The sequence below is a fragment of the Pseudomonas sp. GW823-FHT02E01 genome (assembly GCF_058797535.1).
In genome coordinates, this window is sequence record NZ_JBXAJS010000018.1 from 1 (window position 1) to 57,167 (window position 57,167).

A 57,167-nucleotide genomic window follows, 5' to 3' on the forward strand; every position below is an offset into this window, starting at 1 on the left:
GCAATCGAGCCATAGGTTCCAGTTGGCGAGCCATTGATGCTCCAGGTCGCCGTGGCATCGTGATCGATGTCGGCCGAGCTGAACTGGCCGCTGACGCTGAGCGTGGTGTCTTCCTGCACCGCGCCCGCATCATGGCCGGTCGCGAAGCTGAGCACTGGCGCGTCGTTGCTGCCGGTGACGGTGACGGTCACCAGCTGGGTGTCGACGCCGCCCAGGCCGTCGCTGACCTGCACGCTGAACACTTCGTTGTGACTCTCGCCCGCCTTCAGTGACTGCACCGCACTGGCGACACCATTGGTGCCATTGGCCAGGGTGTAGGTCCACTGGCCATTGTTGTCCACGGCGATCGAGCCGTAGGCGCCGGCTGGCGAGCCATCGATGCTCCAGGTCGCCGTGGCATCGTGGTCGATGTCGGTCGAACTGAACTGGCCGCTGACGCTGAGCGTGGTGTCTTCCTGCACCGCGCCGGCATCATGGCCGGTCGCGAAGCTGAGCACCGGTGCATCGTTGCTGCCGGTAATGGTGACGGTCACCAGCTGGGTGTCGACGCCACCGAGGCCATCGCTGACCTGCACGCTGAACACTTCGTTGTGACTCTCGCCCGCCTTCAGTGACTGCACCGCACTGGCGATACCATCGGTGCCATTGGCCAAGGTGTAGGTCCACTGGCCGCTGTTGTTCACGGCGATCGAGCCAAAGGTGCCGGTGTTTGACCCGGCAATACTCCAGGTGGCGGTGGCATCGTGATCGATGTCGGCCGAACTGAACTGGCCATTCACGCTGAGCGTGGTGTCTTCCTGCACCGCGCCGGCATCATGGCCGGTCGCGAAGCTGAGCACCGGTGCGTCGTTGGTGCCGGTCAGGGTGATCGTCACCGTCTGCGGTGCCGAAGCGGCGTTGTCCGTACCGCTGTCGTCGCTGGCCACCACGGTGTAGGAGAAGCTGATGGTTTCACCGGCGCTCAGGAAGTCCAGGTTCTGGCTGCTGCTGTAGTTCCAGCCGGCCTGATCCACCGAGAAACCGGCGACCAGCGCGGCGGCCTGCGCCGCGCCGAGGGTGCCGCCGCTCCAGACGAGGTCGTTGTTGGCGGTCTGGCTGACCGTCACGACGTCGTTGCTGTCCAGATCGGCGAAGCTCAGCGCTCCGCTGTCGCTCAGCGTGGCCGCGCCGTTGCCTTCGTTCATCGCCCCGGTCGTGTCGTCGATGGTCAGCGTCGGCTGGTCGTTGCTGCCGGTCAGGGTGATCGTCACATCCTTGGTCACCGTCGCCCCGAAGTCGTCGGTCAGCGTCACCGTGAACACTTCGGTCTTGGTCTGGCCCTCGGCCAGGTACTGCGCCGCGTTGTTGTTCAGCGTATAGGTCCAGCCCACGCTACCCGCCGCGTCGCCTGTGCTCTCGTCGCTCACATTGGCCACCAGCGTACCCAGCGCACCGGACGGCGCGCTCACGCTGGCCACATGGGCGTCATCGGCCAGGTCCACGTCGCCAAAGGCGAAGCTGCCGCTGGCCACCGTGGTGCCGTCTTCGGTCACCGCCCCGCTTTCGATTTCTGCCGCCGTCACCGTCGGCGCGTCGTTGGTGCCGGTGATAGTGATGGTCACATTCTGCGTTACCGACGAACCCTGACCATCGCTGATGGTGACCAGGTAAGTTTCGGTTACTGTCTGTCCCTGGGCCAGGTACTGCGCCGCCGCATTGTCCAGGTTGTACGTCCATTGCACCGAACCGTTGGCCGCGTTCGCAGCTTCGCTTACCGGCGAGAGCATGAACGTACCAAGATGAGTAGCGTTGCCCCCCGCCGGCGCGAACGTCGCCATGTGCGTGTCATTGAGGTCGACGTCGTTAAAGACAATCGTGCCGCTGGCCGTCAGCGAGTCGGTCGTGCTCGCAGTGGTGTCGGCGTCTTCGGTTACCGTGCCGGCCTGCTCGCCGAGGCTGATCGTCACACCATCATTCACGCCCGAAAACTGCACCGTCGCGGTGGCCCAACTGAGCGTTCCGTTGCCGAGGCGCATCGCATAGGTAAAGCTGTCCGTCAGGAGCTCGCCAACAGCAAGTGCCTGGAGTTGTGCCTTGAAAGCAGAGGAGAAAGTAGCGGCGTCGTAGCCGACCTTCCCGTCCGAGGTGATCCAGATCTTTGCACCATTCTTACTGGTGTCAGAACTCGTCGCCTCAGCCCTCGCCGTATCCTGGGTCAGGAGGTCGGCCGGAGCATAAGCCTTGGTGGCAGTAGAAAAACTGTCCGCGTTGTCGAGTGACCAGAGTGTCTTCGCGTTGCCGCCAAGGTCATTGGACATGACGTCCCAATACATGACCCCCAGCAGATTTTCAGTGGTGTTAAGGACATCATCCTTCGCCTGCGGCGTGTTGGAAAACGAGGTAACGGTTCCGCCGCTTGTAGTTGTAGTGCTAGCCATGTCTTTCTCCCAAGAATGTCACCCTGAGCAAAAAACCGCTGTGGGCCACCAACAGCCGCAAGCCGATTCTTCCTCAACCCACGAACACTTCACTCCACCGGTACCAGCCGGCTGGCCAGTAGCTTCACGCCCACCCCGGCCCTGCCGCCCAGCGGTTCAATGCGCACGATTTGTCCTTGCGCCTTGAACTTCATGGGGCCGCCGGGCGTGTCGAGTTCGATCTCGAAGTCAATCAAGCTACCCACCTGCTGCTCGCTATCGGTTTCGAAATACAAACCGGAGGCGCTGATGTCACGGATGACACCCTGGCCCCCGCCGATCAGTTGCAGCGACAGGGTGACTTGTTCACGGGGCTCAATTCGGTGTGCGTCTTTCATGACTGCAGTCTAAAAACGGCTGCTGTTTATTACATGAGTGCGCTATCCCTTTTTTCTGGGAGTCAATCACCCATAAAAACAGTGTTTTATGGGACAAATGTCATGGGAGGGGGGCACTGAAGCGCTATAGAAAAAAGCTACAGGCTGCAACGATTGCTATCATGATCAGCTAACACAACCCGCCTAAAGAGGCAGCGACCCGAATGCCAATTCAAGTCCTGTTAGTCGCTCTACCGCTCGTGGCCTGGGGCCTTGAGCGTCTGGTGGAAAGCGCTCAACCAAGGTTGGCGCTGGCGGGTTCGGTGGCGTCGGTGGCGCAATACCTGCTTTCGCTGCACCAATACGCGCCGGATGTGGTGGTGCTGGACCTGGACAGCGAGGGCTGTATCGAGTCACTGGCCGAATTGCACAGACAGACCAAAGCCAGGATTCTGGTCGTGACAGGGTCGAGCGACGTGACGCTGCATGACAGTGCGGTGCTGGCGGGCGCACGTGGCGTGGTGGATAAGCGGGAGTCGGCATCCGCATCGACATTGCTCAAAGCCATAGAAAAAGTGCATGACGGCGAGCTCTGGATTGACCGCAATGCGACCAGCCGTATCTTCCTTGAACTGGCGCGCAAGAAAGTCGAGCGCGATATAGACCCCGAGCAACAAAAAATCGCCAAGCTAACGCGCCGCGAGCAGCAAACCATTGCATCGCTGGCCCGCGACCCCTCTGCCCCTGGCAAGTTGGTGGCCGAGAAACTGCACATCAGCGAACACACGCTGCGCAACCATTTGACATCGATCTACAGCAAGCTGGGCCTGACGAATCGCGTAGATCTGTACGCCTACGCACACAAGCATGGGCTTTCCACAGGCGACTGAGCCGATTCCTTCCAGATTGATCGAAAACCCGATCTACCCCACCCATCTCCTGCGAGACCGGCAAGATTCGCCATCAATCTGCGTGACAGACCACTGCCGCAGTGGATCTTCACGGAACCCAGCCTTTATCCTTGACGCCCCCCGCTGTCCCGAGTCCTGGAGTTTCGCCCATGCCCCATGAAGGCAACCTGCTACAAGCCGCTGTCGTATTTCTGATGGCGGCCGTACTCATCGTTCCATTAGCCAAGCGCCTGCAACTGGGGGCGGTTCTGGGTTATCTGTTTGCCGGGGTGATCATCGGCCCGTCGGTGCTGGGCCTGATCGACAACCCGCAAAGCGTCGCGAACATTTCCGAACTCGGCGTGGTGTTGCTGCTGTTCATCATCGGCCTGGAACTGTCACCGCGACGCTTGTGGGTGATGCGCAAATCAGTGTTCGGCGTGGGCTTGGCCCAAGTGCTGCTGACGGGCTCGGTGATCGGCGTGGTGGCGCTGTGGCTGTTTGGCCAGCCATTGAACACCGCGATCGTCCTGGGCCTGGGTCTGGCGCTGTCGTCCACGGCGTTCGGCCTGCAAAGCCTGGCTGAACGCAAGGAACTGACCAGCCCCCACGGGCGGCTGGCGTTCGCGATCCTGTTGTTTCAGGACATCGCCGCGATCCCCTTGATCGCCATGGTGCCGTTGCTGGCCGGTGGCGATCACAGCACCACCGCCAGCGAAAACCTGAACCACGGCCTGCAAGTGCTGGCCAGCATCGCCGTCGTGGTGATCGGCGGGCGCTATCTGCTGCGACCGGTGTTTCGCGTGGTGACCAAAACCGCGTTGCCAGAGGTCTCCACCGCCACGGCGTTGCTGGTGGTGATTGGCACAGCATGGCTGATGGAGCTGGTCGGGATTTCCATGGCCCTGGGGGCCTTCCTCGCCGGTCTGTTGCTGGCGGACTCCGAGTATCGCCATGAACTGGAAGCCCAGATCGAACCGTTCAAGGGCCTGTTACTCGGGCTGTTTTTCATCAGTGTCGGCATGGGGGCGAACCTGAGTTTGCTGCTGAGCATGCCGATGGCTGTGCTGGGCCTGACCCTGTTGCTGATCGCGATCAAACTGCCGCTGCTGTTTATTGTCGGTCGATTGGCCGGAGGCTTGAAGAACGTCAGCGCGATCCGCCTGGGTATCGTGCTGGCGGCCGGTGGTGAATTTGCCTTTGTGGTGTTCAAGATCGGGCGAGATCATGGGCTGTTCGCGGCAGAACTGTATGACTTGCTGGTGCTGACCATCACCCTGTCCATGGCCGTGACACCCTTGTTGCTGCTGCTCTGCGCACGGTTGGTCAGCCCGAAAGTGCAACCGGTGGAAGTGCCGGAGAAGTTCCGCGAAATCGACGCCGACGCGCCACGGGTGGTGATCGCCGGCATGGGGCGCATGGGCCAGATCGTTGCGCGGATTCTGCGCGCGCAGAACATCAAGTTCGTGGCCCTCGACACCTCGGTGGAAACCATCGAACTGTCCCGCAGTTTTGGTGGCGTGCCGGTGTTTTACGGCGACCCGATGCGCCCGGAAATCCTCAACGCGGCCAAGGTCGGGGAAGCCGAGTACTTCGTGATCGCCACCGACGACCCGGACACCAACATCAAGACCGCCGAGCTGGTGCGCAAGCTCTATCCGCATATGAAAATCATCGCCCGCGCCCGTAACCGTCAGCATGTGCACCGGCTGATGGACGTCGGCGCACACGCCGTGCGCGAAACCTTTTACTCGAGCCTGGAAATGAGCCGGCAAACCCTGATCGGGCTGGGATTGACCCAGGCTCAGGCGGATGCGCGGATCAAGCGCTTCAAGCAGCACGACGAAGTGGTGCTCGAAGCCCAGCATGCGGTGTATGACGACGCGGTGAAAGTGATGCAGACGGCGCAGGAAGCGCGGGCGGAACTGGCCAGGTTATTCGAGTCGGATCACCTGCAAGAACAAGCGAGCAAGAATTGAGGTGGATTTGAGGGCCCCTTCGTCGGAACGCCGCCCGGAGCAAGCCCGCTCCCACATTGGATCTTGGGTATTCAAAAATATTGAGCCTGACAGAGCCCCCTTGTGGGAGCGGGCTTGCTCGCGAAGAACGATAACGCGGTGCATTGGATAAACAATCACTTCAAAGGAATCCACCATGACTGACCAACCTGCCCCCGCCCTCAAGGAAATCTTCAACAGCGAGCGCCTCAGTCACATCGCCTCCGAGATGACCGCGGTCTATCCGGCATTCGAAGCCAAGCGCTTTCTGAAGCTTGCCCAAATCGGCCTCGCAGACCTCAGCGTCATGCAACGCATGGCCCGGGTCAGCGAATGCCTGCACGCGGTGTTGCCGCTGGACTATGAAGCGTCGCTGCAGGTGCTGCGCGCCCTCGCCCCGCGCCTGAACAGCGGCTTCGTCAGCATGTGCCTGCCGCACTTTGTCGCCAGCTACGGCGCCCATGCGTTCGATCAGTCGATGGACGCGCTGAAGTACTTCACCGCTTTTGGCTCTTCGGAGTTCGCAATCCGTCACTTTCTGCGCAGTGACCTCGAGCGCTCGCTCAAGCTGATGCATGCCTGGTCGCTGGATGACAACGAACATGTGCGGCGCCTGGCCAGTGAAGGATGCCGGCCACGCCTGCCCTGGTCATTCCGGCTGGAGCCCATCCAGGCCGATCCGACACTGGCCGCGAACATCCTCGACAACCTCAAGGCCGACACGAGCCTGTACGTACGCAAGTCCGTGGCCAACCACCTCAACGACATCACCAAGGATCATCCCGACTGGGTGCTGGACCTGATCGAAGGCTGGTCGCTGGACAACCGGCACACCGCATGGATCGCCAAACACGCCCTGCGCAGCCTGATCAAACAGGGCAACCGGCGGGCACTGGCGATCATCGGCGCGGGCGGCAAGCCTGAAGTCGAGATCGTTGATGTAAAAGTCGAACCGCCGGTGATTGGCCTCGGAGAAAAAATCACCCTGTCGTTTGCCGTCAAATCCACCGTTCAAAGCAGCCAGCGCCTGGTGATCGACTACGCCATCGATTACGTCAAGGCCAACGGCAGCACCTCGGCGAAGGTGTTCAAGCTCAAGGCGCTGACGCTGCCGGGCAACGCCGTCGAAGCCGTCAGCCGTGGCCAGCAGATCAAGGAACTCACCACCCGCCGGCATTATGCGGGGCGCCATGCGGTGCACATCATGGTCAATGGTGAACGGCTGGCCAGCACGGCGTTCGAGATTCTTGCTTGAGCCCCAAGATGGATATTGGATGTGCTGCCGCCATCGCGAGCAAGCTCGCTCCCACATTGGTTTAGCTTCGTTCGCAAAATGTGTGACAACACAGCACCCTGTGGGAGCGAGCTTGCTCGCGATCGCGTCCGTTCAGGCACCGTAGGAGGTTGGCCCGAGCAACAACCCCTGCTCCCGCTCACACAACTCCACCACATAATCCCAAAGAACCCGCAGCCGCACCGATTTGTGCAGCTCCCGGCGGGTGCTGATCCAGTAGCTGCGCTGGATGCTTTCGTCCGGCAGCAGCGGCACCAGACCGGGATCAGCGCTGGCCATGTAGCACGGCAGCACGGCGATCCCCAGGCCTGAGCGCGCCGCCTGTTGCTGGGCGATCACGCTGGTGCTGTGAAACACCACCCGAGGGTTGCGGCAGAAGCTGTTGAGGAACATCAGTTCCTGGCTGAACAGCAAATCATCGACATAGCCAATCCACGCATGACGCCCCAGGTCCTCCCGACTGCGCAACGGCGGCGAACGATCGAGATAGTCCTGGCTGGCATACAACGCCAGGCGATAGTCGGTGAGTTTGCGGGTGACCAGCATGTCGGCGGCCGGGCGCTCAAGGTGGATGCTGATTTCCGCCTCGCGGTTGAGGATGCTGACAAAGCGCGGCACCGCCACCAGTTCCACCTCCAGCCCCGGATAGCGTTCGAACAAGCCGTTCATGCGACTGGCCAGGAACATGATGCCCAGCCCCTCCGTCACGCCGACGCGGATCTTGCCCAGCGGCGCGGTGGATTGGGTGATTTCCTCCTGGGCCAGCAGCGCCACGTTCTCCATCGCCTCGGCGTGTTTAAGCAACGCCTCGCCGGCCGGGGTCATCTCGTAACCTTGGGCATGCTGGACGAACAGCGCCGTACCGAGGCTTTTTTCGATGGCCTCGATGTGCCGCGCCACGGTGGCATGGGTGGTGTTCAAGCGACGGGCAGCCGTGAGCAAACGCCCGCTGCGCTGCAATTCGAGAAAAAACCGCAGGTCATTCCAGTCGAACATGAATCGTCCTTGTTCGTTGCCGTTCGGGATGCTGTTTAAAAACGCACAGCAGCTGCGCAAAAACTAACATTCTTTTGACGAAAGCTAACAACTAGGATGACAGACAACAAGAACAACAACACGAGGTCAGGGATGCAGGCTTCCCTAGATGAATTCGATTACATCGTGGTCGGGGCCGGGCCGGCCGGGTGTCTGCTGGCCAATCGACTGTCGGCCAATGCGCAACATCGCGTGTTGCTGCTCGAGGCCGGCGGCCGCGACAACTATGCGTGGATTCACATCCCCGTGGGTTACCTGTTCTGCATCGGCAACCCGCGCACCGACTGGTGCTTCAAGACCGAAGCGCAACCGGGCCTGCAAGGTCGCGCCCTGAGCTACCCGCGCGGCAAGGTGCTGGGGGGCTGCTCCTCGATCAACGGCATGATCTACATGCGCGGCCAGGCCGGCGATTACGACGGCTGGGCCGCCGACGGCAATCCTGGCTGGAGCTGGCGAGACGTATTGCCACTGTTCAAGCAGAGTGAAAATCACTTTGCCGGCGCCGCCGAGTTTCACGGCGCCACGGGCGAATGGCGGGTCGAACGCCAGCGCCTGTCATGGCCGATTCTCGATGCGTTCCGCAGTGCCGCCGAGCAAAGCGGCATCGCCAGCATCGATGACTTCAACCAGGGCGATAACGAAGGTTGCGGTTATTTCCAGGTCAATCAGAAGGCCGGCATCCGCTGGAACGCGTCCAAGGCCTTTCTCAAACCCATTGGCCAACGTCCCAATCTCACCGTGCTGACCGGTGTCGAAGTCGACCGCGTGTTGCTGGACAATGGCCGTGCCTCGGCGGTCAGCGCCCGCTGGCAAGGCCAGGCAAAAACCTTCAAGGCGCGCAAGGAGATCGTCCTGTGTGCCGGCTCGATCGGTTCGCCCAGCATCCTGCAACGCTCCGGCATCGGCCCGCGTCCACTGCTTGAGCGGCTGGGCATTGGCGTCGCCCATGAGTTACCCGGCGTCGGTGGCAACCTGCAAGATCACCTGCAACTACGGTTGATCTACAAGCTGGAAAATGCGCGCACCCTGAACCAGATCGCCGGCAGCCTGTGGGGCAAGATGGGCATGGGCCTGCGCTACCTGTATGACCGCAGCGGCCCGCTGTCCATGGCGCCGAGCCAGTTGGGCGCCTTTGCCCGCTCGGGGCCGGAGCAGACTTCAGCCAACCTCGAATACCACGTGCAGCCGCTGTCGCTGGAACGCTTTGGCGAACCGTTGCATGCCTTCCCGGCGTTCACCGCGTCGGTCTGCGATCTACGTCCGCAAAGCCGTGGCCGGGTGGAAATCCGCTCGGCCGATCCGCAAGAAGCTCCGCTGATCCAACCCAATTACCTGAGCCACCCGCAAGACCTGCGGGTCGCCGCCGATGCCATTCGCCTGACCCGGCGCATCGTCGCCGCCCCGGCCCTGCGTGCCTTCAATCCGGTGGAGTACCTGCCCGGCGACAGCCTGCAAAGCGAAGAGCAGTTGCACGAAGCCGCCGCGCGGATCGGCACCACGATTTTCCATCCGGTGGGCACCTGCCGCATGGGCAATGACGCCGACGCCGTGGTCGATGCGCAACTCAAGGTCCATGGCATTCCCGGCCTGCGCATTGCCGATGCCTCGATCATGCCGCGCATCACCTCGGGCAACACCTGCTCGCCGACGCTGATGATTGCCGAGAAGGCTGCACAATTGATCCTCAACCCTGTTGTAAACACATCACCTGTGGGAGCGGGCTTGCTCGCTCCCACAAGGATCGCATTAGATTCACGGACACTGAGCATTACCCCTGAAATGGAACACGCAACACCAGTGGAACAACAAAAACAATCACTGTGAGGGATACCGGTATGTCAGAGAACGTTCAAACCCTGGAAGCCGTGCGTAGCGCGGGCACCAGTCAGGAAACCCAGAAAGTCATCTTTGCCTCGTCCCTCGGGACGGTCTTCGAGTGGTATGACTTTTTCCTCTATGGCGCCCTCGCGGCGGTGATCAGCAAGCAGTTTTTCGCCGGGGTCAACGACACCACGGCGTTTATCTTTGCGCTGATGGCCTTCGCCGCCGGCTTTATCGTGCGGCCGTTCGGCGCGCTGGTGTTCGGTCGGTTGGGGGACATGATCGGGCGCAAGTACACCTTCCTCGCCACCATCGTCCTCATGGGCCTGGCGACGTTCTGCGTCGGGCTGCTGCCGACCTACGCCAGCATCGGCATCGCCGCGCCAATCATCCTGGTGGTGCTGCGCATGCTCCAGGGCCTGGCCCTGGGCGGTGAATACGGCGGCGCCGCGACCTACGTCGCCGAGCACGCGCCCATCGGCAAGCGCGGCTTCCACACCAGCTGGATTCAATCCACCGCGACCCTGGGCCTGCTGCTGTCGCTGCTGGTGGTGCTGGGCTGTCGTTACTTCACCGGCGATCAGTTCGAAGTCTGGGGCTGGCGCATTCCGTTCCTGTTTTCCATCGTGCTGCTGGGCATCTCGACCTGGATTCGCCTGAGCCTGCATGAATCGCCGGCCTTCGTGAAAATGAAAGAAGAAGGCAAGTTGTGCAAACAGCCGATTCGCGACTCCTTCGGCAAGTGGGAAAACCTCAAGGTGGTGTTGATCGCCCTGTTCAGCATCAATGCCGGGCAAGCGGTGACCTTCTACGCCGCGCAATTCTATGTGCTGTTCTTCCTCACCCAGTTCCTGAAAATGGACCCGGCCGTGGCCAACGGTTTGCTGATCGTCAGCGTGACCATCGGCGCCCCCTTCTTCATTTTCTTTGGTTGGCTGTCGGACAAGGTCGGGCGTAAACCGGTGCTGATGATCGGCCTGCTGCTGGCCACCGCCCTGTACTTCCCGATCTTCAAGACCCTGGCCCACTACGCCAACCCGGCCATCGACCAGGCCAGCCGCCAGGCACCTATCACCGTGATGGCCGACCCGGCCACCTGTACCTTCCAGTTCGACCCGGTGGGCAAGGCGAAATTCGACAGCCCGTGCGACAAGGTCAAGACCTTCCTGGTCAAGCAGGGCCTGCCGTACCAGAGTGCTGTCGCACCGGCCGGCAGTGACGTGCAGGTGAGCGTCGGTGACGTGAAGATCGACGGGTTCGACGAAGCCGCTCTGCGCGGTGCCGTGACCCTCGCCGGTTACCCGCAACAGGCGGACATGCAGCAGATCAACAAGCCGATGATCGTGGCGCTGATCGTCGCGCTGATCATCATCTCCGCGATGTGCTACGGCCCGCTGGCGGCGTTGATGGTCGAACTGTTCCCGACCCGCATCCGCTACACCTCGATGTCCCTGCCCTACCACATCGGCAACGGCTGGTTCGGCGGCTTCCTGCCGACCGTGTCGTTCGCGTTGGTGGTGTACACCGGGGATATCTTCTATGGGCTGTGGTATCCGGTGGTGATCACCGGGGTGAGCCTGGTGGTGGGGATGATTTGCCTGCGTGAGACGCGCAACGTCGATCTCGATAAAAACTGACCTGACCTGTCATTGTAGGAGCGAGCCTGCTCGCGATGGTCGTTAACGAAAACACGTGTTTACTGGTTAAACACGGCGCTTTCGAGTCCATCGCGAGCAAGCTCGCTCCTACAGGGGGTTGCGCAGCGTCAGAAGCTGGCCTTGACCGATACCATGAAGTTGCGTGGATCACCGTAGTAATTACCAAACGTCTCGGTACCAATGGTGGCGTAGTAACGCTTGTCGAACAGGTTGTTGCCGTTGAGCGCAACAGACCAGGTGTCGTCGATGCGATAGCCTATGCGACCGTTCCAGACGGCATAACCCGACTGGCTGATCTTTTTTGCACTGTTGGGTGAAACCCGAAAGTTATCGCTCTGCGCGTTGACGCCGGCACCAATGCTGAACCTTTCCAGAGACCCGCTCAGGGTGTAGTCGCCCCACATGCGCAATACATGCCGAGGCACATAGCTGTTGAACGCAGCGCCGTTCAGACTCGTGTCGATGTCATCCAGGGTCTTGGTCTGGGTGTAGGTGTAACCCGCCAGCAATTGCAATCGCTCAATGACTTCACCGCTGATTTCCGCCTCGAAGCCCTGGGCCCGGACCTTGCCGGCATTGACGTAGCAATAGCCGTCAGAGGATGGGCAAGACGAGTTGTAGTCGGTTTGCGCCTGGTCTTTCTGGATCGTGCGAAACAGATTGAAAGAGCTGTTCAAGCGACCGTCGAACCACGCCCCCTTGATCCCCAGTTCATAGCTCTGGCCCACCAGAGGCTTGAGGGTCGAGCCGTCTTCGGCCCGCAAGTTACCCTGGGGCGTGAAGATTTCCGCATAGCTGGTATAGGCCGTGAGGTTTTCATTGAGGTCAAGCAACAGCCCGGCAAAAGGTGTGACCTGCCCCGTTTCCTTGGTGCTGGCGTGTTCAGACGTACCCGAACTGATGAACACCGAATCGGTATCGGAGCTGTACCAGCTGACGCGGCTGCCAATGACGAAGGTCAACGGTTCCGCCAGTTTCAGGCGCAAGGTCGAGTAAGCCCCCTTCTGTTTGGTCACGCTATCGACCGGACCGCCACGGGACGAGTTGTCGATGAAGAAACTGTCGTCCGGCTCCGGAATATGTTTGTCGGGATTGAACACATTTTGCCGTTGCGGCAGAAACGCCACCGAGTAGAAGTCGTCCTTGTTCGAACGACTGGCATTGAAACCCACCACCAGTTCGTGTTGCAGGCCGAACCCATCGAACTTGCCATCCACGTAGGCATCGAGGCCGTAGTCGACTTGATCGTAGTCGTACATGCTGCCCAGCACACCGGTGGTATCCACGCCAGGCGTTACCGCCCCGGAGGCGAACGCGTATTTGATGTCCTGGGTGTTTTTTGTGTAAACGCTGGCGACTTTCAATGCCCAGTCTTCGTTGATCTGGTGTTTGAGATCGCTGAAGACCGTGGTGCGTTTACTGCGCCAGGTGTTCCACGACGGATCGAGGCAGGTTGAACGACTGAGCTTGAGGTCGCTGCCATCCTTGTAGCGCGGCAACCCGCCCCAGCACGGGTTGGCGTCGACATCTTCATAGGCCAGGCCCACCCCGAGCGTGGTGTCCGGGCTCAAGTCGACATCGAGCGCGCCGTAATACACCTGGTCCTTGCGACTGGCATCGTCAATAAAGTAATGCCGGCTCTGCTCAGCAATCACGGCGCGGCCGCGCAGGGTGCCCGAATCGTTCAGTGGGCCGCCGGTGTCGACCTGTGCGCGATAGTTGTCGTAACTGCCGCCCGACAAGGTGATCTCGGTGTGAGGCGTCGCTTGCCCGCGTTTGCGCACGAAGTTCACACCGCCCGCCGTGCCGCCCGCGCCTTTCATCATACCGGCGGCACCGCGCAGGATTTCTACCCGGTCGTAATACGCCATGTCCCCGCTGAAACTGTCGGCCTGAACGTAGAGGTTGCCCATGTCCAGTGGCACGCCGTCGTACTGGTACTGGCCGGACATGCGGAAACCGCGCGAGTAAAAGTATTTGCCGCCCATGGTCGAGTCGTAGACGGTGATGCCCGGGGTCTTCTCCATCACTTGATCGATGGTGTTGAGGTTCTGGTCATCGAGCATCTTGCGGGTCATCACCGTCACCGATTGCGGTGTTTCCCGCAGGGTATGTTCGCCTTTGCCGATAGTGATCGCTCCGGTGGTGTACGACCCGCTGTTCTCGGTCGTCGCGCCCAGCTCCTGCCCATTGATGTTGGTGGCGCCCAGTTCCAGCGCCGAACCGGACACAGGCGCCGCCCGCAGGATGTAAGTACCGTTGCCCTGGGGCTCGGCTTGCAGGCCGCTGCCACCGAGTATGCGTGCAAAGCCTTCACTGACACCGAAAGAGCCTTTCAGCCCGGGGGAACTGAAACCGTCGGTCTGCCGCGCATCGAACGAAATGGCCGCGCCTGCCGCGCTGGCAAAACGACTGAGGACTTCAGTCAGGCTGCCGCCGGCGATATCGAAGGATTGAACCGAACGCTGTTGTTGCGCCGGCACCGGCGCGGCGTACGTTGCAGCAGACCATGAACCGGTTGTCGTAGCCGCCAATAATCCAAACTTCACCGCGGTCGCCAGACGACCAGACTGGTACACCCGAAACATGCTTACCCTCCCCCAAACGATCAATAAAAACTCATTGGGGGATGAGCCGAACGATGCGCATGAATAGTGCAATGGTGCAGAAATTATTTTTATCGGCGTCGCGGATTAGCCCGTAGCACTACCGGAAACATTGACCCAATAGCGGCTGTAGCGGGTGACACGCAACGACAAACCACTCTCCAGCGCTGCCAGCGCCACGTCTGTGTCGTCAATCGGAAAAGAACCGGAAACCTTCAGGTCGGCGATGCTCGAATCGCAGCGCAGAACACCCCTGCGATAGCGCGAAAGATCGGCCAGCAACTCGGCCAAGGGGCGGTTGATCGCGATAATGCTGCCCTGGCGCCACGCCCCGACCGAGGCATCGCTCGATTGCATTGCACCCAACCCGGCAGGACCGAAGGCCATGCGTTGACCAGCCTCCAGCCGTGCCTTCGATGGTGACACGCTCACCTCTACGGCCTTTTCCAGCACCGCCACTTCGCTGCCGCGTCCCTGGGAGCGGACGATAAACCGCGTGCCCAACGCCCGGACCTCGCCATCTCGAGTGACAACCTTGAACGGCCGCTGCGCCGGGTCGACGGCGGTCGAAACGAGAATTTCCCCCGCCAGCAACTCCAGCACCCGCTGCCGGCCATCGAAACGCAGGTTGACCGACGTCTGGGTGTTGAGCAGCAGCGAGCTGCCATCGGCCAGGCGAAATTCCCGGCGCTCGCCGACAGCTGTGCGGTAGTCGGCGAACAGGTCCCGGGTTACCTCACTGCGCCAGCCCAACCACCCGAGGGAGCCCGCCGACGCCAGCACCAGCACACTGCGCAGCACCTGGCGACGGGACCGATCGGCTCCGCGCAAGGCCGGCGCAGCCAGTGCACCCGGAACCCGAGCCATCTGCTCACCGACGTCGGTCATGCGCTGCCAGGCCTGGTGATGCCCAGGATCAGCCGCCAGCCAGGCGCGCCAGGCCACCTGATCGGCATCCGTTGCAACACCGGAGTGAAGCCGCGCGTACCACTGCGCGGCGCTGCTGATCGCTTGCAGTTCGGCGGGCGACAGGCTCATGCGAGCTGCAACTGAATTTGCATCAGACAGCAATGCTCCATGGCCTTGGCCATGTGGTTGTTTACCGTACGCACGCTGACGCCCAGGCGCTCGGCGATCTGTGGGTAGGTCAGGCCATCGAACTGCGAGAGGATGAAGCTCTGCTTGATCTTCGGCCCCAGTCCTTGCAGCAACCGATCAATCTCCATCAGTGCTTGCAGCAAAATCGCCTGTTCCTCCAGCGATGGCTGTTGCCGTTCGGGAGTGGCGGCCAACGCTTCAAGATAGGATTGCTCCAGCGAGCGGCGGCGAAACAGATCAATCAACAGCCCCTTGGCGATCATCGACAGATAAGGCCGCGGCTCGCGGATCTCCAGTGCGCTGCGTGCCTTGATCACCCGGACAAAGGTGTCCTGCGCCAGGTCCGCGGCATCGAACGCGTTCCCCAGACGCTTGCGCAGCCAGCCATGGAGCCAACCATGATGGTCGCAATACAGGTCGTTGACGGCGCTGCGCAGGGATAAATCATTGGCGGACATGAGAGTGGAATAATTCGCGAGTGATAATGACTCGCATTGTCATATTTGTAACAGCTGATTGGCAATAGCCATGGGGGGGCAATCCAGAATGTCCAAGTGAGTAGAAGGACATTCCGGAATTTGCCGATCTGGGGGATAACCGTTGAATCGTGACTGTCTTATCGCTTGAAAACGACAATCAAACCTCGGCGTCAAGCAGCTCGAACTTCACTTGATCCGGGTAGAACGCCACGTACTCTCGAATCTGTTCGACAGATATCTTGGGGTTTTCGTAACTCCACACCGCGTTGGCGCTTTCATGCCCCGGCACCTGCAGGCTGAAATAGCTGGCATCGCCCTTGTAGGGGCAATAGCTGGTGTGGTCGGTGCGGGCGAAATACTTCTCGTCGATGTCCTCTCGCGGCACGTAGTACACCGGCGGGTAGTTGGCCTCCAGCAATACCAGGGCCCGCGCCGAGGCGGCCACTTGAATGCCGTGAAATTTTACCAACAGACAGCCAGGCTGCTCGGCGATGGTGATGACAGGGCTAGGACCGGAGCTTTTCATGGAAAACGTTCCTCATGACGGTAATGGACCTGCAAATCGATGTGGCAGCGTGGCTTGCCCGCGATGGGCTGCGCAGCAGCCCCAAAACCTGAAACCACGATTTATCAGGTATAACCCAAGTTTTACCCTCGCGACTGCTTCGCAGCCGAACGGGAGCGACACACAAACCTGTACATCCATACAGATAAAGATTGCTCCATCGTTCATCAAGCGCCATTCTGTGCATCTCCGGCACATTGATCGACGATGGTGGTTATGCGGCTGTACCTCTGTGAAAAACCTTCCCAGGCCAAAGACATTGCGGCAGTCCTCGGCGCCAAACGCCGGGGCGATGGCTGCTGGCTGGGAACGGACGTCACGGTGACCTGGTGCATCGGCCACCTGCTGGAAACCGCACCGCCGGATGCCTACGACGCGCGCTACAAGCGCTGGGTGCTGGCCGACCTGCCGATCATTCCCGAAAAATGGAAAATGACCGTCAAGCCGCGCACCGCCAGCCAGTACAAGGCGGTCAAGCGCCTGCTCGGTGAAGCGTCCGAACTGATCATTGCCACGGACGCCGACCGCGAGGGCGAGATGATCGCCCGGGAACTGGTGGAGCATTGCCGCTATCGCGGGCCGATCCGCCGGCTCTGGTTGTCGGCGCTGGACGATGCGTCCATCCGCAAGGCCCTCGCGGCCCTCAAACCAGGGAACGAGACCTTCAGCCTCTATCACTCGGCCCTGGGGCGTTCCCGGGCCGACTGGCTGATCGGCATGAACATGAGTCGGCTGTTCACCCTGCTGGGGCGCCAGTCTGGCTATCAAGGTGTGTTGCCGGTCGGCCGGGTGCAAACGCCGACCTTGCGCCTGGTGGTGGATCGCGATCGCAGTATCGCCGACTTTGTGCCCGTCCCCTATTGGGCCATCGACGTGCAACTGCTGCACAACGGCACCGCGTTCACGGCGCAATGGCGCGCGGCATCCGAGCTTTGCGACGACCAGGACCGCTGTCTGAATCAGGCATTGGCGCAACAAGCTGCGGCCGCCATGAGCGGCGCGGCCAGTGCGCGGGTGATCAAACTGCGCACCGAACGGATGCGCGAAGTGGCCCCGCTGCCGTTCGACCTGGGTACCCTGCAGGAGGTCTGCTCAAAGAAACTCGGCCTCGGCGCCCAGGAAACCCTCGACATTGCCCAGGCGCTGTACGAGACCCACAAAGTCATTACCTATCCGCGCAGTGATTGCGGCTACTTGCCCCTGAGTCAGCACAGCGAGGCAACGGCCATTCTGGCGGCGTTGCGCCAGGCCGATCCGGCGTTGAACGCCTTGCACGATCACCTTGATCCGCAGCGGCGCTCACGGGCCTGGAACGATGCCAAGGTCAGTGCGCACCACGGCATCATCCCCACGGCTGCGGCGAAGAACCTCGAACGTCTAGCGGGTAAACAGCGTGCGGTCTACACCCTGATCCGCGCCCGATACCTGGCGCAGTTCCTGCCCAATCACGAGTACGACCGCACCCAGGCCGATTTCGACTGCGCCGGCGAGGCCTTGCGCGCTGTCGGCAAGCAGATCATCGAGCCGGGCTGGAAACGCGCCCTGCCCGAAGCACTGGCTCCGGCCAAGGGGCGCGAAGCCCCGGCACCGCAGACTCTGCCCAACCTGGCCGAAGGCATCGACTGCGCAGTGGCCGGCGTGCAATTCAAGGACCTCTGGACGCAACCGCCAAAGCCGTTTACGGAAGGCGACCTGATCAAGGCCATGAAGAATGTCGCCAAACTGGTGCAAGACCCGCTGCTCAAGCAAAAGCTCAAGGACACCACCGGCATCGGCACCGAAGCGACGCGTGCGTCGATCATTCAGGGCCTGCTCGACCGTGGTTATCTGGTCAAGAACGGCAAGGCCCTGGCCGCCACGCCGGCCGCGTTCAGCCTGATCGACGCCGTACCCCGGGCCATCGCCGATCCGGGCACCACGGCGATCTGGGAGCAGGCGCTGGACATGGTGCAAAGCGGGGAAATGAGCCTGGAAGAGTTCGTCACCAAACAGGCGGCGTGGATGAGCAAGCAGGTCAGTCGCTGTGCCGGCCTGAGCCTGACCATCAGCGGTCCACCGCCCGGCGGGCGCGCCGCAACCCCATGGAAGAAAAAGCGCAAGAGCGCCCCGCGCAAACCATCGACTGGCACCAGGCGCGGGGCAAAGCCGGCAAGCAAAACCTGAACCCGACACCGAACCTTGTGGCCAACCATAATGAAGGGTGTACCTGCCCCGGCGTAACTGGAGCCAACCCGTATGCCTTCGATAGAACTGCACGCCGCCCAACGCGATGAACTGGAAACCATCGAGAACCTTATGCAGTTCTATACCTACGACTTCAGCGAATGGTTACCGCTGAAACTGGGCGAATACGGTTTCTTCAACATCCTGCCCATGCCCGACTACTGGCGAAACACGGCTACCCGACCCTTCCTGATCAAGGTCGACGGTGAACTGGCCGGCTTCGTGACCGTGGATAACCAGGTCCATCTATCCGGTGCCGACTACAACATCGGCTATCTGTTTGTCAGTCGACACTTTCGTGGCCGGGGTGTCGCGCGATTTGTCGTTTCCACCCTCTTGAGTCGGTTCCCCGGTCAATGGCAGATTTTCCACATCGAGGCGAATCAGCCGGCGCGCCTGTTCTGGGCCGCCGTGATGCCGGGGCTCAACGTTGCCGGGCTCACCTTGCATCAGCAGGTGGTAGACCGCTATCCCTGCACTTTTTACCGCTTTGAGTGTCCGCCTTTGTCGTCCTGACCGACACACCTTCGACTCCACCCGCTAATTCCCAACAGCTTTGTCCGACAATATGTAGTGACTAAAAATATTCACTACAAAACCGTTGACGCCTCCGATTTGCCCTTGCATGATGCAGACGTCTCCCCGATCGGGAGTACAGGCAACACGTTTGAGCAAGCTCGTCTGACCGCCGAGCTGTTTTTCCCGGATACACGCTGCCCACAAGGCAGATTGAAGAAGCTGACCTGGCCTGAACGTCCAGTACAAGGGCGAGAAGTCTTGGCGAGCAATCCTCATGAAGCTTGTGGCCGACCCTGAAAATGTCGGCAGTGGCCTTAAGGTTTTCGCCGCTTCTCTTCGTTGTGACGCTATTGCGTAGCAGTTATTCAACACGACTACATGCAACAGACGCAGGACCCCGCCCGATAAGGCGGTCGAACGCTGACGTCCTGGTTTCGGTGCCAGGGATCAACTAACCGATGGGCTACCTGTATTAGCGAATCAACTTTGAAAGATCACCAATTGGTCAAGGGGCTTTATGATGAATCTGAACAATCAACCAACTATCGATGAACTGGCTCGTATCTTCGCTGCAAAGAAAGACAGCCACGACAACCATATTCTCTGGATCAGCAAGTGTGGCCAGGTTCATATCGACTGCCTGTCGCCGCACGCCCATGAAGCAGAGTTCGACCAGAACAACCAGAACCTGCTCGCCCGACTGAAGATGTACCGTCGCGGCCAGGGCTATGTCGGCAAGAAGGCCGCGGCCGACAAGGACTTCATCGGTAATGTTCTGCAAACCCTGAAACAGGCCTGGGCCTCGATGCAGAACCAGAACGAAGTTCGGGTGATTGACCGGTTCTACTGATTAAGATGAGTCATTACTGACTTATTGATAAACAAGGCCTGCTCCCGATAAGGAGCAGGCCTTTTTTTCGACCAGGACACGGTCTCTTGCAGGAGCTGGCTTGCCAGCGATAGTCGTTAACGATAACGCGTGTAAACCGGATAAACGCGGCGCACTTGAGTCCATCGGAGGCAAGCCGGCTCCTTGGGTTGAAGGTTACTTCTTCAGTAACGCCGAGCAGGCGGCTTTATAAGCCTCATACTGATACTTGTTCAGCGTCGCCGACAGCTCAAACCCTTGCTTCTTGGCCTGGGCATTGATGGTCTGCGGCGACAGCAGCGTCACCTCGCAATTGTCCAGCAACTGCAAATCCCCTTCGATCTTGAACGTGGTCGGCCCACCGGCAAACTCACCCTTCTTGCTGCGCTTCTTGATCGCGATCCGATCTATCGAATTCTCGCGCACGAACGACGCAACCTGCGCGGCAAACACTTTGACGTTGGCGGCTTCCTCATCATCGTCCAGGGCAATTTTCTTGGTGGCGAGCGCGACGTGATTCAACGCCTGACCGTCGAGGGCGGCCACGGCGATGATCGCTTCGCTGCCTTTGATTTCGATGTCGCAGATTTTCATTTCGATCCCTTTCACAGCCTAAATCTCGAGTTGATTAGCGGTAATACCAAACGCCGCTGCTATTTTTTTGCGAGTGGCCTTCCGAGGCTTTGAGACGGTCTCTTGCTGGGTAAATGCCGGCTGAGAGACACCCATCCGTTTGGCCACTTCATCCTGTGTAAGGCTCAAGTGCTTGCGCCATGGAGCGCTGTTCGAGGGAAGATCAGCGGACTGTGAAAGCTTGATCGAAATTGTCTTGCGCCTTATCGAGCAGAAATTTCTGTAGGATTTTTAGTATCGCAGTACTGCGAAGTTTCCTTTTCCTTCCTGTGCCTGTGAATTCGGCGGTACGAATTATTTAGTTTGTGCCGCATCATTCATGGACACCCTTCAGATAAGGAGTCTGGAAATGAATGCTCCCCTCTCCCCTTTGTACACCAATGAAGCCTCCCCTGATTTTCTTCGCAGCTAAGAAAATTACCTTTTCTCGCAGCAACTTGAAGGGGCGAACAAAGACGCCTTGAGGATTATTGAACAACAACGGGCTTACGCCAACGCTCATCCGCCCACAGCTATCTACCGTGTGGCAACCGCGGGCAGCCAGCCTCGTAATGGCAGGAGGATTCAGCGTGCAACTTCGCCGTGGGAGTTCACATAGGATAACGACCAAGAAGTACGTGGTGCGCAGAAAGTTATGCCATTCCCAAAAGATCTCCACTGATCATGCGTGTGTGACAAACAGTACAATGCTCGCCATCTAACTCTACAACAACGAAAATGATCACGAACCTATATATGAAGCCAGAAATATTAATTTTCATAGATAACGACTATCTATCAACCTCACTATATCTGTATAGAAGATTACACTTTCAAGCCGCAGCAAAAGAAGGTATCAGATGCATAACAATAATCGCAAAAGATAGTAAAAATATTAGGGAGGCTAGCGATGAAAGTGATGAAGTTTTCTTGGTAGATAGCATTGAAACTAGCGAAGTACTCTGCGCAGTAGAACGTTTAAGCCGGACATACAGTGTGAAAGGACTGTTTTGCTACCCAGCGCATGTCACACCACGTGGGGACGCTAACCATGTAGTTGAAGATATCGCTAAGCAATGCGGGCTTAAATATTACAGCGCCGAGCCGCTAGAGAATTGCAACAATAAATACTTAATGCGTTCACAACTTAGCAATATAAGAGGTGTTAGGTCGGTAAATTTCAGGCTCTTCAACGGAGATTTCGAAACTATGAATGATCTTATATTTCCCGTAGTGATGAAGCCGGTATACGGGGGCGGCTCGGCGTTTGTCTCGATATGTGATGACCGAAAGAGTCTTGAAAAAGCATATAATCACTTCATAGAAAGATTTCCTGACGTGCCTGGAGCCTATTCTTTCTCGGGAGCTGAAAAATGGCTTAGCTCCCCAGAAGAAGATCCTGTGCTATATACGCCGGGCGTTTCCGTGTTAATTGAAGAATTCATTGAGGGGCCTGAAGGTTCTTTAGAATGCTTGGTTATCGACGGCAACATACACCCGATGTTGATATTTGAAAAGATGATAACAAGCAACACCTCCAGTACGGTTTTAGAAAAGGTCATAGTCACACCACCGCAAAGCTTTTCTAACGACCAGATATCGATGATCGTATCAACTATTAGCAATTCTATAAAAGCACTGAAGGTAAAGAACGGATTTTTACACGTTGAGTTCAAATTATCCAAAAACGGCCCCCAAGTGATTGAGGTAAACCCGAGGCTGGGCGGCTTCTTCGTGGACGAAGCACTTAAGGATCTGTGCTCATGTGATGCGTATGCCTTAAACGTCAATTACATAACAAATAAGCCAGTAACCATAGGACACCATTTGGCGGATGACCTTCCGATCTTGCCGGAGGACGCCGTCTACGCGATGCTTCTATTCTATCCAACTCGCTCAGGCTACATCAAAGCTATAAAGCTTCCAGAAATTGATTCTGCGTGTGAGATTTTATCGCAGGTACTGCCTACTACTAACGGCCACAAAGATGGATTCTTCGATGTAGAGAACGAAGAAGCTTATATCGCAAAAATGTGGGTGAGGGCAACGTCTATAGACGAAATACTTCACGTCCATAAAGAGTATGAGAGAAACATTAAAGTCGAAACATCTGAATATCGTGAAGACAAATTACTGGAGCAGTACTAGATGTGCGGGATAGCTGCAATATTTGAGACTTCTACCCGTTCTGATGAAAAGCGCGACTTTGAGGCTACTTTATTAAAAATGCTGGGGAGAATCTCCCATAGAGGCGCTGCTGAAAACTTTGGAGAGCGCTTTATATTTTCTCATGCTGCTATTGGTACCAATCGCTTGCCTATCGTGGAGAGAGAAGACAACAATCAGCCGTTCATAGATAACATTTCAGGTCACGCAATTATATTTAATGGTGAAATTTACAACTTGAATGAGTTGCGATTAATTTTATTATCACACGGAGTGAAATTTTTAGGCAGTTCAGATACCGAGCTAGTTCTTAGAGCCTATACGCACTGGGGGAGATCTTGTCTGACCCGACTCAATGGTATATTCGCGTTTATTATCTACTCACCGGGAGACAACACCGTTTTCGCTGCGAGGGATCGGCTGGGCGTAAAGCCTCTATACTTGACTCAAGAAGGAACTGTCCTCTATTTCGCATCGGAACTGAAAGCACTAATTGGGTTGACCAACAAGACACAAGAAATCCTCCCTGGACATTATTGGGTGGACGGTCGACAGAACGCATATTATTTAATTAGCGAAAGCATGGGGCCGCAACTAGATTACAAGTCTACGGTAAATAAATGCAATGAGCTACTGCACCTCTCGGTAAAGCGTCAAGCCAATACGGATCTTCCGGTAGGCGTAGTTTTCTCTGGCGGGCTAGATAGCGCGATAATTCTTTATCTTGCTAACCTATACCATAAGAACGTCACCGCCTACACGGTCGGAGTGGCTGGCTCAGCTGACGTAGTATTCGCGCAGAGATTATGCAAAGAACTTGGCATTAAGATAGTTATTTCTGATGTTGATCGTGTAGATCTGATGCAGTCTATTAGAACCAGCATATATGTATCTGAACAATTTGAACCCGTAGATATAACTGATGCATTGACTATACATTGTGCTTTCTCCCGAATGAAAGAAGACGGGATACGTATAGCTCTATCTGGAGATGGCAGTGATGAGCTATTCGCTGGTTATGACTTCTTTCAAGGGGCCAGTGACCGTCGTGCGCTTCAGCTACATAAAGTTAAGAACTTGTATCGAACTGATCTACAGCGTGTGGATAGAATGAGCATGTTCAATACAGTGGAATGCCGTGTACCGTTTCTCGACAAAGATCTTTTCGATTTTATAATATCGGTTCCGATGGAGCTCCATGTAAGAGATGGTTTTACAAAAGTTTTACTGAGGGACGCTTTTTCCCTCGAATTACCAGATTATATCACTCGGCGACCAAAAATGAGGATGTCTGAAGGGTCAGGTATAGGCGAACTAATTTTTGACGTACTTCAATCAATGAATGAGAGCCTGGATAGCAAGCCTTTTCCATTAGAAGATAATGCAATTAATAATGCTGCTTTGATACTCCAAGAGTTCGGCTTTGAGCTACCAGACAATCGATATAAGGTACAAGGTCTCGACTATCAAAGCGGCGGATGGACGACCTCGACAACTAAAGACATTGATAAAAACCTCGTCACCCCCCCACCAGCGAAGGATAACAAAAATGATTATTGTAAAGGACACTTTAAGTAAACAGGATTTACTGTCTTCCGACCAATGGGGCGACCACAAATTTCAAATGAAGAATGCCATTCGCACCAAGACTCAGCTGGAAGCCTGGGTAACTCTCAGTGATACAGAATTGAAGGGCATTGAGCAAACAGAGAGCCAGTATAAGTGGATGATTACTCCATATTATGCATCACTGATGGACGAGACCAATGAGAATTGTCCGATTCGGCTGCAAAGCATACCCCACCCAAAAGAAGTTGATGAGAGTAATCAGCAGGAAGATGTAGACCCGGTGGGTGATATGGTTTATATGAAAACCAGACGCGTCGTACATAAGTATCCAAACCGAGTCATATTCCTAGTGTCGGATACTTGCCCAGTTTATTGCAGACACTGCACTAGAAAATTTCACACAACTGATAAGTCAGGCAGTTATTACAACAAAAAGCTTCCCGCCTCATATGATCAAGACATAGAGTACATCGCAAACAACAAAAACATCAGCGACGTATTACTTACCGGAGGCGACCCGCTAATTCTTTCCGATGAGCTTTTGCATAGCATTATATCTAGGCTCAATGCAATCCCCCACGTAGATTTTGTACGCATTGGCTCACGGTACCCGGTTTTTCTTCCGCAGCGGATAACAGATGATTTTTGTAAGATGTTGTCCGAATTCAAATCGATCTGGTTTAGCACCCATTTCAATCATCCCGTGGAAGTGACTCCTGAGGCCTTAAGCGCGGTAGATAAACTTATTTCCCACGGTATACCGGTGCAAAACCAGACAGTGCTGTTGCGTGGAGTGAACGACGACGTCGAAACACTTAGAACGTTGAACCGGATGCTGGTGAAAGGCAGGGTAAGGCCATATTACCTATACCACGCGGACAATGTTCAAGGCGTATCGCACTTTAGGACGTCGATAGAAAAGGGCCTTGAGATTATGGAGCAGCTGCACGGTTATGAAACTGGTTTCAGCGTCCCACAGTATGTTTACACCACTAAACTTGGGAAGATCCCTTTGAATAACCAGTACTTCTATAAGCTAGGCTCTAAGAATTTTGTGCTTGGCTATGATCATAAAACGCTTGAAGTTCCTTGAGGTCAACTGACTCGCGAGTGGTTCACTACCTGGTGGCTTTGAAACTAACTAATTTACCATTTCTTCGGTACTGATATGATATTTACTAAATTAGACTACTCAATGTTAAGCCCAGAATCTATTGTCACTCAATTTAAAGAGGACTTTAGTTTTTCATCTGATGTCACAATCTTAGACCTTCCTAAAGCCAATCAACAGCGACCGACGCCGAAACATTGGAGGGATGACTGTCATTCAAACTACGATGATCTATTTCTTCAGTTGTCAAGACATGTTGGTGATGTTTTCGGTTATAGCGACCTGCAGAACGGCAAGCTTGTTCAAGAAATATTCCCAATCTTCAAAGATAGAAATAAACAGTTGGGAAGTGGCTCTGTGCATTTAGAACTGCATACTGAAGACCCCGCTTTACCTTATAGGGCCGATGTACTAGGTTTTTTATGCGTAAGAAACGACGATAAAGTCCCAAACTTGCTGTCTTGCCCAGATTTTTCAGCCGTTGATGCAACACTCAAGCACAGGTTAACGGAGACCCTTTATACCATTCTTTCCGACCGACCCTCTACGATCGAATATAAGCCAACGTCTCTAGAGACGGCGGTATTGCAAGAATCACCTACCGAGGGCTACAGCTTCATTTATGATCCTGTCTACGTTGACTACAGCAAAATGTCTCATTGCGAAGAACTAGTTTTTAAGGATTTTATCAAGCTGGTTGAGTCAGCAACCTTTGACTTATCAATGAACGAAGCACAGGTTTTGTTTATCAACAACTACAAGTGCGCTCATGGCAGGCCACAATTTACGCCAAAGTACGATGGAACGGATCGATGGCTGAAAAGAGTACAGATTTCCAAGGATGTGTCTAAGCACCTAGACCGGGAGTACAGTCTTGATATCATCACTGATATATAACCGTGCCGCGAGGCTTTCCCGTAGATATACATCCGAGATGCGCGAGAGTTCTCGGCTCTCGCTAGCCTTTGTATCTGGCAATATCGCGCATGTGATTATTGCGACTACGGATGTAATAATGGCTGGATGGATTAGTACCGAGGCGTTAGCTGCGTCGACTTTGGCACAGGGCCTCTACTATCTTCTGTTTTTATTATTCTCCGGGCTACTCATCTCTACCATCCCGTTTATTACTGATGCATTGGGATCTAAGGCAAAAGAAGAACAATATGCATCTGTATCGACCAGCTGCATTCAGCTCATAGTAGCTGCGTTTTTAATATGCATAGCAATGCTCTATTTTACGAAAGAAATATTAGTTTTTTTTGGCCAGGATCCGCTTGTTTCTCTCGAAGCTCAGAGATACATGAATAGCCTGATGTGGAGCATCGGCCCAGCGATTTTATTTGTACACCTCAGAAATGTGTTATCAATAATGGGATCAGCGCGATATACAGTTATCGCAATTATTACAGCAGCGATCTTTAACTTCGTTGCTAACCTGATTCTAATATTTGGTTTTTTGTGGATACCCCCCTTGGGTTTGTTCGGTGCAGGTATCGCCACGACGTTAACAAACATTTTGCTTTGTATATTGCTGGTCATATTAGGCTTAATGAATCCGCAGTTCAGGGAGCGGCAGCACTGTATAAAATTGATAGTAGTGAGAGTGTGGTTGATGCTGCCTATTTTAAGAAATGGTATTCCGGTCTCTCTAACGCAGGCAAATGACACGCTATTTTTCTTCATCCTCACAATCATAGTGGGTAAGTTTGGAGTCGTTGCGTTGGCTGCTCATGGTATCGCAATGCAAGTTCTTCAAGTCGTATTTACAATACCTAATGGCATTTCTCAAGCTTCTACTACGAGAATAAGCCTCTGCTCTCCTTTGGGTGTGTATTCGCGGCGGACGAGTGACGCCGGATGGAGTGCTTTATGGCTCGGCTGGATAGTACTCACTGTAATATCTTCTATCTTGATTATTTTTTCCCATGATATTGTTCAGCTATTTGTTGCTCGGGGTGAAGATGGAGATGACGAGCTCATCAAGCTTTCGAGCCTTTTTGTCTGCATTTTAGGAGTCTTCCATTTCTTTGATGGAAGTCAAATGGTACTGCTCGGTATATTTAGGGGCTTGAAACAGACCGTCTTTCCGATGTTGCTTTCGATTATTTGTTTTTGGCTAGTGGGGCTACCGCTCGCTCTCTTATTGGCATTTTATACTGACCTAGGAGCAGCGGGTGTATGGTGTGGCGTAGGGCTTGGACTTATAGCGCTGTTCTCTCTACTTCTATTTAGATGGATCCGATACAAGGCTCCGGCGCAGGTTGCGGCATGAGAAATCTATACGGCATTCGAGGTATAAATTACATACTGAAACACAGTATATTCGTGATAGCTTGCTTAGTATTACTATCTATATTGCTTATTCTGGCGGTACCGAAGGGTTTTTTGTCGATATATTCGGTGTCTTACTGCTGCTTGTTATTTTTTCTTCTCTATTCCATCAGCGCCTGGCCGATTTTTCGCTCCCAATTTGATACGCTCAATATCGTCGTACCTTATTCCACCGTGCGACGTTTTAGTAGCTACACCTGTTGGCTCGTTCCGCTCTCCATTTTTACGTTTGTGGCGGGACTCTATAACAGAACTGAATTAGTCGGATTTGGACTTTTAGTATCAAGCCAGTTATTACTACTTTGCCTCATAATCTGGTTATATGCGACGGTTGTGATTTCCTGCAGGTCTGCTCTAAAGTGGCGGGAGCCGGTGCTCGCATTATGGTACAAGGCATTAGATGACCTTGGCGATATTGACGATAAAACTCGCGAGTGTATCCTCGATCTAATTGAGTCGGAATTTCATGAAAGAGAATTATCACGCTCTAGCCGCCTATCCAGCGGTTTGCTTAAGCCTGTCATGCCTATACCTTATGCTACGAATATAAATATCAATGGATTTAAGTCGTCGTTCGGACCCAGAAAGCCTCTTTGGTCTAAAGACGATTTCAGCTTCCTCTCAGGCATTGATAAGCTTCTTGCCGAGATGACGCAGGAACTAATCCAGCTCTATGAAAAACACAAAAACACCCAGGAAAAATATCCCTTTCATGGCGATCCTTTGTGGAAATCAGTTCCACTTTATAAAGGAGGTCAAAAAGTTGCTGTATACGCTGACCTTGCTCCAAATACGATTCGCTTTGTCGAGGATGTTGTGCAAGGCGCTACTATCAGAGAGGTTGTGCTTTCAAGCCTAGAACCGGGTGGTCACATCGAGCCGCATCTGGATTATGTTTATCCTATGCTGACATTACATCTTCCTATCCTTTGTGCTGACGATGGATTATCTGGACTGAGAATCGGGGAAGAGATCGTTAGTTGGAGAACGGGTGAAATAGCAATCATTGACACAACTTTTCAGCATGAGTCTTGGAACCATAGTGAATGTACTCGTGTAAATCTGATGTTTGATTTCTGGCCCGGGGACCTGAGCCCGTCGGCGAAAGCTTTTTTCACTGAAGTCTACTCGCGGCAGATGCTGCGACACTTAAAATAATTACAGTTGGTGAAAATCATGTCAAACCCGAGCCAGCAGTTATCGAAGGTCTTGAGTGAAGGTCCTAAAATACGTGATTTAATTCAGATGCACGACGGTGAACTAAACCTTGAAGTCCCGCAGGAAGTTTCTCGCGCGACGATTGACGCGTTAATAAATGGGCACACTGGCTATTGTAATCTTACTGGCATAGATGTTTTGAAAAACGCGTTGATCGAGAGATGCTTTCAACAACATGGTAAGTTGTGCGACCCGGCCGAAACTTTAGTTTCTAATGGTTCAAGCCAGGCGTTGTTCATGTTGATGAAATGCATATTATCCAACGCGGACGAGGTTCTGATTCCAAATCCATGCTGGCCCGCCTATAGATCTTACATAGAACTTAACGGGGGTATTGCCGTCGATTACGAAATGGGAAATATGGGTCTCGACATAGTTGAAGTTCGCAAGCTGGTGACTCTCAAAACCAAGGCGTTGATTATTAACTCACCTCACAACCCCACTGGCTTGATTCTCAGTCGACAAGATATTCTAGAATTGGTGGCGTTATCTCAAGAGTTTGGCTTTCTACTCATTTCCGATGAAGCCTACGAAGGCATCATTTTCGGTAGCGGTGAATATGTCAGCCCTCTGGATCTTATGGCGGACTCTAGCCTGCTGGTGGTTACACGCACGTTCTCAAAACTGTTCTCTATGTCTGGTTTTAGAATAGGCTATATGTTCGCGGATAGAAAAATCATCGACCGATGCTCCACGCTTCAGGGCGTCATGACGGACAATGCGTGTACATTTGCGCAGCACGGTGCCTTGGCAGCTATAGCGTTGCCTAAGAGCATTCTTAAAAAACGTGTTGATGAGTTGCAACACCGAGCCTATTACTGCCATCAATTATTAAGCACTACGTTTGACATTGTACGGCCGCAGGGTGGTTTCTTTCTATTTCCTGACATTTCCCGAGTATTGGGTGCTACTTGGAGTTCGGATACCCAATTTGTAGACGATCTCCTCAATGTAAAATCCGTTTCGACCACGCCAGGGTCTTCTTACGGTATGAAGGACCATATCCGCATCTCTATTGCTTCCGTTAATGAAGCTGAAATTAAAGAAGCGTGCGGGAGAATTATTGATCTTGTCCACCATCGCTGATTTTCATACGACAGGTGTTACTAGTGTGGAAACCGTTGTCGCTTGGAGGATCCATGGTTTCATCAGATATTATAGTTGGTCGCGACATTTATTTTAGGTCAAGACAGCTCCATATCTTATAGCCACCTATGTTCCGGTCTAAAATTTTATTGGTCACCAATTATGCACACTATTGAAAATATAGCGGTAAGTGTTGAAAATCGCACAGAAAAATTCGAGATTGAACGTTTCAAGGTTTATACCTTGAATCAAATTGACCAGATTCCTCAGCTTGCTAAATTAGACAGCCGGACTATTTGGGCGATGAAGGTGGTGGCAAGCGTTCTGCCATTTCGAGTCAATGAATATGTTATCAAAGAATTGATCGACTGGAATAATATTCCAAACGACCCTATATACCAGCTTACCTTCCCCCAGAAGGATATGCTGGATAACGAGTCTTTTGATCTAATAGCATCTTTACTTTTAAGGAATTCCGACCGCTCATCCTGTGAGGTCGCGATAAAAGCGGTTAGAGCTAGACTCAATCCCCATCCAGCAGGACAGCTGGAGCGTAATATTCCTTCACTGTCTGGCGTGACAGTAACGGGTGTCCAGCACAAATATCGTGAAACTGTGCTGTTTTTTCCAAGCGCTGGTCAGATTTGCCATAGCTACTGTACTTTTTGTTTCCGTTGGGCCCAATTCACGGGTGACCAATCGCTCAAGATTGCTGCTAAGGAAAACGCCCAGCTATTGGATTACCTTCGAGCCAACCCTAAAGTGACTGATGTTTTAATTACTGGCGGAGATCCGCTAGTTATGAAGACAAGCAATCTACGTGCTTACCTAGAAACTCTTTTGACGCCTGAATTCGAGTACATCCACACTATCCGAATTGGTACAAAGGCGCTTTCTTTCTGGCCTCAGCGGTTTGTGACTGACAGCGACGCAGGTGAACTTCTTGATCTATTTAGGAAGATCATCAACAGCGGTAAACACTTAGCGTTAATGGCTCATTATAATCATTGGGCGGAACTTGAGCCTGCCATTGCTCGAGAGGCTATTCTTCGTGTTCGACAAACCGGCGCTCAAATACGTAGCCAGGGCCCGTTACTGGCTCATATCAATGACTCTGCTGACGTCTGGGCGCGACTTTGGCAGACGCAAATCCAATTAGGCATTATTCCTTACTATATGTTTATCGAGCGTGACACCGGCGCCCGCCGGTATTTTGAAGTCCCTCTTGTATGTGCGTGGGAAATTTACCGGGACGCGGTCAAACAAGTTTCAGGTATTGCCAGGACTGCCAGAGGACCTTCGATGAGCGCAGATCCGGGGAAAGTTGAGGTCTGCGGTTTAGCTGAAATTCGAGGAGAAAAGGTGTTTGTTTTACGTTTTATCCAAGCACGAAACCCGGATTGGGTGCAGAGGCCATTCTTCGCACGATTTGATCCCGATGCTACGTGGTTCGATCAACTAAAACCGGCTTTTGGGGAGACTGCGTTCTTTTTCGAGAGGGAGGTTTCTTAACCCGTTTTTGCCAGCGTTGCCGCTGATGATCAAACTGCCAGGCTGGGACAATGTGCTCCCACTCAATACTCTGTGCGCGGCTTTCATGGATGCGCGTTTCATAACTGCAGGACGCGAGATCAACTGGTCGCGGTAGGAATGGCAGCCAACTGCCACCCCCGCACAGATCCGTACGTGCGGAATTACCGCATACAGCTCCTGCCTTGGGTTATGAGTAAGCGCTCCACACACACCACCGACTTCAATGTGAGTAGCCCGCTCAACTATTCGCGCGTTCTTTGACACCATCGATCACGAGTGGATGATGTGCTTTCTGCAACACCGAATCGCGGATCGACGGGTGTTAGCGTTAATAGTCCGATGGCTGCGTACAGGTGTTCTTGAAAACGGAAAGCGAACTCCTGCGAAGCAGGGCACACCACAAGGTGCGCCTATTTCACCGCTATTAGCCAATATCTATCTGCACTTGCGGCTGGAAAAGGCGCGGCAGTTGCTGCGTCAGACCGACATGAGTGTGCTGGAAGTGAGCAATGCCTGCGGGTTTGAATCGCCGTCGTATTTCACCCGCAGTTATCGGGCGAAATATGCACGGTGCCCACGAGAAGACCGGCGTACCGCAAAAGCATGAACACTCGAGATCCGCTGTAGAAGCGAGCTCTGCTCGCGAAAAACGCCTGGGCGACGCGTTCATTCAGGTAGCACGCGTATTCGTTAACGTCCATCGCGAGCAGAACTCGCTCCACAGGGTTTAGTAGTGGTTATGAAAGATCAGTAGCCAACACCAGATCCACAAACGCCAGCGACGCCGCACTGTGGTAGTTGTTCTTGCGCCGAAGCAACGCCGCCCCGCGTTCAGGTGTTGCGCCCAGCATCGACAGTTTGCGCAGTGCCCGATCCTGAGTGGCGATGGCTTCCGGCAGGATCGTGGCGATGGTGGAATGCCGGATCACTTCCAGCAGCGTGTTGACCGAGTTCACTTCAATCGCCACTTTGGGCGTGATCTGCACCTGCGCGAAATACTCGTCGATGCACGTGCGGGTGATGTAGTCCGGGGTCAGCAGCGCAAACTCAAGCTGAGCCACCTCCTCAAAGGACAACGCGTCCTGATGTTCGTATAGCGGATGATCGCGCCCAACCATCAACCCCAGGGTTTCGGTAAAGGCCGGGATCGATTCGATGTCGGTGCTTCTCACCTGATCGAACGCAATCGTGATATCCAGCGAATCATCCGCCAGCCCGGCCTCGATCCCGTCCATCGACAACTCGAAAATCTCCAGGTGGATGTTCGGGTAACGCGCCACGTAGTCGCGCACCAGCGGCCCTACCAGATAGGCCATGAAGGTCGGCGTCATGGCCAGGCGCAAGGTCCCGCGGGACAAATCCTTCACGTCGTGCAACGCACGCTTGCCCGCTTCCAGCTCCACCAATACCCGCCGCGCGCATTCAATATAAGCCTCGCCGGCATCGGTCGGCTTGACCGTGCGCGAGGTGCGGTCGAACAGGCTCACGCCCAGGGAGTCTTCCAGTTGGCGGATCTGCTGCGACAAGGTCGGCTGGGACACGTGCAGCACTTCGGCGGCGCGCGTGAAACCACCGTGGTCGGCCACCGCCAGCAGGTAACGCAAATGTCGAAGCAACATGGGATTCTCCATTTATAGGCAGTGCTTATGGATTGCATTGTATATCGGTCTTGGACGCTATGGATGGATCGGCAGAAGATGGCCCCACACCCAAGCAACTCCCCTTCCGATAGGAGAATCACCATGCAACAGTCCCATGCCTATAACGACCCAAGCCTGGCCCTGACCACTTCTGTCCTTGACGCCAAGGCGCGTAAAAACCTGTCGTGGCAGGACCTGGCCGACGGCACCGGATTGAGCCTGGCCTACGTCACCGCCGCCCTGCTCGGTCAACATCCGCTACCGGAAAGCGCGGCCAAATTGGTCGGCGACAAACTCGAACTGGACGCCGACGCCGTGGCGCGACTGCAGATCATCCCGCTGCGCGGCAGCCTCTCGGGAGTGCCGACCGACCCGACCATCTATCGCTTCTACGAAATGATCCAGATCTACGGCACCACCCTCAAAGCCCTGGTTCATGAGCAGTTCGGCGACGGCATCATCAGCGCGATCAACTTCAAGCTCGACATGAAAAAAGTCGAAGACCCGGAAGGCGGTTCCCGCGCAGTCATCACCCTAGACGGCAAGTTCCTGCCCCTGCGTCCTTTCTAAGTTGATAGCGGCCCGCACGCCCCGTGCGGGCCGAACCCTGCTCAGCCATGAGGAAGCGATCATGAAAGCGCTCATCGACGGTTTCTTGAAGTTCCAGAAAGAAGCCTTTCCGCAACGCATCGACCTGTTCAAACACCTGGCCACCACCCAACATCCAGGCACGCTGTTCATCACCTGTTCCGACAGCCGTGTCGTGCCGGAACTGCTGACCCAGCAAGAGCCCGGTGAACTGTTCGTGATCCGTAACGCCGGCAACATCGTGCCGTCCTACAGCCCGCATCCGGGTGGTGTGTCGGCCACGGTCGAATACGCCGTCGCCGTGCTCGGCGTGACCGACATCGTTATCTGCGGTCATTCGGACTGCGGCGCCATGACGGCGGTAGCCAAGTGCAAATGCATGGATCACCTGCCCGCCGTCATCGGCTGGCTGCAACACGCTGAGTCGGCGAAAGTGATCAACGAGGCCCGGCCACATGCCAGTGAAGCGGCCAAGGTCAGTTCAATGGTTCGGGAAAACGTCATCGCCCAACTGGCCAACATCCAGACGCACCCGAGCGTGCGACTGGCCCAGGAAAAAGGCCTGTTGAACCTGCATGGCTGGGTGTACGACATCGAGACCGGTTCGATCGACGCGCTGGATGCCGACAGCCGAAGCTTCGTGTCGCTGGTCGAGCATCCAAGCACTTGTGCCGTATCGGCCAAAGTGATCAAGGCCGCGTGATCAGCACCGCCGATTGTTGAAGAAAGTGACCGCCCTTGCAGCGGTCACTGATTGCGCCATCTCAGCGTTTGACGCCCAGATCGATTTGGGTCATGCGACTACGAATGGTAAACACGCCATCACCCGAGAGAATCGCACTGCGAGCAAACAGGCGCCCGCTATCCCAGTTCGAAAGCCCCAGTTCCGGCTTGTTCAACGCGTACTGGCCATCGACCCAACGGGTGATGCCATTGCCGACAAAAGGCGCGTTGACCGCGTTGTAGAAGCGCTCCTGAGCCTCGGCACTTTCACTGATCAATGACACGGTGAATTGCGGGCTGTAGCGATTGAACAAGGCAATGGCATCGTCCAGGTTGTCGACGATCTTCAGGCTGACTTCCGGGGTTTCTTCCCACTCCCATTCACGGCCCAATTGATCTTCCGGCAACGGCTCGGCCTGCGCCTCGCTTTGATAGCCTTCGGCACGGTATACCTGGACCATTGCAGTCAGCCAGTCTTGCAGCAGGTGCGACTCGCTGCCTTCAACGATATGCAGCTTGCAGCCCTGGCCCCGTGCGGTGCCGGCCTGCTTGAGTGCGTCGAGGAACAGCGGCACCAGTTCAGCGGCGCGGTCGCGGTGAATCAGGCAGACGTTCAGGGTGTTGCAGACCTTGCGGTCCAGGGAGTTGCGCACCACGGCGGCAAAGCGCGGGGCGTCGGCATCGGCGTTGGCGATCAACCAGGCGCCACCGGTGCCGTGCAGGCTGACCGCCGTGCCAGCCTGCTGCGCGATGCTGCCCAACTGGCTGACGGCGCGCCCCGAACCACGGGCCACTGCCAATGACAGGCGTCGGTCAGCGAACATCGCCCAACCGGCGGCGTGGTTGACACTTTCCACCAGCGACACGGCACCGGCCGGCAAACCGGCGTCGCTTAGCGCAGGGTTCAGTGCATGGGTGACGATCGCCTGGGCGGTGCCCAACGCATCACTGCCAATGCGCAGCACGGCGGTGTTGCCGGTACGCAACACACCGGCCGCGTCGGCAAACACATTCGGCCGGCCTTCGAAGACGAACGCGACGATGCCCAGCGGCGAGACCACTTGCTCGACTTTCCAGCCATCGTGTTCGACGCAACTGATCACCTTGCCACGACTGGCCGGTGCATCACGCCAGGCGCGCAGGCCGGCGATCATGTCGCAACGCATGCGCTCATCGGCCAGCAACCGGGTGGTCGAACGACCTCGCGCCTTGGCCCGTTCGATGTCGGCCAGGTTGGCGGCTTCGATCAAGGCCCAGCATTGCGCGGTTTCCAGGCGTTGGGCAAACAGGTCGAAGAAGGCGCTGATGGCTTGATCGGACACTGCCGACAGCGCGGTGAATGCCGCCTGGGCGCGCTCGATCGCGACGTTGGCCGCTTGCTGGTCCGCCACGGGAATCAGCAGCAACTCGCCGCTGACCTGCTCCACCAGCAGGTGGTCACCGGGCTGGAAGCGTTGCGCCAGTTCGGGGCTGACGACAGTGACACGATTACCGGCGAAAGGGATTGGCGTGCCAGCGACTAGACGTTCGAGCGCAAGAGACATGAAGCGGTTTCACCATGCAGGGGGCGGCCAGAAAATGTATAGCAATTTCCCTGTGGGAGCGAGCCTGCTCGCTCCCACAGGGGGTAAGCGATGGCCGTTTACGTATCTCAGTGTATACAGCCCCACCCCAGACACACCTCGCACTCAAAACCCCGCCACAACGACACACCGCAGATACACCCCTTTGATGAAATACGCCTGTCGATTGGCCAAGCCGATCAAAGCGCTCAACTCTCGGGGGTATGCCGTTGCCCCGCCGCCCTGACCTGAAAGAGAACTACGCCCATGAACACCTCCGTTTCTTCGGCCGTCAAAGGCCTGCACCTGAACCTCGACCGCGCCGGCGACTGGGTTGCCCCCCTGGCGCTGCGGGTGTTCCTCGCCTGGGAATTTTTCGAGTCCGGCCTGGAAAAATTCAACGGCCAGAACTGGTTCGCCGATATCCAGGAGCGCTTCCCGTTTCCGTTCGACCACCTTCCAGCGACGCTGAACTGGGAACTGTCGATGTGGGCCGAACTGATCTTCGCCCTGACCTTGCTGGTGGGCCTGGGCACACGTTTTTCGGCGCTGAGCCTGATGGTGGTGACCCTCGTCGCAACCGCCGCTGTCCATTGGCCCGCCGACTGGCACAGTCTCAGTGAACTCGCCCAAGGCTATGCCATCAGCAACAAGGGTTACGGCAACTTCAAGCTGCCTTTGATCTATCTTGTGGCCCTCACGCCGCTGTTGCTGTCGGGTGGCGGTAAGCTCGGCATCGATGCGCTGCTGGCGCGTTGCTTCTGGCGACGCTGAAACGACAGCTGCAACGCCGACAAACAAAAAGGGGACTTCCATGAAGTCCCCTGTTTTTTTTTCCCCGGAACTAACCCATCACCTCTTCCAGCCCGGTCTGTTCGGTCAGTTTCGGATGCGCGCTGCGCTCATGCACATGGGATTGCGGCGTGCGGTCGATCAGCAGACTCAGCAGTTCCGGGCGGCTGTAGTGTCCACGGGAATCCATCATGCGCTTGCGCTTGTCGATCAGGCCCATGTCGAGGTCGGCGATCACCTCGCCCTCACCTTCCTGCAACGAACCCAGCACCGAGCCATCCGGGCCGATGATCGCGGTGTAGCAACCGCCGGAGATCGGACCGATGGCGCAACCGGTGTCGGCCATGATCTGCGCCTGTTGCTCGGGGTACAGCCACGCCGTGGAGTTGACCACAAAGCATGCGGTCTCCAGAGCATGCTGACGAATGCTGACTTCCATTTGCGAGGCGAACAGCGGACCTGCAAACGACCCCGGGTACATGGCCGCATGGATCTGTTCGCCATCGGCCATCAACGCATAACGGGCCAGCGGGTTGAAATGCTCCCAGCAGGCCAGTTGCCCGATGCGCCCTACCGCGCTGTCGACGGCCCGCAGGCCGGAGCCGTCGCCCATGCCCCAGATCATGCGCTCGTGGTAGGTCGGGGAAATCTTGCGGCGACGCTGGATCAGCGAGCCGTCGGCATCGAACAGCAACTGCGTGTTGTACAACGTGCCACCATCGCGCTCGTTGACGCCGATGGACACGACCATCCCCGCTTGCCTGGCCGCAGCGCCGATGGCATCGGTGGCGTGCGAAGGCACGGTGACCGCCTGGTCCAGCAGCTTGAGGTGTTCGGCGGCCATTTCGAATGGCGACTGCACGTAGGAAAAGTACGGGTAGTACGGCACCACGGTTTCCGGGAATACGGCGAATTGCACACCCTGCTCGCCGAGTTCGAGAATCTTCTGCACCACTTTGTCGACGGTGCCTTCTCGGCTGTAAAGAACAGGGCTGATTTGTACGGCGGCGGCTTTGACGAGGGTCATGGCGGTGATCTCATTGAGGGAAAGGTTTCAACGAGATAAATATTACGTAAATAATATTAAGACCTGAATGTCGTATACACCACCTTTCAGGACATCACGATTCAGCCCCGACTGGCACGCTGAATCACCTGCGGCGGCTGCCCGAACGCACGAATAAAAGCGCGGCGCATCCGCTCCCGGTCACCAAAGCCGGTGTCCGTCGCTACCGCATCGATAGAGTGCCGTCCGGTTTCCATCATCAACCGGGCCGACTCCACCCGCAGGTTTTCGATGGCCTTGGCCGGAGACTGGCCGGTTTCGGCATGAAACACCCGGCTGAATTGCCGAGGGCTGAGATTGGCCGCACTGGCCAGCTCCTCGACCGACAGCGCGGACTTGAGATTCTGCCTGGCGTAATTCAGCGCGGCCTGTATGCGATCGGTCTTGGGGGCCAGCTCCAGCATCACCGAAAACTGCGACTGCCCGCCGGAACGCCGGTGATACACCACCAATTGCCGCGCTACCTTGCGTGCAACGTCGACGCCCAGATCGTTCTCCACCAGGGCTAGCGCCAGATCGACGCATGCGCTCATGCCGGCAGCCGTCCAGACGTTGCCGTCGTTGATGAAGATCCGGTCTTCCTCGACCTTCACGTTCGGGTACGCCTTGCGAAACGCCGACACATGCGCCCAGTGGGTGGTCGCCCGCCGACCATCAAGCAAACCGGCCTGGGCCAAGGCAATCGCCCCCGTGCAAATCGAGCCCAGACGCCGGGTGCCGTGGCTGGCGCGGCGCAGAAACTCCAACATGCCCGGCGTGGTCGGGCGGATCAGGTTGTCGCCCAGGACCAGTAGCGTATCGAACGCGCGCTGGTCAAACGCTTCGGTCTGCACTGCAAAACCGGCGGACGTTTGCACCAGGCCACCCGGCTCGGACAGCAATGCAATGCGGTACAACGGCTCGTCGCCGGCGCTATTGGCCAACTCGAAGGCGGCACACATGGCCAGGCCCAGAACCTGGAAGCCGGGGTAAACAATGAGTCCGATCTGGTGCATGGCGATATGACCCTAAACGTGGCATGCCTGATGTTCAGGCCAGAAGACTTGTACTCTAACCCGAACAGCAGGCGCCGGGCATCAGGGTGGAGCACCTCGCGCATCGGCCGATAGCGACGGATAATCAGGTGGTTTCCATCCCACCGAGGAATTGCAGGATGTCACTGACTCTTTATTTCCATCCGCTCTCGTCGTTCTGCCACAAAGCGCTGATCGCTCTCTATGAGCTGGGAATCGAGTTTGAAAAAAGGGTCATAGACCTGGGTAACGAGGCTGACCGGGCCGAGCTTCAAGCGCTGTGGCCGATCGGCAAGTTTCCGGTGCTGCGCGATCACGCCCGGCAAAAGGATGTGCCGGAGTCGAGTGTGATCATTGAGTACCTGGACCGGCTTCATCCCGGCCAGGTGCATCTGGTTCCGGACGACTGGGAAACCGCGCTGGAGGTGCGTCTGTGGGATCGTTTTTTCGACCTGCACATCCAGGTGCCGATGCAGAAGATCGTCGCTGACAGAATCAATGCCGCAAATGGCGACCTGACCCGCGAACGCGCCGCGCTAATGACGGCGTACGGCATGCTTGAACGTCAGCTGGCGGCAAGAACCTGGGTCGCCAGCCCCGCGTTCAGCATGGCCGACTGTGCCGCCGCCCCGGCACTGTTCTACGCCAGCACCCTCGTACCCTTTCCCGGCGATCATCGCCACTTGAGTGCTTACTTCGACAGGTTGACCCAAAGGTCCTCGGTCAAGCAGGTCATCGACGAGGCAAGGCCGTATTTTTCCTGGTACCCGTTTGCCGAGGCCATCCCGGAGCGCTTTCGGTAGTGACGCCAGCGCGACCGGGGAACGGGAGGCAAAAACCAACGAATCGACGAGTCGACGAATAATAACCGTCGGTCGAGTGTTATCTGATTATGCAGGAATAAAAAAATGGCAGGGGCGGCTGGATTCGAACCAACGCATGGCAGGATCAAAACCTGCTGCCTTACCGCTTGGCGACGCCCCTGTATCTGTTGCGATGAGTGCCTGGCACTCGCTTTCTTGAGTGGCAACAAGACCTGTTGCCTGCTCTCGCGGCTGGTTCCCTGAGGGCCGCTGCAAGAGTGGGCGCAAATTTACCAACTTTTTCCTCGTCTGGGAAGCCCAAACAAAAAAAATTGTTCATTAAAACAGGCGCTTAGTGTTGAGCCGGATCTCGGGGATTTATCGGCGCACATTCAGCCCGAACAGCTCTGCTACGCTTTTCTTTACTCGAATTGAATCGGGAATCGTTTATGCAACACCCTTCCCTTGCCATTTGAGGGCGCCAAAAGTGAAAGGCAAATTAATGGGGGCCGCTGCAACCCTTCTGGTACTCGGGACCGCGGTTTATGGGTTGAACACCTGGGAACACATCCAGAACCAGCGACAGGAAGCGGTCTGCAAGGCCGCTCGGGAGCACCTGAATGACCTGGAAACCCAAGCGCGAGCCTTGGCCTCCGGGTTGACGGTCGAAGCCTATGCCGAAGCCGAAAAAGCCGAGGCCGGCCAGTTGGTCCTGGCACTCGATACCGCCAGGAATGAAGCCGAGGTCGATGCCGTCATCGACAAGCACGCCGCTGCCATCGAGGCGCAGATAACGGCCGAGGAGGCTGAGGTCCAGTCCCGAGGCGAACAACCCTTCCTCGGTCAGGAACTGAAAAGGCAACGCATCCCGACCGACGTCAAACAGGAATTCAAACGAGCTGAAAAGGCCGTCGCCGATACCTGTAAATAGTGTCGACCGCCAGCTCCAGGTTTATCGTCAGCGTCTGGAATTTCAGCAAAAGAGGTTTCAGGCTGGAACAGGTGAGCGCGCTGTTGCAGCGCACTCACCGGTCACTCAGTGCGGCGCGCGCGGGATGGTCTTGAGCAGGTCTTCGGGGCTGATGTGCCCCACCACGCTGCCCGGTTGCGGCAGGTTGAGGATGTGGCCTTTCATCTTGCCGATGATGTGCATTTCACAAGGCTTGCAGTCGAACTTCAACGTCAGCACTTCATCGCCGTGTATCAGCTGCATCGGTGCAACCTTGGTGCGCACGCCAGTCACGCCCTTGGCCTGTTTCGGGCACAGGTTGAAGGAGAAACGCAGGCAGTGCTTGGTGATCATCACCGGCACCTCGCCGGTTTCCTCGTGGGCCTCGTAGGCCGCGTCGATCAGCTTGACGCCGTGGCGGTGATAGAAGTCGCGGGCCTTCTGGTTGTAGACGTTGGCCAGGAAGGACAGGTGCGACTCCGGGTACACCGGCGGCGGCGTGGTCTCGGCCTTACGGCTGCCACGCGGGTGGGCGGCGATCCGCGCTTCGGTCAAGGCGTCGATCACTTCACGGCGCAGGGCCTTGAGCTGCGAGTTGGGGATGAAGTACGCCTGCGGCGCGTCCAGCTTGATGTCGATGGCATGGTACTGCGTGGTACCCAGTTGGCCGAGCAGATCCTGCAATTGCTCCAGCGCCTGTTCCGGTTTGTTGGCGGCGCCGAACGGGCCGGCCAGGGTGACGCTGGCGCTGATGCCCTCTTCGCTGGTAGCGGTCAGTTCCAGTTGCTCTTCACGCAGGCAAGCGACCCAGTTCAGGGCAATTCGACGCTCGGCGGAGGTCTTTTGCAGCGCCTGTTGCCAGTTGTGATCAAGGTTGCGATTCAGCGGATGATTGGGGCGCAGCTTGTACATCCCCTCCGGCATCTCGTTGGGCTCGACGCGATAGCGATAACGTTTCTCGCCGTCCTCTTCGAATTCGCCTTTGGGTTCGGCGATGTTGGCGCGGAACCCCACCACTTCACGCTTGACCAGCACGTTGAGGCCGTCGCCGTTGGACAGCGGCTCGTGCGTCACGACCTGCATGTCGCGCTTGGCGACTTTTTCGACCACACCCACCGGCAGACCGGTGAAGGTCGGCGAATCAAAGGCGCCAATGTCGATCTTGCGGTCAGTGACGAAGTAATCGGTGCTGCCACGGTGGAAGGTTTTTTCCGGGTCGGGCAGGAAGAAGTGCGCGGTGCGGCCGCTGGAGGCACGGGCCAGGTCCGGACGATCTTCGAGCACGGCGTCGAGGCGCTGACGATAGTAGGCAGTGATGTTTTTCACATAGCCCATGTCCTTGTAGCGGCCTTCAATCTTGAACGAGCGCACGCCGGCCTCGACCAGGGCGCGGATGTTGGCGCTCTGGTTGTTGTCCTTCATCGACAGCAGGTGCTTTTCGTAGGCGATCACCCCACCTTTTTCGTCCTTGAGGGTGTACGGCAGACGGCAGGCCTGGGAGCAGTCGCCACGGTTGGCGCTGCGCCCGGTTTGCGCGTGGGAAATGTTGCACTGGCCGGAAAACGCCACGCACAACGCACCATGGATAAAGAACTCGATGGCTGCGTCGGTTTCGTCGGCGATGGCGCGGATCTCCTGGAGATTCAGCTCGCGGGCCAGCACCAGTTGTGAGAAACCGGCCTGATCGAGGAACTTCGCTCGCTCCAGGGTGCGGATGTCAGTCTGGGTACTGGCGTGCAGCTCGATCGGCGGAATGTCCAGCTCCATCACCCCCAGGTCCTGGACGATCAGCGCATCGACGCCGGCGTCGTACAACTGATGGATCAGCTTGCGGGCCGGTTCCAGTTCGTTGTCGTGCAGGATGGTATTGATAGTGGTGAACACCCGCGCGTGGTAGCGACGGGCGAACTCCACCAATTGGGCGATATCACTCACTTCGTTGCAGGCATTGTGGCGGGCGCCGAAGCTTGGGCCACCGATGTAGATGGCATCGGCGCCATGCAGGATGGCCTCGCGGGCGATGGCGACATCGCGGGCAGGGCTGAGCAATTCCAGGTGATGTTTGGGCAAAGACATAGTTTTTTTAGTCAGGCTTGTCACGGTCGAGGCGTGCATTGTAGCGGCGAAACGCCTGACCGGCACCCGTATGCTGCCGGGTGGTGCTTCGAGCAGGCCTCAATCCCTGTAGGAGCGAGCTTGCTCGCGATGGCCGTCAACGATAACGCTGGCAACCTGATGCCCCGAGTCGCTCTCAGGTTCATCGCGAGCAAGCTCGCTCCTACAGTATTGTGTGTGTTGCCGTGATCAGGCCTTGGCCGCCATCGCGGTCACTTCCACGCGCATGCCTTCAACCGCCAACGAGGCAACCCCGACAGCAGCGCGCACTGGCCAGGGTTTGGCGAAGTAGCGCTTGTAGACCTCGTTGAACGCGGCGCGGTCGGCCATGTCGGTGAGGTAGATGGTCAGGTGCATCACGCGGTCCATGGAACTGCCGGCTCGCTCCAGCGCGACCTTCAGCGCTTGCAGGGTGCATTCGCTTTGCAGGGTGATGTCGCCCAGTTCCAGGCTGCCGTCGGCGCGGGTGGGGATCTGGGTGGAGACCAGCACACCGCCGAAACCGACAACGTCGGAGGAAATCGAATCCGCATCGGGATCAGGGGTGAAGGTCAGGTCGTGGTTTGCCATGAGGACTCTCTTGCTTGAGGTGGTGAGGCAGGCGCCTTTTGCGCGGCCAGTTTACAGGGCCATTGGCGGCGCGTCGCTAATCCAGACCGGACGGCTGCTGGTGACCGGTGGCCTGCCGGTACTGGCGCGGGGTGAAACCGGTTAATGCCTTGAACTGCCGGGTGAACGCACTGTGGTCGGTATAGCCGCATTGCAGGGCGACCTCGGTGATCGGCATATCGGTGTGGAGCAGTCGATGCGCGTGTTCCAGGCGAACCTTCTGGATCATCTGCCGTGGCGTCAGGTGAAACACGCGCTTGCAGTAGCGTTCCAGTTGCGCCACGGAAATACCGGCGATGCGCGTCAACTCGCCCAGGGTGACGCGACGGTTGAAATGCGCGCGAATATGCTCGTCCACTGCCGCCAGGCGCTGGTACGCCGGGTGCGTGTCACTGGCCGATTGCAGGTCGACCGAAATGCCCGCCAGACCGATGATTTCATTGCGGCGGTTATACAACGGTCGTTTATGGGTCAGGCACCAGCCGGGTTCCCGGCTGCCGTACAGATGCAGCTCCAGCTGGTCTTCCAGCACCCGCCCCTGCTCCAGCACCCGCCGGTCCTGCTCGGTGTAACCAGGCCCCAGTTGCTCCGGGAACACCTCGGCGCTGGTTTTCCCCAGCAGCGGTTTTAGCTGCTTCAAACCACAGCGCTGCACCAGCGTGCGGTTGGCCATGACATAGCGCGCCTGCACATCCTTGATGAAGATCGCCGCATTCGGAATGACATCCAGCATGGGCAGCAGAAGCGCAACGCCCGCCAGCAGTTGCTCGATGGATTCGGGGCGATTCGAGTCGTCGCCCTGGCACAACAGCGCAAACGCATCCTGAGTCATCAACCGGTCCCTCGCAAAAATCAGACATTTCCCATTGTGCTGATTTCGTCATCGACACCCAAGGAAAACATCAATCGCGGGCACGCCGCCAAGTTCACTCTATGGCCACCGCCCTCCTCGGCAAAACCGACCGGGGCGTCTTGAAGTGCACACCTGCCTATCCAATAACTCACAAGAAGGCGATGCCATGTCAGGCCAAGGCAAGTTCAAAAAACAACTTTCGTTGATAGACCTTACGTTTATCGGACTGGGGGCCATCTTCGGTTCCGGCTGGTTGTTCGCAGCCAGTCACGTGTCCGCCATCGCGGGGCCGGCGGGGATCTTTTCCTGGCTGCTGGGCGGTTTTGCGGTGCTGCTGCTGGGCATCGTCTACTGTGAACTCGGCGCAGCGCTGCCCCGTGCCGGCGGTGTGGTTCGCTACCCGGTTTACTCCCACGGCCCGTTGCTGGGTTACCTGATGGGCTTCATTACGCTGATCGCGTTTTCCAGCCTGGTGGCCATCGAGGTGGTCGCCGCGCGCCAGTATGCCGCTGCGTGGTTTCCCGCATTGACCCAGGCCGGTTCCAGCAATCCAACGGCGCTTGGCTGGCTGGTCCAGTTCGGCCTGCTGTGCCTGTTCTTCATGCTCAACTACTACAGCGTGAAAACGTTCGCCAAGGCCAACAACTTGATCAGCATGTTCAAGTTCATCGTGCCGCTGCTGGTGATCGGCGTGCTGTTCACCTTCTTCAAACCAGAGAACTTCCAGTCCCAGGGCTTCATGCCGTTCGGGCTGTCAGGTGTCGAGATGGCGGTGTCCGCCGGCGGCATTATCTTCGCCTACCTGGGGTTGACGCCGATCATCTCGGTGGCCAGCGAAGTGAAGAATCCACAACGCACCATTCCGATTGCACTGATCCTCTCCGTACTGCTGTCCACCGCCATCTATGTGTTGTTGCAAGTGGCGTTCCTCGGCGGCGTGCCTACCGAAATGCTCGCCAACGGTTGGGCCGGCGTGGCCAAGGAACTGGCCCTGCCCTACCGCGACATCGCCCTGGCATTGGGTGTGGGCTGGTTGGCTTATCTGGTGGTGGCCGACGCGGTGATCTCTCCCAGCGGTTGCGGCAACATCTACATGAACGCGACACCGCGAGTGATCTACGGCTGGGCGCAGACCGGCACCTTCTTCAAGGTCTTCACCCGCATTGACGAAAAGTCCGGCATCCCGCGTCCGGCGCTGTGGCTGACCTTCGCCCTGTCGGTGTTCTGGACCCTGCCCTTCCCCTCCTGGGAAGCGCTGATCAATGTGGTCTCCGCCGCGCTGGTGTTGAGCTACGCCGTGGCCCCGGTGTCGGTGGCTGCCCTGCGCCGCAATGCGCCGGACATGCCGCGCCCGTTCAAGGTCAAGCGCATGGGCGTCCTGGGCCCGGTGTCATTCATCATCGCCGCGCTGATCGTCTACTGGTCCGGCTGGAGCACCGTGTCCTGGTTGCTCGGCCTGCAAATCCTGATGTTCGTGGTGTACCTGCTGTGCGGACGTTTCGTGCCGACCCAACACCTGAGCCTGGCCCAACAAGTGCGTTCTTCGGCGTGGCTGATCGGCTTCTATGCCGTGACCATCGTGCTGTCCTGGCTCGGCAGCTTCGGCGGCATGGGCGTACTCACCCATCCCTTCGACACCGTGGTCGTGGCGGCCTGCGCGATGGGCATCTACTACTGGGGCGCGGCCACCGGGGTGCCGGCGCATCTGGTTCGCCTGGAAGACGAGGACGGAGAAAGCCAAGCCGATCCTGCTCACACCGGCACGACCACAGGCCAGCGTCCGATTGGTGTATCCGCCCAGACCTCTCGCTGAAATTCAGGCCAGCAAAGCCTGCGTGTTCCTCAAATGGAAAGGTTTATGAAAAAAGTACATGTCATTGATTCCCACACCGGCGGCGAGCCGACTCGCCTGGTGATGTCGGGCCTGCCCCAGTTGCCCGGCCGGACCATGGCCGAGAAGCGCGATGCCCTGCGCGAGCAGCATGACCAATGGCGTCGCGCCTGCCTGCTGGAGCCCCGTGGCAACGATGTGCTGGTGGGGGCGCTGTACTGCGAACCGGTGTCGCCGGATGCCACCTGCGGCGTGATCTTCTTCAACAACGCCGGCTACCTCGGCATGTGCGGTCACGGCACCATCGGCCTGGTCAACTCGCTGCATTACCTGGGGCATATCCAGCCCGGCGAGCACAAGATCGATACGCCGGTCGGCCCGGTCATCGCCACGCTGCATGAGGACGGCAACGTCACCCTGCGCAACGTGCCCGCCTACCGCTACCGCCAACAGGTGCCGGTCGAAGTACCAGGACATGGCCGCGTGTACGGCGACATCGCCTGGGGCGGCAACTGGTTTTTCCTGGTGTCCGATCACGGTCAGGCCTTGCAGATGGACAACGTCGAGTTCCTCACCGAGTACACCTGGGCAATGCTCAAGGCCCTCGAGGCCCAGGGCATCCACGGTGAAGACGGCGCGCTGATCGACCACATCGAACTGTTTGCCGACGACGATCACGCCGACAGCCGCAACTTTGTCATGTGCCCGGGCAAGGCCTACGACCGCTCGCCCTGCGGGACCGGTACCAGCGCAAAACTGGCGTGCCTGGCGGCCGACGGGAAGCTGGCCGCCGGTGAACGCTGGGTCCAGGCCAGCATCACCGCCAGCCAATTTGTCGGCAGCTACGAATGGGAAGGCGAACACATCATCCCTTTCATCACCGGCCGCGCCTACATGACCGCTGACAGCACCTTGCTGATCGACGAACAGGACCCCTTTGCGTGGGGCATTTGAGCCCCACGCCTTTTCCCTGACCAAATCTGAATGAACGCCTCAAGGAGTAACAACAAAATGAGCGACAACATTTTCACTGGCTGCATCCCTGCACTGATGACCCCATGCACCGCCGAGCGCAAGCCGGACTTCGACGCGCTGGTGGCCAAGGGTCGCGAGCTGATCGACATTGGCATGAGCGCCGTGGTGTATTGCGGTTCCATGGGCGACTGGCCGCTGCTGACCGAAGCCGAGCGTCAGGAAGGCGTGGCGCGCCTGGTGGCCGCCGGTGTTCCGACCATCGTCGGCACCGGTGCCGTCAACAGCCGCGAAGCGGTGTCCCATGCGGCACACGCGGCCAAAGTCGGTGCCCATGGCTTGATGGTCATCCCTCGCGTGCTGTCTCGCGGCGCTTCGGCCACCGCGCAAAAATCCCACTTCGCCGCGATCCTCAAAGCTGCTCCAGGCCTGCCGGCGGTGATCTACAACAGCCCTTACTACGGCTTCGCCACCCGCGCCGACCTGTTCTTCGAACTGCGCCGCGAGTATCCGAACCTGATCGGCTTCAAGGAGTTCGGCGGTGCCGCCGACCTGCGCTACGCCGCCGAACACATCACCTCCAAGGACGATGACGTGACCCTGATGGTCGGTGTCGACACCCAGGTGGTCCATGGCTTCGTCAACTGCAACGCCACCGGCGCCATCACCGGCATCGGTAACGCGCTGCCGCGCGAAGTGTTGCGCCTGGTGGCCTTGAGCAAACTAGCGGCCAAGGGCGATGCCAAGGCGCGTCGTCAGGCGCGGGAACTGGAATCGGCACTGGCGGTGCTGTCGTCCTTCGATGAGGGTTGCGACCTGGTGCTCTACTACAAGCACCTGATGGTGCTCAATGGCGACAAGGAATACACCCTGCACTTCAACGAGACCGATGCGCTCAGCGATGCCCAGCGTCGTTATGCCGAGAACCAGTACGCGCTGTTCCGCCAGTGGTACGAGCAGTGGTCGGCCGAGCAGAACTTCGCCTGACATTCAGCCTGTACAGCGGCGTGCCAAGGTGCGCCGCCTTTATTTTCGCCCACGGCGGTACGGCGTTTTTTTCGCAACGCCCCCCCTCTTTGTTTCAGGAAAGACCATGACTCTGACAGGCAACATGTTGATCGGCCAGCAGGCCATCGCCGGCAACCGCGAAGCGATCCGCGGCATCGATCCCGCCACGGATCTACCTCTTGAACCGCCCTATCACGGTGGCAGCGGCGAACACGTCGAACAGGCCTGCGCCCTGGCGTGGAGTGCCCTGGACAGCTATCGCGCGACATCCCTGGACGCCCGCGCCGAATTCCTCGAAACCATCGCCAGCGAAATCGAAGCCCTCGGCGATGAATTGATCGACCGCGCCGTGGCCGAGACCGGCCTGCCACGCCCGCGCATCCAGGGTGAACGGGGCCGCACTTGCCAGCAGTTGCGAACCTTTGCCCGCACCGTGCGTGCCGGTGAGTGGCTGGATGTACGGGTCGACAGCGCGCTGCCGGAGCGTCAGCCCCTGCCCCGCCCGGACCTGCGTCAGCGTCAGGTGCCGCTCGGCCCGGTGGCGGTGTTCGGCGCCAGCAACTTTCCCCTGGCCTTCTCCGTCGCCGGCGGTGACACCGCGTCGGCGCTGGCCGCCGGTTGCCCGGTGATCGTCAAGGCCCATGGCGCGCACCCCGGCACCAGCGAGTTGGTGGGCCGAGCCCTGGCCCGTGCGGTCAAACTGTGCGGGCTGCACGAAGGCGTGTTTTCGCTGTTGTTCGGCTCCGGCCGCGAAGTGGGTATCGCCCTGGTCACCGATCCGCGCATCAAGGCCGTGGGTTTCACCGGCTCGCGCAGCGGTGGCATCGCCTTGTGCAACGCGGCCCAGGCGCGTCCCGAGCCGATCCCGGTGTATGCGGAAATGAGCTCGATCAACCCGGTCTTGCTGTTCCCGGCAGCCCTGCAATCGCGAGCCGAAGCCCTGGCGCAAGGCTTCGTCGCCTCCCTCACCCAAGGCGCCGGCCAGTTCTGCACCAACCCGGGTCTGGTGATTGCCCGCCAGGGCCCGGACCTAGAGCGCTTCATCCAGTCGGCCGCGCAACTGCTACAGCGCAGCCCGGCGCAGACCATGCTCACCCCCGGTATTTTCAAGGCCTACGAGGCCGGCGTCGGCGCGCTGGCCGAGCATGCCCACGCGAAAACTGTGGCCGTCGGCTTGAAGGGCGAAACCCCGAACCAGTGCCAGACCCACCTGTTCGTCACCCAGGCCAGTGAATTTCTCGTCGACCCGGCGTTGCAGGCAGAAATGTTCGGCGCTGCGTCGCTGATCGTGCAATGCGCCAACGACGAGCAAATCCGCCAGGTCATCGAACACCTGGAAGGCCAGTTGACCGCCACCCTGCACCTGGACGATGCCGACGTGGAGAGCGCCAGGGCCTTGCTGCCGACTCTGGAGCGCAAGGCCGGGCGCCTGTTGGTCAATGGCTGGCCGACCGGGGTCGAGGTGTGCGATGCCATGGTCCATGGCGGCCCGTTCCCGGCGACGTCCGATGCGCGCACCACCTCGGTCGGCACCGCCGCCATCCTGCGTTTCCTGCGCCCGGTCTGCTATCAGGACTTCCCCGACGCCCTGTTGCCGGCCGCGCTCAAGCACGGCAACCCATTGCAGTTGCGTCGCCTGCTCGACGGCCAGAGAGAAGCCTAGGCCATGTCCAACGACTCCCTTTTCAACAGCCCCAATACAGTGTCGGACGTTGCCGTGATCGGCGCCGGGATCATCGGCGTCGCCTGCGCCCTGCGCCTGGCGCGCCAGGGCCGGCGGGTGGTGGTCATCGATCAGCAGGAGCCCGGTCGTGGCGCCTCGTTCGGCAATGCCGGGCACCTGGCCACCGAGCAGGTGTTCCCCATCGCCGACCTGTCGATCCTCAAACGCCTGCCCGCCATGCTCATGGACCCGATGGGCCCGCTGCGCCTGGACTGGAAATACATGCCCCGGGCCCTGCCCTGGTTCGCACGCCTGTTGCTCAACCTGCGACCGGCGCCGTTCCAGCGCACCGTGGCCGGCATCCGCGCGCTCAATGAAAGCAGCCTGGGGGCCTGGCACCGGTTGCTGGAGACCATCGAACGTCCCCAGTTGCTGAAGGAAGACGGCTCGTTGCTGGTGTTCGAGCGCGCCGACTCGCAACAGGCCATCGAAGCGCTACAGGCGCGCATGCGCCAGCAGCAAGTGCCGGTGGATTTCTGGCGGGCCAAGGCGGTACGCGATGCGGCGCCGCAACTCAGCGAGCAGCTCCGGGGCGGATTATTCTTCCCGCGCACCGGGCATTTTCTCGATCCCTTCCAGGTGGTTGGCGAACTGGTGCACGCGGCCAAAAGCAGCGGCGTGCAGTTCCTCAAGCAGCGGGTCGAGGGCGGGCAATTGAATGAAAGCGGCGTGTCGTTGATCACCAATCAAGGACGCGTCAGCAGTCGACACGTGCTGGTTGCCTGTGGCGCCCATTCCGCCAAACTCACCACTGCATTGACCGGCAAGAAGGTACCGCTGGACACCGAGCGCGGCTATCACCTGATGCTGCCCCACGAGCACGAACGCTTGCCGTTTGCCGTCACTTCACTGGAGCGCAAGTTCATCATGACGCCGATGGCAGACGGGCTGCGCCTGGCCGGCACCGTCGAGTTCGCCGGTCTCGACTGCCCACCGACCATGGAACGCGCCTGGCAGTTGCACCGCCTGAGCAAAGGCCTGTTCAAACGCGACCTGAGTGCCGAAGCCGCCACGCCGTGGATGGGTTTCCGGCCGTCCTTGCCCGACTCCCTGCCGATCATCGACCGGGTGTGCGACGGCAAGGTCCTGCTCGCCTTCGGTCATCAGCATCTGGGGTTGACCCAGGCGGCGGTCACGGCGGAAATGATCGCGCAAATGGCCTCGCCCTTGACTGGAGCCCTGCCCTACAGCCTGCCGGCGACTGCGCCGTACAGGCTGGATCGTTTCTGAGGACCCCGGTCGCGCCGAGCCCGGGTCATTGCAAGGGCGAGAACTTCGCGGGCAGGTAGATCGTCGAGCGCATGTCACCCAGTTGCGGGCCGGAGTTTTCCGGCGGCCAGACGCCGTCGGCAACCGCTTGGGTGCGTACTTGCAGGCGCTGTTCCAAAGTGGTCCACGGCCAGATGTGCAAATAGCGCGGCAGCGAACCGTCAGTGGCATAAAACGCCGCGTACACCGGTGAATACTGTTCGGCGGTCCGCGCTTCGATCGCTTTGCTCCAGCCGTCGAGGGTGGGCTGCAAGCCGCTGCTGATCAGGTCGTAGACGCGTAACTCATAGAACGGACCGTGCTGACCGGCGCTCAAGGGTTCGAGAAAGGGGAACAGCGTGTAGTTTTCGATGCGTAGATCGGTGATGAACTCGTTGATGCCAAACGCCCCACCCCCCAGCAGGAAACGCTCGCGCTCGGCTTGCCTCAGGTGTTCGTCGGCGTAGCCACGCAGCACGGCAAGCTGGTTCAACTGGCCGATCTCCGAAGCCCAGCAGCCTATCAACGTGCCGCCGACTTTCGGGTCGTCCAGCGCCGCCTCGATCTGCGCCAACGCTTGCGCAACCGTGCGCACCCGCACGGTAAAAGTGATCAGTTCAAATAAACGCATAACAACTTCGCCCACCGGTTTGCCAAAAGCACACAGCCTAGGGCAGCCGCCACCAGCGGGATATTGAGACGAACCCCATTGGTAACGGCATTTGCCGCAGTGTTCTAGGTAGTTTCTTTACGTTGAGCAGCGCCCGGTAATTCACATATCGTGTTCAATGCCTTCACTTAATGGCGCTTGATGCAGGAATGGCGACGAATATGCTGTGGGTACATTTCCGTGATCTCGCATGACAACAAGAGCCCACACCATGCACAGCCCCAGAACGCTTTACCAAAAACACATCGACAGCCACACCGTATGCGCCCTCGACGATCAGGGCCACGTGCTGCTGTACATCGACCGCCAGGTCGCCAACGAATACACCAGCCCGCAAGCATTCAGTGGCATGCGCGAAGCCGGTCGCAAAGCCTGGCGCCCGGGCGCGACCCTGGCGGTCGTCGACCACGTCAATCCCACGGCGCCGACACGCACTGCCGCCATGCCGGACGCTGGCGGCGCTCGTCAGGTGTCTTACTTCGAAGAAAACTGCCGCGACTTCGGTATCGAACTGTTCGACGTGCTGGACAAGCGCCAGGGCATCGAGCACGTCGTGGCCCCCGAACAAGGCTTTATCCTGCCCGGCATGGTCGTTGCCGCCGGCGACAGCCACACCACTACCTACGGTGCCCTCGGTGCCTTCGGTTTCGGCATTGGCACTTCGGAAATCGAACACCTGCTGGCCTCGCAAACCTTGGTCTACAAGCGCCTGAAGACAATGCGCGTGACGGTTAACGGTGTACTCGGTACGGGCGTGACGTCCAAGGACATCATCATGGCCCTGATCGAAAAAATCGGCGCTTCCGGTGCCACCGGCTATGCCATCGAGTTCGCCGGCCCGGCGATCAGCGACCTCAGCGTCGAAGCGCGCATGACCATCTGCAACATGGCCGTCGAAGCGGGCGCCCGAGGCGCGTTCATGGCCCCGGATGACAAGGTCTTTGCTTATCTGCAACACAAACCCCGTGCCCCCCAAGGCCAACTGTGGGAACAGGCCGTCGCAAAATGGCGCGGCCTGCACAGCGACGAAGGTGCGGTGTTCGATCGCGAAGTCACCCTGGATGTCGCGGCGCTCGAACCCATGGTCACCTGGGGCACCAGCCCCGATCAGGCCGCATCGGTGGGCGGGCATGTGCCGGACCCGGCCGCGCAACCTGACTTGATCCTGCGTCAGGGCATGCAACGCGCCCTGAACTACATGGGCCTGACACCGGGCATGCCGCTCAGCGACGTGGTGATCAGCCACGCCTTCATCGGCTCATGCACCAACGCGCGCATCGAAGACCTGCGCGACGTCGCCCGCGTCGTGCGCGGCAAACGGGTGGCGTCGCACGTGCGGGCGATGATCGTGCCCGGTTCGACCCTGGTACGTCATCAGGCCGAAGACGAAGGACTGGCGCAGATCTTCCTCGACGCCGGGTTTGAATGGCGCCAGTCGGGCTGTTCGATGTGCCTGGCGATGAATGACGACGTGCTCGCCCCCGGTGATCGCTGCGCCTCAAGCACCAACCGCAACTTCGAAGGCCGCCAAGGCGCCGGTGCGCGCACCCATTTGATGAGCCCGGCCATGGTCGCCGCCGCAGCGATTACCGGGCACCTGACCGACGTGCGCACCTTCGCGCTGGAGGCTTGAACCATGCAACCTTTCGATTTCGTCAGCGGCAGCGCCGCCCCGCTCCTGGCCTCCAACATCGACACCGACGTGATCATGCCCAAGCAGTTCCTCAAAGGGATTGATCGCAAGGGGCTGGACAAGGGTCTGTTCTTTGACTTGAGGTTCCTTGAGTCCGGCGAACCCGATCCCGGGTTCATCCTCAACCAGCCGGCCTGGAACGACGCTGCGTTCCTGGTGGTGGGTCCCAATTTCGGCTGTGGTTCGAGCCGCGAACATGCGGTCTGGGGGCTGAAACAGGTCGGCATACGCGCCCTGATCGGCACCAGCTTCGCCGGTATTTTCTACGACAATTGCCAACGCAATGGCGTGTTGGCGATCCAGCTGACCGAGGTTCAACTCAATCAAATTGCCGCGTTGACCAGCAACCCGGCAACGGCTCGAATCAGCGTCAATCTGCCGGAACAAACCATCGAACTGGCAGACGGCAACGTGATCCCGTTCGGGATCGATGAACTGCGCAAGCAATCATTGCTGCTGGGGCTGGATGCCATTGGCACCACGTTGCAACGCGCCGAACAGATTCGCAGCTTCGAGGCCCGGCATCTGGCGGAAAATCCCTGGTTGGGCTGATGCAAAACCCCGGCGGCGGATCTAATGCTCTGTAGGAGCGAGCTCGCTCGCGATGGACTCAACGGCACCGCGTTTAACCAGTAAACACGCGTTATCGTTAACGACCATCGCGAGCGAGCTCGCTCCTACAGAGATGCCGGTGGTTCATTCAACCGAAAGATGACGAAAGTATTCCTCGAGAAACTCGACGCAAACCCGCAGCTTGGCCGACTGGCTCAACCGCGTCGGGTACACCGCCCAGACGTTGGCGCTCTGGGTGTAATCGTGCAGCACCTGCACCAGTCGCCCCTGCTCCAGCATCGGCTTCACATCCCACATCGAGCGCAACAGGATCCCGCCGCCACTCAGGGCCCACTGCAACACGATCTCACCGTTGTTGGACGATAACGGCCCGCTGACGCGTACCGATTCTTCCTGCCCGTCCTTCGTCAGGCTCCACACGCCGAACGCGTTGTTGCGCTCCTTGAGCACCAGGCAATCGTGGTCTTTCAAGTCCGCCAGCGATTGCGGCACCCCCCTGCGCTCCAGGTATTCGGGCGTCGCACACAGCACCCGCCGGTTGCTCACCAGTTTGCGTCCCAGGTGCTGGCCCGGCAGGTCATCACCCACGCGGATTTCCAGATCGAAGCCCTCGCCGACGATGTCGACCACGCGATCAAACACGTCCAGGCGCAATTCAAGCCTGGGATAGGTTTGCGACAGCTCGCAGATCGCCGGTGCCACATGGTTGCGCCCGAAACCGAAGCTGCTGCAGATGTGCAGCGAACCCATCGGCTGTTGCCGCGCCTGTGATATTTCGCCGACGAAGTCATCGAAGTCACCCAGCAACTTCTCCGCCCACACCCGCACCCGCTCGCCGTCGTCAGTCAGCGCGATGCGCCGTGTGGTGCGGTGCAGCAGCCGAGTCGAGAGCGTGGTTTCCAGCACGGAGATGCGTTTGCTGATGTACGCCGGGGAATACCCCAGCTCCTCGGCAGCGCTGGCGAAGCCGTTTTTTCGAACGACGGTGAGGAACACCTTGAGGTCTTCAGGCAAGGGAAATTGATCACGATTCGTGTTCATACGCCTCATACTTTCGCTGTTTATTGCGTTATTAGCGAAGGATACCATCGATCTACCGAGTGGCAATCCATCCCCGGCCAACCGTGGTTTCTGAATCCTCGATAAAAACAACATGAGGAAAGCGCGACATGAACAAGCCCTATGAACAATCCCTGAAAATCGAAACCGCCTCCGACGGCGGATTTGTGCAACGCCTGCGCAGCCTGTGCGCCTACGAAATCGGCGTCATCCCGCTGCCGATCTTTCTCGGCATCGCGGTCATCGTTTATCTCTCGGCCCATCTGGGCTTCCTGCCCAAGAACATGATCGGCGGGCTCGCCGTCATCATGACCATGGGCGTGTTTTTCGGCCAAATGGGCTCGCGCCTGCCGATCCTCAAGGAAATCGGCGGCGGTGCCATCCTGTGCCTGATGCTGCCATCGATCCTGGTGTTCTACGGCTTCTTCGGACCGGCGACGATCGACGCCACCAAAATGCTGATGAAAGAAGCCAACTTCCTTTACTTCGTGATCGCCAGCCTGGTGGTCGGCAGCATTCTGGGCATGAGCCGTTTCATTCTGGTCCAGGGCATGCTGCGGATGTTCATTCCCTTGCTCGTCGGCACCCTGGCCGCCGTTGCCAGCGGGTTGATCGTTGGCAAGTTGGTCGGCTACAGCTTCCACCACACGTTCTTTTTCATCATCGTGCCGATCATTGGCGGCGGGATCGGCGAAGGGATACTGCCCCTGTCGCTGGCCTACTCGGCAATCCTCGGCGGCACCCCGGATATCTACGTGGCTCAACTGGCGCCCGCCGCCGTGGTCGGCAACATCGTGGCGATCATCTGTGCCGGTTACCTGGCGCGCCTGGCCCTCAAGCGCCCGACCATCAATGGCGAAGGCTCGCTGATTCGCGCCAAGGACGAGAATGACCAATTCCTGGTCAAGGAAGACACAGGCACTATTGTCGACTTCCGCGTCATGGGTGCAGGGGTGCTGGTAATCTGCGCGTTCTTCGTCCTCGGCGGCCTGCTGGAAAAAGTCGTGGGCATTCCCGGCCCGGTGATGATGATCCTCGCGGCGGTGCTGTTTAAGTACCTTCGGGTGCTGCCGGAAAAACTCGAGAAAGGCGCCAACAGCTTTTACAAACTGGTGTCATCGGCGTTCATCTGGCCGGTGATGATCGGCCTGGGCATGCTCTACGTGCCGCTGGACAGTGTGGTGAAAGTGTTCTCGGTCGGCTACGTGCTGGTATGCGTCTCGGTGGTGGTGTCGATGACCGTAGCCGGCTTCTTCATCGGCAACCTGATGAAGATGTACCCCATCGAATCGGCCATCGTGACCTGCTGTCACAGCGGCCTGGGCGGCACCGGAGACGTGGCGATCCTCTCGGCTTCCAACCGCATGTCGCTGATGCCGTTCGCGCAAATCTCCACGCGCATTGGCGGTGCCTCGACGGTGATTCTGGCGACGATACTGTTGCGGCTTTTTGTTTGACGCGGTGCCGGTGACCCGAGGGTGTTCTCTTGTGCGAGAGAACACCCTTTCCATCACTTGAAAAAATCACTCGGCGTCTTGCCGAACTGCTTCTTGAACATGGTCGTGAATGCGCTTGGGCTGTCGTATCCCAGCTCCCCGGCGATGTCGATGATCTTCTCCCCGACGGCTATTCGCTCCAGCGCCAACAGCAGTCGCGCTTGCTGGCGCCATTGGCCGAAAGTCATGCCGGTTTCCTTGCGAAACCTGCGCTGGATGGTTTTGGCGTCGAGGCTCAACCGGGCGCTCCAGTCCGACAACGTCGAGCCATCCCCAGGGTCACGCTGCAACGCATTACAGATCAGGTTGATACGTTGGTCGGCGGGCTGCGGCAGGTTCAATGGCAAGGTCGGCAGGATCGTCAGCTCATCCAGGATCAGCCGCAGCACCCGGGCTTCCCGCGAGTCCGGATTGCAGGCGAAGTCGAAATCGACCGAGACCTTGATCAGCTCGCTCAGCAACGCGGAAACACTCACCGCCCGGGTTTCGGCGGGCAGATCCAGGCTCGGGTCTGGGCGCACGAAAACGCTGCGCATCTTGATCGCCCCCACACAGCGAATCGAATGCACTTCACCGCTCGGCATCCAGATGCCACGGCTCGGCGGCACCGTCCATTGGCTGGTGGCCGCGTGCACCACCATCACACCTTCGATGGCATAGATCAGTTGATGCTTTTCATGGGAGTGCGGCGGGATGAACCAGTTTTCCGGGTAGTCGGTCGCACTG

General features: G+C 57.9%; 48 protein-coding genes, 1 tRNA gene and 2 pseudogenes (1 of these 51 running past the window's edge). 30 read left to right on the plus strand and 21 right to left on the minus strand.

Features of this window, described 5'->3' with window-relative positions; all coding sequences use genetic code 11:
• Positions 1 to 2,417, minus strand: a 2,417-nt coding sequence (locus AC1RDQ_RS27790) for a VCBS domain-containing protein (RefSeq protein ID WP_492588684.1), incomplete at its 3' end; no start/stop codon positions are given.
• An 89-nt stretch (positions 2,418 to 2,506) separates the two neighbouring features.
• On the minus strand, positions 2,507 to 2,794 hold the full coding sequence (locus AC1RDQ_RS27795) for a PilZ domain-containing protein (protein WP_218498270.1): 288 nt from the start codon (positions 2,792 to 2,794) through the stop codon (positions 2,507 to 2,509).
• A 203-nt stretch (positions 2,795 to 2,997) separates the two neighbouring features.
• On the opposite strand from AC1RDQ_RS27795, the gene AC1RDQ_RS27800 reads away from it, so the two are divergent.
• From AC1RDQ_RS27800 to AC1RDQ_RS27810, 3 genes are all read left to right on the plus strand, one after another.
• A complete protein-coding gene (locus AC1RDQ_RS27800) occupies positions 2,998 to 3,663 on the plus strand; it encodes a LuxR C-terminal-related transcriptional regulator (protein WP_489340468.1) in 666 nt (221 codons plus the stop codon).
• A 170-nt stretch (positions 3,664 to 3,833) separates the two neighbouring features.
• Entirely contained in the window at positions 3,834 to 5,642 is a 1,809-nt protein-coding gene (locus AC1RDQ_RS27805; protein ID WP_492588686.1) for a monovalent cation:proton antiporter-2 (CPA2) family protein, read from the plus strand.
• 175 nt (positions 5,643 to 5,817) lie between these two features.
• Positions 5,818 to 6,915, plus strand: coding sequence for a DNA alkylation repair protein (locus AC1RDQ_RS27810; protein WP_492588687.1), 1,098 nt, complete (start codon positions 5,818 to 5,820; stop codon positions 6,913 to 6,915).
• A gap of 132 nt (positions 6,916 to 7,047) precedes the next feature.
• On the opposite strand, the gene AC1RDQ_RS27815 is transcribed toward AC1RDQ_RS27810, so the two are convergent.
• Positions 7,048 to 7,950: a LysR family transcriptional regulator gene (locus AC1RDQ_RS27815; protein ID WP_102670101.1), complete on the minus strand. Its 903-nt coding sequence runs from the start codon at positions 7,948 to 7,950 to the stop codon at positions 7,048 to 7,050.
• Positions 7,951 to 8,082: 132 nt separating this feature from the next.
• Here AC1RDQ_RS27815 and AC1RDQ_RS27820 point away from each other — a divergent pair, with 132 nt between their 5' ends.
• Positions 8,083 to 9,813 carry a GMC family oxidoreductase gene (locus tag AC1RDQ_RS27820; RefSeq protein ID WP_492588688.1) on the plus strand — a complete coding sequence of 577 codons (1,731 nt, stop codon included), beginning with the start codon at positions 8,083 to 8,085 and terminating at the stop codon, positions 9,811 to 9,813.
• A gap of 11 nt (positions 9,814 to 9,824) precedes the next feature.
• Positions 9,825 to 11,447 (plus strand): MFS transporter, encoded by a 1,623-nt coding sequence (locus AC1RDQ_RS27825; protein ID WP_057715232.1) that lies wholly within the window; start codon positions 9,825 to 9,827, stop codon positions 11,445 to 11,447.
• Between the two features lie 128 nt (positions 11,448 to 11,575).
• On the opposite strand, the gene AC1RDQ_RS27830 is transcribed toward AC1RDQ_RS27825, so the two are convergent.
• The 4 genes from AC1RDQ_RS27830 to AC1RDQ_RS27845 form a co-directional block, all read right to left on the minus strand.
• On the minus strand, positions 11,576 to 14,056 hold the full coding sequence (locus AC1RDQ_RS27830) for a TonB-dependent siderophore receptor (protein ID WP_492588689.1): 2,481 nt from the start codon (positions 14,054 to 14,056) through the stop codon (positions 11,576 to 11,578).
• A gap of 105 nt (positions 14,057 to 14,161) precedes the next feature.
• Positions 14,162 to 15,112 (minus strand): FecR domain-containing protein, encoded by a 951-nt coding sequence (locus tag AC1RDQ_RS27835; RefSeq protein ID WP_492588690.1) that lies wholly within the window; start codon positions 15,110 to 15,112, stop codon positions 14,162 to 14,164.
• Positions 15,109 to 15,630, minus strand: coding sequence for a sigma-70 family RNA polymerase sigma factor (locus AC1RDQ_RS27840; protein ID WP_057715235.1), 522 nt, complete (start codon positions 15,628 to 15,630; stop codon positions 15,109 to 15,111). Before AC1RDQ_RS27840 ends, AC1RDQ_RS27835 begins: the two co-directional genes overlap by 4 nt.
• A gap of 178 nt (positions 15,631 to 15,808) precedes the next feature.
• The gene (locus AC1RDQ_RS27845) at positions 15,809 to 16,177 is read right to left on the minus strand and encodes a DUF427 domain-containing protein (RefSeq protein WP_090454941.1); all 369 of its coding nucleotides are present in this window, start codon (positions 16,175 to 16,177) and stop codon (positions 15,809 to 15,811) included.
• 255 nt (positions 16,178 to 16,432) lie between these two features.
• Here AC1RDQ_RS27845 and AC1RDQ_RS27850 point away from each other — a divergent pair, with 255 nt between their 5' ends.
• From AC1RDQ_RS27850 to AC1RDQ_RS27860, 3 genes are all read left to right on the plus strand, one after another.
• Positions 16,433 to 18,379, plus strand: a complete 1,947-nt coding sequence (locus AC1RDQ_RS27850) for a DNA topoisomerase III (RefSeq protein ID WP_492588691.1) — start codon at positions 16,433 to 16,435, stop codon at positions 18,377 to 18,379.
• Between the two features lie 72 nt (positions 18,380 to 18,451).
• On the plus strand, positions 18,452 to 18,955 hold the full coding sequence (locus tag AC1RDQ_RS27855) for a GNAT family N-acetyltransferase (RefSeq protein ID WP_492588693.1): 504 nt from the start codon (positions 18,452 to 18,454) through the stop codon (positions 18,953 to 18,955).
• A gap of 523 nt (positions 18,956 to 19,478) precedes the next feature.
• The gene (locus AC1RDQ_RS27860) at positions 19,479 to 19,808 is read left to right on the plus strand and encodes a hypothetical protein (protein WP_032829393.1); all 330 of its coding nucleotides are present in this window, start codon (positions 19,479 to 19,481) and stop codon (positions 19,806 to 19,808) included.
• Between the two features lie 195 nt (positions 19,809 to 20,003).
• Here the strand turns inward: AC1RDQ_RS27860 and AC1RDQ_RS27865 are convergent, their stop codons facing one another.
• Both AC1RDQ_RS27865 and AC1RDQ_RS27870 read right to left on the minus strand, forming a co-directional pair.
• On the minus strand, positions 20,004 to 20,420 hold the full coding sequence (locus tag AC1RDQ_RS27865) for a DUF3010 family protein (RefSeq protein ID WP_492588695.1): 417 nt from the start codon (positions 20,418 to 20,420) through the stop codon (positions 20,004 to 20,006).
• A gap of 18 nt (positions 20,421 to 20,438) precedes the next feature.
• Positions 20,439 to 20,600: pseudogene (locus AC1RDQ_RS27870) on the minus strand (helix-turn-helix domain-containing protein); the annotation flags it as partial.
• 594 nt (positions 20,601 to 21,194) lie between these two features.
• Here AC1RDQ_RS27870 and AC1RDQ_RS27875 point away from each other — a divergent pair.
• The 8 genes from AC1RDQ_RS27875 (at position 21,195) to AC1RDQ_RS27910 (ending at position 31,434) form a co-directional block, all read left to right on the plus strand.
• Complete coding sequence (locus AC1RDQ_RS27875) at positions 21,195 to 22,586, plus strand: ATP-grasp domain-containing protein (RefSeq protein WP_492588696.1); 1,392 nt, start codon at positions 21,195 to 21,197, stop codon at positions 22,584 to 22,586.
• Positions 22,587 to 24,182, plus strand: a complete 1,596-nt coding sequence (locus tag AC1RDQ_RS27880; RefSeq protein ID WP_492588697.1) for an asparagine synthetase B family protein — start codon at positions 22,587 to 22,589, stop codon at positions 24,180 to 24,182.
• Positions 24,154 to 25,266, plus strand: a complete 1,113-nt coding sequence (blsG, locus tag AC1RDQ_RS27885) for an arginine 2,3-aminomutase (RefSeq protein ID WP_492588698.1) — start codon at positions 24,154 to 24,156, stop codon at positions 25,264 to 25,266. Before AC1RDQ_RS27880 ends, blsG begins: the two co-directional genes overlap by 29 nt.
• 102 nt (positions 25,267 to 25,368) lie before the next feature.
• Positions 25,369 to 26,181 carry a hypothetical protein gene (locus AC1RDQ_RS27890; protein WP_492588699.1) on the plus strand — a complete coding sequence of 271 codons (813 nt, stop codon included), beginning with the start codon at positions 25,369 to 25,371 and terminating at the stop codon, positions 26,179 to 26,181.
• A 37-nt stretch (positions 26,182 to 26,218) separates the two neighbouring features.
• Positions 26,219 to 27,559 (plus strand): MATE family efflux transporter, encoded by a 1,341-nt coding sequence (locus AC1RDQ_RS27895; RefSeq protein ID WP_492588700.1) that lies wholly within the window; start codon positions 26,219 to 26,221, stop codon positions 27,557 to 27,559.
• Positions 27,556 to 28,776, plus strand: coding sequence for an aspartyl/asparaginyl beta-hydroxylase domain-containing protein (locus AC1RDQ_RS27900; protein WP_492588701.1), 1,221 nt, complete (start codon positions 27,556 to 27,558; stop codon positions 28,774 to 28,776). The genes AC1RDQ_RS27895 and AC1RDQ_RS27900 overlap by 4 nt, the downstream gene beginning before the upstream one ends.
• Positions 28,777 to 28,794: 18 nt before the next feature.
• Positions 28,795 to 29,922, plus strand: coding sequence for a pyridoxal phosphate-dependent aminotransferase (locus tag AC1RDQ_RS27905; protein WP_492588702.1), 1,128 nt, complete (start codon positions 28,795 to 28,797; stop codon positions 29,920 to 29,922).
• A 162-nt stretch (positions 29,923 to 30,084) separates the two neighbouring features.
• Complete coding sequence (locus tag AC1RDQ_RS27910) at positions 30,085 to 31,434, plus strand: KamA family radical SAM protein (protein WP_492588703.1); 1,350 nt, start codon at positions 30,085 to 30,087, stop codon at positions 31,432 to 31,434.
• Here the strand turns inward: AC1RDQ_RS27910 and AC1RDQ_RS27915 are convergent.
• Positions 31,415 to 31,558, minus strand: a pseudogene (locus tag AC1RDQ_RS27915) (hypothetical protein); the annotation flags it as partial. The gene AC1RDQ_RS27910 and the pseudogene AC1RDQ_RS27915 sit on opposite strands and share 20 nt — an antisense overlap.
• A 141-nt stretch (positions 31,559 to 31,699) precedes the next feature.
• Here AC1RDQ_RS27915 and AC1RDQ_RS27920 point away from each other — a divergent pair.
• The gene (locus tag AC1RDQ_RS27920) at positions 31,700 to 32,062 is read left to right on the plus strand and encodes a helix-turn-helix domain-containing protein (protein ID WP_492588722.1); all 363 of its coding nucleotides are present in this window, start codon (positions 31,700 to 31,702) and stop codon (positions 32,060 to 32,062) included.
• Positions 32,063 to 32,192: 130 nt separating this feature from the next.
• On the opposite strand, the gene cynR is transcribed toward AC1RDQ_RS27920, so the two are convergent.
• Complete coding sequence (cynR, locus tag AC1RDQ_RS27925) at positions 32,193 to 33,074, minus strand: transcriptional regulator CynR (RefSeq protein ID WP_492588704.1); 882 nt, start codon at positions 33,072 to 33,074, stop codon at positions 32,193 to 32,195.
• 123 nt (positions 33,075 to 33,197) lie between these two features.
• On the opposite strand from cynR, the gene cynS reads away from it, so the two are divergent.
• Positions 33,198 to 33,665: a cyanase gene (gene cynS / locus AC1RDQ_RS27930; RefSeq protein ID WP_492588705.1), complete on the plus strand. Its 468-nt coding sequence runs from the start codon at positions 33,198 to 33,200 to the stop codon at positions 33,663 to 33,665.
• A 61-nt stretch (positions 33,666 to 33,726) separates the two neighbouring features.
• Positions 33,727 to 34,386, plus strand: coding sequence for a carbonic anhydrase (locus tag AC1RDQ_RS27935; RefSeq protein WP_492588706.1), 660 nt, complete (start codon positions 33,727 to 33,729; stop codon positions 34,384 to 34,386).
• Between the two features lie 61 nt (positions 34,387 to 34,447).
• Here AC1RDQ_RS27935 and AC1RDQ_RS27940 read toward each other — a convergent pair whose 3' ends face one another.
• A complete protein-coding gene (locus AC1RDQ_RS27940; protein ID WP_492588707.1) occupies positions 34,448 to 35,950 on the minus strand; it encodes an aldehyde dehydrogenase family protein in 1,503 nt (500 codons plus the stop codon).
• 285 nt (positions 35,951 to 36,235) lie between these two features.
• On the opposite strand from AC1RDQ_RS27940, the gene AC1RDQ_RS27945 reads away from it, so the two are divergent.
• Positions 36,236 to 36,742: an HvfX family Cu-binding RiPP maturation protein gene (locus tag AC1RDQ_RS27945; RefSeq protein ID WP_090454938.1), complete on the plus strand. Its 507-nt coding sequence runs from the start codon at positions 36,236 to 36,238 to the stop codon at positions 36,740 to 36,742.
• Positions 36,743 to 36,812: 70 nt separating this feature from the next.
• Here the strand turns inward: AC1RDQ_RS27945 and AC1RDQ_RS27950 are convergent, their stop codons facing one another.
• Positions 36,813 to 37,787 carry a nitrilase-related carbon-nitrogen hydrolase gene (locus AC1RDQ_RS27950; protein WP_492588708.1) on the minus strand — a complete coding sequence of 325 codons (975 nt, stop codon included), beginning with the start codon at positions 37,785 to 37,787 and terminating at the stop codon, positions 36,813 to 36,815.
• 101 nt (positions 37,788 to 37,888) lie between these two features.
• Positions 37,889 to 38,821 carry a GlxA family transcriptional regulator gene (locus tag AC1RDQ_RS27955; RefSeq protein WP_489340458.1) on the minus strand — a complete coding sequence of 311 codons (933 nt, stop codon included), beginning with the start codon at positions 38,819 to 38,821 and terminating at the stop codon, positions 37,889 to 37,891.
• A 158-nt stretch (positions 38,822 to 38,979) separates the two neighbouring features.
• On the opposite strand from AC1RDQ_RS27955, the gene AC1RDQ_RS27960 reads away from it, so the two are divergent.
• A complete protein-coding gene (locus AC1RDQ_RS27960; protein WP_492588709.1) occupies positions 38,980 to 39,642 on the plus strand; it encodes a glutathione S-transferase family protein in 663 nt (220 codons plus the stop codon).
• A 106-nt stretch (positions 39,643 to 39,748) separates the two neighbouring features.
• Here AC1RDQ_RS27960 and AC1RDQ_RS27965 read toward each other — a convergent pair.
• Positions 39,749 to 39,823, minus strand: a tRNA-Gln gene (locus AC1RDQ_RS27965).
• Between the two features lie 321 nt (positions 39,824 to 40,144).
• Here AC1RDQ_RS27965 and AC1RDQ_RS27970 point away from each other — a divergent pair.
• A complete protein-coding gene (locus tag AC1RDQ_RS27970) occupies positions 40,145 to 40,573 on the plus strand; it encodes a hypothetical protein (protein WP_057715243.1) in 429 nt (142 codons plus the stop codon).
• Positions 40,574 to 40,678: 105 nt separating this feature from the next.
• Here the strand turns inward: AC1RDQ_RS27970 and AC1RDQ_RS27975 are convergent, their stop codons facing one another.
• The 3 genes from AC1RDQ_RS27975 to AC1RDQ_RS27985 all read right to left on the minus strand — a co-directional run bounded on the left by AC1RDQ_RS27975 (position 40,679) and on the right by AC1RDQ_RS27985 (position 44,147).
• Positions 40,679 to 42,667 (minus strand): peptidase U32 family protein, encoded by a 1,989-nt coding sequence (locus AC1RDQ_RS27975; protein WP_090454936.1) that lies wholly within the window; start codon positions 42,665 to 42,667, stop codon positions 40,679 to 40,681.
• A gap of 228 nt (positions 42,668 to 42,895) precedes the next feature.
• Positions 42,896 to 43,276 (minus strand): RidA family protein, encoded by a 381-nt coding sequence (locus AC1RDQ_RS27980; RefSeq protein WP_008021538.1) that lies wholly within the window; start codon positions 43,274 to 43,276, stop codon positions 42,896 to 42,898.
• 76 nt (positions 43,277 to 43,352) lie between these two features.
• Positions 43,353 to 44,147 (minus strand): PAS domain-containing protein, encoded by a 795-nt coding sequence (locus AC1RDQ_RS27985; RefSeq protein ID WP_492588710.1) that lies wholly within the window; start codon positions 44,145 to 44,147, stop codon positions 43,353 to 43,355.
• 187 nt (positions 44,148 to 44,334) lie between these two features.
• Here AC1RDQ_RS27985 and AC1RDQ_RS27990 point away from each other — a divergent pair, with 187 nt between their 5' ends.
• From AC1RDQ_RS27990 to AC1RDQ_RS28010, 5 genes are all read left to right on the plus strand, one after another.
• Positions 44,335 to 45,981 carry an APC family permease gene (locus AC1RDQ_RS27990; protein ID WP_492588711.1) on the plus strand — a complete coding sequence of 549 codons (1,647 nt, stop codon included), beginning with the start codon at positions 44,335 to 44,337 and terminating at the stop codon, positions 45,979 to 45,981.
• Positions 45,982 to 46,026: 45 nt separating this feature from the next.
• Positions 46,027 to 46,953, plus strand: a complete 927-nt coding sequence (locus AC1RDQ_RS27995; protein ID WP_492588712.1) for a 4-hydroxyproline epimerase — start codon at positions 46,027 to 46,029, stop codon at positions 46,951 to 46,953.
• A gap of 57 nt (positions 46,954 to 47,010) precedes the next feature.
• Complete coding sequence (locus AC1RDQ_RS28000) at positions 47,011 to 47,958, plus strand: dihydrodipicolinate synthase family protein (RefSeq protein WP_492588713.1); 948 nt, start codon at positions 47,011 to 47,013, stop codon at positions 47,956 to 47,958.
• Between the two features lie 106 nt (positions 47,959 to 48,064).
• A complete protein-coding gene (locus AC1RDQ_RS28005; RefSeq protein WP_492588714.1) occupies positions 48,065 to 49,642 on the plus strand; it encodes an aldehyde dehydrogenase (NADP(+)) in 1,578 nt (525 codons plus the stop codon).
• A 3-nt stretch (positions 49,643 to 49,645) separates the two neighbouring features.
• Positions 49,646 to 50,932, plus strand: a complete 1,287-nt coding sequence (locus AC1RDQ_RS28010; RefSeq protein ID WP_492588715.1) for an NAD(P)/FAD-dependent oxidoreductase — start codon at positions 49,646 to 49,648, stop codon at positions 50,930 to 50,932.
• A gap of 25 nt (positions 50,933 to 50,957) precedes the next feature.
• On the opposite strand, the gene AC1RDQ_RS28015 is transcribed toward AC1RDQ_RS28010, so the two are convergent.
• Positions 50,958 to 51,581: an NIPSNAP family protein gene (locus AC1RDQ_RS28015; protein WP_492588716.1), complete on the minus strand. Its 624-nt coding sequence runs from the start codon at positions 51,579 to 51,581 to the stop codon at positions 50,958 to 50,960.
• Between the two features lie 250 nt (positions 51,582 to 51,831).
• Between AC1RDQ_RS28015 and leuC the strand changes: the two genes are divergently transcribed.
• On the plus strand, positions 51,832 to 53,253 hold the full coding sequence (gene leuC, locus AC1RDQ_RS28020) for a 3-isopropylmalate dehydratase large subunit (RefSeq protein ID WP_340317640.1): 1,422 nt from the start codon (positions 51,832 to 51,834) through the stop codon (positions 53,251 to 53,253).
• A 3-nt stretch (positions 53,254 to 53,256) separates the two neighbouring features.
• On the plus strand, positions 53,257 to 53,865 hold the full coding sequence (gene leuD, locus AC1RDQ_RS28025) for a 3-isopropylmalate dehydratase small subunit (protein WP_492588717.1): 609 nt from the start codon (positions 53,257 to 53,259) through the stop codon (positions 53,863 to 53,865).
• A gap of 144 nt (positions 53,866 to 54,009) precedes the next feature.
• On the opposite strand, the gene AC1RDQ_RS28030 is transcribed toward leuD, so the two are convergent.
• Entirely contained in the window at positions 54,010 to 54,927 is a 918-nt protein-coding gene (locus tag AC1RDQ_RS28030; RefSeq protein WP_057715257.1) for a LysR substrate-binding domain-containing protein, read from the minus strand.
• A 128-nt stretch (positions 54,928 to 55,055) separates the two neighbouring features.
• Between AC1RDQ_RS28030 and AC1RDQ_RS28035 the strand changes: the two genes are divergently transcribed.
• Entirely contained in the window at positions 55,056 to 56,402 is a 1,347-nt protein-coding gene (locus AC1RDQ_RS28035; protein ID WP_057715258.1) for a 2-hydroxycarboxylate transporter family protein, read from the plus strand.
• A 53-nt stretch (positions 56,403 to 56,455) separates the two neighbouring features.
• On the opposite strand, the gene AC1RDQ_RS28040 is transcribed toward AC1RDQ_RS28035, so the two are convergent.
• Positions 56,456 to 57,167 carry the 3' portion of an AraC family transcriptional regulator gene (locus AC1RDQ_RS28040; RefSeq protein ID WP_489340448.1) on the minus strand. Its footprint extends 62 nt past the window's final position, so the window shows 712 of its 774 coding nt (coding positions 63–774); its start codon lies off the right edge, out of view — the gene reads right to left on this strand; it ends in the stop codon at positions 56,456 to 56,458.

Excerpts from the sequence above, each read along its gene's own strand:
- AC1RDQ_RS27795 (WP_218498270.1), bottom strand. The coding sequence starts at position 2,794 with ATGAAAGACGCACACCGAATTGAGCCCCGTGAACAAGTCACCCTGTCG.
- AC1RDQ_RS27800 (WP_489340468.1), top strand. The coding sequence starts at position 2,998 with ATGCCAATTCAAGTCCTGTTAGTCGCTCTACCGCTCGTGGCCTGGGGC.
- AC1RDQ_RS27805 (WP_492588686.1), top strand. The coding sequence starts at position 3,834 with ATGCCCCATGAAGGCAACCTGCTACAAGCCGCTGTCGTATTTCTGATG.
- AC1RDQ_RS27810 (WP_492588687.1), top strand. The coding sequence starts at position 5,818 with ATGACTGACCAACCTGCCCCCGCCCTCAAGGAAATCTTCAACAGCGAG.
- AC1RDQ_RS27815 (WP_102670101.1), bottom strand. The coding sequence starts at position 7,950 with ATGTTCGACTGGAATGACCTGCGGTTTTTTCTCGAATTGCAGCGCAGC.
- AC1RDQ_RS27820 (WP_492588688.1), top strand. The coding sequence starts at position 8,083 with ATGCAGGCTTCCCTAGATGAATTCGATTACATCGTGGTCGGGGCCGGG.
- AC1RDQ_RS27825 (WP_057715232.1), top strand. The coding sequence starts at position 9,825 with ATGTCAGAGAACGTTCAAACCCTGGAAGCCGTGCGTAGCGCGGGCACC.
- AC1RDQ_RS27830 (WP_492588689.1), bottom strand. The coding sequence starts at position 14,056 with ATGTTTCGGGTGTACCAGTCTGGTCGTCTGGCGACCGCGGTGAAGTTT.
- AC1RDQ_RS27835 (WP_492588690.1), bottom strand. The coding sequence starts at position 15,112 with ATGAGCCTGTCGCCCGCCGAACTGCAAGCGATCAGCAGCGCCGCGCAG.
- AC1RDQ_RS27840 (WP_057715235.1), bottom strand. The coding sequence starts at position 15,630 with ATGTCCGCCAATGATTTATCCCTGCGCAGCGCCGTCAACGACCTGTAT.
- AC1RDQ_RS27845 (WP_090454941.1), bottom strand. The coding sequence starts at position 16,177 with ATGAAAAGCTCCGGTCCTAGCCCTGTCATCACCATCGCCGAGCAGCCT.
- AC1RDQ_RS27850 (WP_492588691.1), top strand. The coding sequence starts at position 16,433 with ATGCGGCTGTACCTCTGTGAAAAACCTTCCCAGGCCAAAGACATTGCG.
- AC1RDQ_RS27855 (WP_492588693.1), top strand. The coding sequence starts at position 18,452 with ATGCCTTCGATAGAACTGCACGCCGCCCAACGCGATGAACTGGAAACC.
- AC1RDQ_RS27860 (WP_032829393.1), top strand. The coding sequence starts at position 19,479 with ATGAATCTGAACAATCAACCAACTATCGATGAACTGGCTCGTATCTTC.
- AC1RDQ_RS27865 (WP_492588695.1), bottom strand. The coding sequence starts at position 20,420 with ATGAAAATCTGCGACATCGAAATCAAAGGCAGCGAAGCGATCATCGCC.
- AC1RDQ_RS27875 (WP_492588696.1), top strand. The coding sequence starts at position 21,195 with ATGAAGCCAGAAATATTAATTTTCATAGATAACGACTATCTATCAACC.
- AC1RDQ_RS27880 (WP_492588697.1), top strand. The coding sequence starts at position 22,587 with ATGTGCGGGATAGCTGCAATATTTGAGACTTCTACCCGTTCTGATGAA.
- blsG (WP_492588698.1), top strand. The coding sequence starts at position 24,154 with ATGATTATTGTAAAGGACACTTTAAGTAAACAGGATTTACTGTCTTCC.
- AC1RDQ_RS27890 (WP_492588699.1), top strand. The coding sequence starts at position 25,369 with ATGTTAAGCCCAGAATCTATTGTCACTCAATTTAAAGAGGACTTTAGT.
- AC1RDQ_RS27895 (WP_492588700.1), top strand. The coding sequence starts at position 26,219 with ATGCGCGAGAGTTCTCGGCTCTCGCTAGCCTTTGTATCTGGCAATATC.
- AC1RDQ_RS27900 (WP_492588701.1), top strand. The coding sequence starts at position 27,556 with ATGAGAAATCTATACGGCATTCGAGGTATAAATTACATACTGAAACAC.
- AC1RDQ_RS27905 (WP_492588702.1), top strand. The coding sequence starts at position 28,795 with ATGTCAAACCCGAGCCAGCAGTTATCGAAGGTCTTGAGTGAAGGTCCT.
- AC1RDQ_RS27910 (WP_492588703.1), top strand. The coding sequence starts at position 30,085 with ATGCACACTATTGAAAATATAGCGGTAAGTGTTGAAAATCGCACAGAA.
- cynR (WP_492588704.1), bottom strand. The coding sequence starts at position 33,074 with ATGTTGCTTCGACATTTGCGTTACCTGCTGGCGGTGGCCGACCACGGT.
- cynS (WP_492588705.1), top strand. The coding sequence starts at position 33,198 with ATGCAACAGTCCCATGCCTATAACGACCCAAGCCTGGCCCTGACCACT.
- AC1RDQ_RS27935 (WP_492588706.1), top strand. The coding sequence starts at position 33,727 with ATGAAAGCGCTCATCGACGGTTTCTTGAAGTTCCAGAAAGAAGCCTTT.
- AC1RDQ_RS27940 (WP_492588707.1), bottom strand. The coding sequence starts at position 35,950 with ATGTCTCTTGCGCTCGAACGTCTAGTCGCTGGCACGCCAATCCCTTTC.
- AC1RDQ_RS27945 (WP_090454938.1), top strand. The coding sequence starts at position 36,236 with ATGAACACCTCCGTTTCTTCGGCCGTCAAAGGCCTGCACCTGAACCTC.
- AC1RDQ_RS27950 (WP_492588708.1), bottom strand. The coding sequence starts at position 37,787 with ATGACCCTCGTCAAAGCCGCCGCCGTACAAATCAGCCCTGTTCTTTAC.
- AC1RDQ_RS27955 (WP_489340458.1), bottom strand. The coding sequence starts at position 38,821 with ATGCACCAGATCGGACTCATTGTTTACCCCGGCTTCCAGGTTCTGGGC.
- AC1RDQ_RS27960 (WP_492588709.1), top strand. The coding sequence starts at position 38,980 with ATGTCACTGACTCTTTATTTCCATCCGCTCTCGTCGTTCTGCCACAAA.
- AC1RDQ_RS27970 (WP_057715243.1), top strand. The coding sequence starts at position 40,145 with ATGGGGGCCGCTGCAACCCTTCTGGTACTCGGGACCGCGGTTTATGGG.
- AC1RDQ_RS27975 (WP_090454936.1), bottom strand. The coding sequence starts at position 42,667 with ATGTCTTTGCCCAAACATCACCTGGAATTGCTCAGCCCTGCCCGCGAT.
- AC1RDQ_RS27980 (WP_008021538.1), bottom strand. The coding sequence starts at position 43,276 with ATGGCAAACCACGACCTGACCTTCACCCCTGATCCCGATGCGGATTCG.
- AC1RDQ_RS27985 (WP_492588710.1), bottom strand. The coding sequence starts at position 44,147 with ATGACTCAGGATGCGTTTGCGCTGTTGTGCCAGGGCGACGACTCGAAT.
- AC1RDQ_RS27990 (WP_492588711.1), top strand. The coding sequence starts at position 44,335 with ATGTCAGGCCAAGGCAAGTTCAAAAAACAACTTTCGTTGATAGACCTT.
- AC1RDQ_RS27995 (WP_492588712.1), top strand. The coding sequence starts at position 46,027 with ATGAAAAAAGTACATGTCATTGATTCCCACACCGGCGGCGAGCCGACT.
- AC1RDQ_RS28000 (WP_492588713.1), top strand. The coding sequence starts at position 47,011 with ATGAGCGACAACATTTTCACTGGCTGCATCCCTGCACTGATGACCCCA.
- AC1RDQ_RS28005 (WP_492588714.1), top strand. The coding sequence starts at position 48,065 with ATGACTCTGACAGGCAACATGTTGATCGGCCAGCAGGCCATCGCCGGC.
- AC1RDQ_RS28010 (WP_492588715.1), top strand. The coding sequence starts at position 49,646 with ATGTCCAACGACTCCCTTTTCAACAGCCCCAATACAGTGTCGGACGTT.
- AC1RDQ_RS28015 (WP_492588716.1), bottom strand. The coding sequence starts at position 51,581 with ATGCGTTTATTTGAACTGATCACTTTTACCGTGCGGGTGCGCACGGTT.
- leuC (WP_340317640.1), top strand. The coding sequence starts at position 51,832 with ATGCACAGCCCCAGAACGCTTTACCAAAAACACATCGACAGCCACACC.
- leuD (WP_492588717.1), top strand. The coding sequence starts at position 53,257 with ATGCAACCTTTCGATTTCGTCAGCGGCAGCGCCGCCCCGCTCCTGGCC.
- AC1RDQ_RS28030 (WP_057715257.1), bottom strand. The coding sequence starts at position 54,927 with ATGAACACGAATCGTGATCAATTTCCCTTGCCTGAAGACCTCAAGGTG.
- AC1RDQ_RS28035 (WP_057715258.1), top strand. The coding sequence starts at position 55,056 with ATGAACAAGCCCTATGAACAATCCCTGAAAATCGAAACCGCCTCCGAC.